The sequence below is a fragment of the Aquimarina sp. I32.4 genome (assembly GCF_002924285.1).
Taxonomy (GTDB): domain Bacteria; phylum Bacteroidota; class Bacteroidia; order Flavobacteriales; family Flavobacteriaceae; genus Aquimarina.
Genome location: NZ_PGUB01000032.1, coordinates 1 through 47,441, shown reverse-complemented (window position 1 = coordinate 47,441; position 47,441 = coordinate 1). Strand labels below are relative to the sequence as shown.

Genomic DNA, 47,441 nt, shown 5'->3' with positions numbered 1-47,441 from the left:
GCTCATTTGGAAAATCTGAACTCTCTTGTCTTTATAGCAGATGGCGCAAGGTGGATTTGGAAATGGATAGAACAACACTATCCTGAAAGTATACAGATTGTAGATTATTATCATTGTAAAGAACATCTATGCGAATTTGCTAAACTTTACTATAAAGATGAAAAACAAAGATATAAGTGGATTGATACATGCTCAGAAATGATGCTCACCAAGGGGATTGACCCCATTATTGTAACACTTGAAAAATTACCAGAACAGCGCAAAACAACTGGAAAAAGAAACACATTGATCAACTATTATCGTAAAAATAAAGACAGAATGCAGTATCATAAATATATTGAAAAAGGGCTGATAATAGGATCGGGAGCCATAGAATCTGCTCACAAAGATGTGCTGCAACAGCGATTGAAGTTATCTGGGCAGCGATGGACTATGGAAGGTTTTCAACAAATGGCGCAACTAAGAGTAGTATATAAAAGCAAACAAGAACACAGGATCAAACAATTATGCCAAAATGCAGCATAATGGGAAATTTGTCGTACACCCCCATCCCTTCTATCTGTTTATTACAATTAACCCCTTCACATTCAGTACATAAATTATTCCTTTCTTCTTCATTCAGTATTTTTTTAATTTTCCCAAATAACTTATTTCCATTTTTATATATTTCTACAATAAACCTTGTTTCTTCTGTAGTATCATCAATTGTCTTCCACATCCCTACAATTTGTTTCTGTGCCGTTATTGTTCCAGAAATAAAAAAATAGAAACAAAAATTACTTTACAAAAATTCATAGTTTTATTATAATTTATTATTCTTCACCCAATATAAAACAAAAAACGACCTATTTATAAACAGGTCGTTTTTTGTTATTACTGTGACAATAGCTTTACTGTATTCCTAACATTCCTTTTTTTATACCTTCGCTTGCGGGTTTATCTCCTAACCAAATTTTAAATAATGCATATTTAAAATCACGACCTTCAATCACCCCTAATTCTTTTCCGTTTTTGAAAGCGATTACTCCTTTGTCTTTTACATAAACTATATCAAAAATGTCATTTTTAACAATTGGCTCTGAAAAAAACTTAATAAACTTTGTTATTCTTTCGTCTAACGCATCGGTATTACCATAAGTAGATTTAGTAAAACCGTCTTTTACAGCTTTTATCATTTTCTTTTGTGTAACAAAACCAGAAACAATATTTAATTTAATTGCCATAGTTTCGTCTACTTCAAGAATTTCCTTTGGATCTTTTCTTCTTTTTGACATGTAAAGCCCTCCAGCATACATATCAATCCAAAGCACTTGTCTCATTCCTGCACCGTTGAGTTTTAATTCTGTTCCTCCAAAATTTTCTTCATAAGGAAGAATAGCATTCCCCACTCTAATTTGCGCTGTAAGCGAGGACAATGAAATTAGTGCTATTACTATTAAAATATTATTTCTCATTATATAATAAATATGTTTTAGGGTAATTAATTTATAATCTCCAAAAAATTTAAAAAGTGCATCCATTTAAACAGGGGATATATGCACAACATATTGAGAACGTGTTTACTTATTCTTTTGACAAAAGTATAAATTATTAATTACCTAGCATTTCTTTTTTCAAACCTTTATCTGCTGGTTTACTTCCTATCCAAATATTAAAAAGAGCTTCTTTAAAGTCTAATCCAGTTACATATCCTTTTTCTACTCCATCCTTATAGATTATACTTCCTTTTCCTTTTTCATATACTATATCATAAATTTGGTCAACCTCGATTTCATTATTAATGAATCCAATAAATTTTTCTATTCTTTTATTATAAGGTTTTAGATTTCCATTTGTAGATTTTTTAAACCCTTCTCTCAATGCTGAAGCCATCTTATCTCTAGACATCATTCCTGATAAGATATGTAACTTGATAGCCATTGTTTCATCTGCCTTTGCTATTGTACTTGCACTGGTGTTCTTTTTCTTTAGATATAATGCTCCAGCATAAATATCAAAAAAGAATTTTTCTCTAATTCCTGCTCCATTAATTATTAATTTTTCTTCATTAAACTTTACGGTATTCGGCAATGTAGCATCTCCTACCTTTGTCTGAGAATTAACAGAAATAAAAGTTACAAAAACAATAAATAAAATACTTAATTTTTTCATTTTATACAATTTGGATATTAAGTTAATAAAAATTTTTTCTAAGCTGGTTTAATGAGGCGTTTAATTCAAAACCTAATAATACCAAATTTGCATTAAGCCATATATACAGCATTAGAATCAACATGGCTCCTATAGACCCATATAATTTGTTATAATTTGAGAAGTTATCTATATAAACCCCAAATAAATAAGTAGTTACAATAATCAAAAGAGTTGTCATAAATGCTCCTGGAGAAAAGAATTTATTTTGCCTTCCTTCTGAGGTACCAAAATAAAATAATGTTGCGATAGTTACAAAAATCATAAAAACGAATAGTGCATATTTCCCTATAGTAAGCCAAAAAACGGTATCATCTACGACTCCCATTCTATTTAAATTATCTACTAGATAAGAAAAATACAGTGTTCCTATAACTGTAATTAACAATAACGATGCCACAATAATAGACACCCCTAATGCTACAAGATACTGTCTAACAAAATTTCTATTAAGTGTTACATGATAAGAATATTCAAAACCAGAAAAAACAGCATTGACCCCATTAGTCATAAAAAGTATTGACAATACAAATACTGTAGATAATAGTCCTCCTCTAGGGTTTGATGCTATATCCTTAAATATTTCAGAAAAAAATTCAGAAGATTGCTTAGGTAACGCTCCATTAACAAATTCAAAAAAATTCTCTTCAAATTGATCTATTGGTACATATGGTATCAAATTCAAAAGAAATAATAAAAAAGGAAATAGAGACAAAAAGAAACTCCAAGATATTGCACTTGCTCTTGCTGAAAAAGTACCTTTAACAATCCCTATAGCATAAATTTCTATCAAATCATATATTGACAACCCTACAAAACCAGGAAGAATAATTTTCTTCCCTACTTTGACCAAAACATTGATCACAGGAATTTTATTAAGTTTATCTTCTATAGGTTTTGACATATATTACACCGCTTTCAAGCTCAAATCAAGATTATACACAGAGTGAGTAAGTGCACCACTACTTATAAAATCTACTCCACATTCTGCATATTTACGAACGGTTTTCTCATTAATCCCTCCACTAGATTCTGTAAGGCAAGTATCTCCTATCATCTTTACTGCTTTTTGAGTATCCTCATAATCAAAATTATCTATCAATATCCTGTATACTCCCGATGTCTGTAAAATTTCTTTAATCTCATCGAGGTTACGAGCTTCTACGATAATCTTAAGATCTAAATTATTATCAATAAGATATTGTTTTGTTTTTTCTATTGCTTTGGTAATACCTCCTGCAAAGTCTATATGATTATCCTTAAGCATAATCATATCATATAGTGCAAATCTATGGTTTTCTCCTCCTCCTATTTTTACTGCCCATTTTTCTAATGCTCGTATACCTGGGGTAGTTTTACGAGTATCAAGAATTTTGGTTTCTGTACCTTCTAATAGTTTTACAAATTGATGTGTCTTGGTAGCTATTGCACTCATTCGTTGCATTGCATTAAGCACTAGCCGTTCTGCTTTGAGAATCGACTGTGAACTTCCAGAAACATAAAATGCTATATCACCATATTTAACAAGTGTACCATCTTTTATTTTTACTTCTACAGTAATAGCGGGATCAACATACTCAAATACCTTGATCGCAAAATCTACTCCTGCAAGAATACCTTCATCTTTAACCAATAGTTTTGCTTTTCCTGTTTCTGTTTCTGGAATACAGGCTAATGAACTATGATCTCCATCTCCTACATCTTCTCGTATTGCATTACTTATTATTAAATCAATTTCTTTATTGAATTGGATTTCACTAATCATATTGAATGGTTATTTTTGCTAATGTAAAAAAAGAAGTCGGAAGTACGAAGTAAGAAATACAACGTATTTCTATTAGTTTTCAAAAAAAACTATAAATTCTCTTTCTTTTTTGAGCAAAAACATATCAATACTTTATATCAATGAATATTAAATTACTTGCTATAGGCAAAACAGACAACCAAGAATTGAAAGATCTTATAAACAGCTATATCAAGAGATTACAATTCTACATTAAATTTAGTTTTGAAATAATTCCTGATATTAAGAACTCTAAAAATCTCAGTGAATCACAACAGAAAGAAAAAGAGGGTAAACTAATTCTTAATTATGTTGAAAATTCTGATGTATTAATCCTTTTGGATGAAAATGGAAAGCAATACGACTCTATAGCATTTTCTCAAGTATTACAAAAACATATGAATAGCGGAATCAAACAGCTTATTTTTGTTATAGGAGGCCCATATGGTTTTAGTCCTGAGGTATACAATAGAGCAAATGGTAAATTATCTTTGTCTAAGATGACTTTTTCTCATCAAATGATCCGCTTATTTTTTATAGAACAATTATATCGTGGGTTTACCATTTTAAAAAATGAACCTTATCATCATCGATAAGATTCATTTTTATTTAATTTTTATTTAATTTTTGCTTGATTTTGATGTTATTAATTTCAGTTCATCCCTTATTACTTTAAACTTTTTAATAATTTTATCTGATGCTAATTCTTTATCTATATTAATTCTTAATCGATTTCCTTTGAGTTGTACTGTATATAACTCTTCTCCATCTATTCCTTTTTCCCAAGAATATTCATCTGCATCGGTATTCATATTTTCTTCTCCTAATTGATCTATTAAATAGGTCTTTACATTGCTTATCTTCTCTTTTACAAATTTTATTTTGATTTTAAGATTTTTGTCTGTGTCAATAACTGCAAAAGACCTGTAGTAGTTGTCTTCTTCTACGACCACTTTAGTGGATTCTTCTGTTGAAGTTATTGTATTTGTTTGTGCGCTTGCGGTAAGAGTTCCTATAAGAAAGCTTACCAAAATAATAATTAATGTCTTCATCTGTTTATTTTTGATTGATATTGATGTTATTGTTCTACTCTAAATGTTAACCCTACCCCTCTTACACTTTCTATTGTAATATTATTATCTTGTTTAAAATATTTGCGTAATCGACTTATAAACACATCCATGCTTCTACCTGAAAAAAAGTCATCATTACCCCAAACATCTTTAAGTAATTTTTCTCTTTTAATCATTACATTCTTATTGACCCATAAATAATGTATCAAAATAGTTTCTTTTTTTGTCAATCGTTGTGATTCATTATTTAGTTTTAATTGATGATTATTAATAATAAATTCATAATTTCCTATTGATATACTCTCTTCTTTAGGCAGTGTTGTTTTCTTTGATCTTTTTAGAATATTTTGGAGCTTCAGCACTAATATATCTGCTTCAAAAGGTTTTACTATATAATCATCTGCTCCCAACTTAAGTCCCCTTATTTTATCATCTTTCATTTTCTTGGCAGTAAGAAATATAAATGGAATTTCAGGATCAATATCTACTACTTTCTCGGCTAATACAAAACCATCCATTTTAGGCATCATTACATCAAATACACAGATGTCAATTTTCTTTTTGGAAAATTCTTGCAAAGCTTCTACACCATCCTTTGCCCAAGTAACTGTATAGCCATGTAGTTCTAAATATTGTTTTAAAATACTTCCAAAATCAAAATCATCTTCTGCTAGTAATATGTGCTTCATTTGTTTTTATAATCTTTTTTCTAAAGGTTAATTGTATTTACCAGTCATTCCTTAATTAATCGGTATAGTAATACTGAATGACACTCCTTTATCAGAATTATTCTTTATTTCAATTCTCCCTGAATGTGCTTTGATAATTTGATTTGTATAAAATAACCCTAGCCCTAATCCTTTTACATCATGAACGTTGCCTGTAGTTACTCTATAAAATTTCTCAAAAACTTTAAAATGCTCTTTTTCAGAAATCCCTATACCATTATCCTTTATCGTAACTATATAGTTATTATTTTTAAACTCTGTTTGAATACTAATCTTCACTTTTTCTTTACCATATTTTACTGCATTCTCCATTACATTAAACAAAGCTGTAGTAAATAAAAATTTATCAATATTTATATATACGGGGTTATATTCTATTTTTTCATATACTTCTACATCTTTATGTTTTACAGATAATTTAAAGTCTTCTACCGCTTCTTTAAAATATTCTGTATCCAAAACTCTTTCTTTATGCAGTTCTATGTCTTTTGATCCTAAGGTATTATTCATTACCTGATCTATTAATTTTTGCAACCTATTATTTTGTCTATCTAATATATCTAATGCGTTAGAAAATATGTTGGGTGAGTTTTGAATTTCTTTATTTCTTAAACTCTTTGAGGCAATACTTAAGGTGGCTAATGGCGTTTTTAATTCATGAGTGATATTATTGATAAAATCATTTCGCACATCTGCCATTTTCTTTTGTTGAATAGCTGTTTTTATTGAATAAAAAAGCAACGCTACTACAAACAATAATAATACAACAGAAAACAAAAATAAACTCGCCATTTGCCCAAAAACAAATCTCTTCCATTTCACAATACTGATTACATCTTCTGTTTTAATTTCAACATTAAGCGCTGTTTTGAAAATTTCACCTTGATTATCGTCTTCAAAATCATGCTCTGTAAGCCATCTTGCTTTGCTTATAACATTCCCTTCATCATCAGGAAAATCTTCTCCAAATAAAAAATAGGCATCACCAGTCTCAGTAAAAAAAACGGTATCTAATTTGTCTTTATCATTTATAATAATACTTTTTATTATTTTTTTATACTTTAATTCATACCCCAAATTAGCTTTCTCTATTTCTTTGGCATAATACTCCTTAAAGGCAGTATTCAGAGAATCTGTAAAAGGTTTAAAGCCTACAAACATTTCTGTTTTAAGAAGCTTCTGTTTTCTATATTCAGATAAATTTTTTGTTAACTCACTATACCATAATTCTGCAAGGGAATCCATTTCTTTTATATTATCTAACTCTGAAATTGATTTCTTTGTTTCTTTTAAAAAGACATCTTTTTTAAGTTGGTAAGTATTATAAATCAAATATCCTTGAATACCCGTTAGTGCCAATAATGTTAAGATAGATGTTATGATTAATATTCTAATTTTTGGTTTCATCATTGAGAGTTACATAAATTACATTCTCCTCCTTTATTACTATTCACTTATTTGATTGTTACTATATCAAAAGTAAGACAAACATAATTTGCCTTTACATAATTAAAAGCCATTAACCCTCTATTAACGTTAACAAATCTAATTATGCCCAAAAAATAAGAGACGGAAGTATCAATGTTAATAGATTAAAAATTGGGATTAATTATTACATTTACGAGCTAATTAATAGATCATTTCTATGCTACCCTATTTGAAACTAATAAAAATCAACAATCTACTTATCATCGTTCTTGCTCAATTATGTATTAAGTATGGACTTTTTGAACCATTTAATATTGCTATTACTTTAAATGGCTTTGGCATTTCATTATTATTAATCGCCACAGCCTCTATAGGAGCGGCTGGTAATATTATTATAGAAATCTATGATCAAGAAAATTCTGGACCCAAGAACTTATTATACGGGGCTATCTCAGAAAAATCAGCTAACAGATTATTTATCATTTTCAATGTTATAGGTGTTCTTATTGGATTCTATTTAGCAAACCTTATACAGAGACCCGGTTTTGCGGCTTTGTTTATTTTAATCTCAGGAGTTTTCTATATCTATGCATCCTACCTCAAAGAACTTATTGTTATTAAAAATATTATTCCAGCATTACTCATTGCTTTAAGCTTGATTGTTGTTGGAATTTTTGACCTTCTTCCTGCAATTACAGAAAAAAATAAAGAATCTCAATCTGTTATTTTTGCTATTATTATGGATTATTCAATTTTTGCATTCATGATAGTAGTACTTAGAGAAATCCTCAAAGATTGCATAAATATAGATCGAGATCACAATATTGGTATTAGAACCATTCCTATCATTTTAGGCAAAAACAGGGCTACCAAAATAATTGGGTTGTTAACTCTACTACCGATTATTTCTGTGGTTTATTATATTTACACCTATCTTTTTTCAAACAGTAAAGCTGTTTTATTTGTCTTGTTTTTTATTATAGCTCCATTATTATATTTTATGATCAGCAGCTTTAGTACAAGTACAACTAAACATCTTATTAGATTACGTTTAGTTTCTAAACTAATCCTAATAATAGCATCATTTTCTTTATTTCTTTATCAATTCGTTTTAATCTAAAAAAACTATGTTAAAAGACCTATTAAAAGAAAAAAACATAATTCTTGCCTCTGGATCACCAAGAAGACAACAGTTTTTTAAAGATCTCGGTTTAGATTTCATTATTCAACCTAAAGAGGTTGAAGAAATTTACCCTGATCATCTCAAAGCAGAAGAAATTTCGGATTATCTAGCGGTATTAAAAGTAGATGCCTTTACAGAGATAAAACATAACGATATTTTGATTACCAGTGATACAATCGTATGGCATAATGGGAAAGCACTAGGAAAACCAAAAAACTTGGAAGAAGCATCAAAAATGATTCATTCATTATCTGCAGATACTCATGAGGTGATTACCTCTGTATGTTTCAAAACATCTAAACAAGTTATTGTAGTACATCACACTACAAAAGTTGAATTCAAACAACTTTCTGAAGAAGAAGTAGAGTACTATGTAAATACTTACAAGCCTCTAGACAAAGCTGGTGCTTATGGAATACAAGAATGGATCGGTCATATTGCAATAACCTCTATAGAAGGAAGCTATTTTAATGTAATGGGACTCCCTACCCATCTTGTTTACAAAACGTTAATAGAACTTGCTAAAATGTAGCTTTATTGTACTTTGTAATGCAAAAATACATTATGAAAAAATCAATCCTTCTATTTATTATATTGGGTATACTAGTCTTTATTGCTTGCAGTAACAGCACAACAAATAAATCAAAAATCACTGATAATCAACCAATTAATGACACTAGAAAACCAAAAAAAACTCCTTCTGAAAATTTTAAAAAATATTGGTATGCTGGTGAAGCAGAAATAACATCATACGAATTAGAACAAGCAAGATATGGTGAAATAAGAAAAGGAACTTCTGTATTAATCTATGTTACTGAAGATTTTTTACCAAAAGAACAAGTAAAGGCTGATGATCAATATTCTAAAAATATACCTGTATTAAAGCTGAATGCTACCAAAAAATTTAATACAGGAATTTATCCGTATTCAATCATGCAAAGTACTTTTTATCCTGTTGCAGATAATCGACATGCCATCAAAGTGTCTAGTTCTATGCAAGAATGGTGTGGACATGTTTATGCACAACTGAACAACAGAAAAGAATTTGAAGTTTTATCGCATTCTTACTTTGAAAATGAAGCAGATCAACAATTCAAATTAGAGAAAACTACTCTGGAAAATGAAATTTGGACAAAAATAAGAATCAACCCTAAAGGTCTACCACAAGGAGAAATTCAAGTCATCCCATCTTTTGAGTTTTGTAGATTGAAACATAAAGAAATTAAGGCATACAAGGCTAGAGCTTCTCTCCAAAAAGGAGACACTACCAATATATATACTCTAGAATACTCCGAATTAGAAAGAAGTATTAGTATTACTTTTACTAATACTTTCCCTTATGAGATACAAGGTTGGTCAGAAACTTTTATTAGTGGTTTTGGAGTGAATGCGAAACAGCTTACTACAAAAGCAACTAAAATTAGCAAAATTAAATCTGCTTATTGGGGGAAAAACAGCAATAATGATGAAGTTTTACGTACTAAATTAAAACTTAAATAATAATAAATTTACATAAATAAAAAATGACAAAATTATCAGAATCCGAAATAAAAAAAAAACTAAATGATGTTGATGGTTGGGAATATCGTGACAATGCGATCCATACTACTTTTGAGTTTAATGATTTTAAAGATGCTTTTTCTGTAATGACTAGGATTGCTTTTGAAGCAGAAGTATTACAACATCACCCTGATTGGACAAACGTATATAGTAAATTACATATCAGTCTTTCTACTCACGATGCCAACGGAATCACAGAAAAGGATTTTATACTAGCCAAGACCATTGATACAATTATTGAGGGTGAATAGGTAATTATTTCTAAAAAAAATAAATATATCCTTTCTTTAAATAAATTATATTAAACTGACAAGCAATAAACATTTGTCAAAAACTTGGTTTCTACTTATGTTTGTATTCAGATTTTTAAAATTAGCATAATGGGAAGAGCTTTTGAATTCAGAAAAGCACGTAAAATGAAACGCTGGTCAGCAATGGCAAAGGCGTTTACTCGTATTGGTAAAGATATTGTAATGGCTGTGAAAGAAGGTGGACCTGATCCCGATTCTAATTCTCGCCTAAGGGCTGTTATTCAGAATGCAAAATCTGTAAACATGCCAAAAGACAATATAGAAAGGGCTATCAAAAGAGCCTCTGATAAAAATCAAGGCGATTACAAAGAAGTTCTCTTTGAAGGGTATGCTCCCCATGGTATTGCTATTTTGGTTGAAACAGCAACAGATAATAATAATAGAACTGTAGCCAATATCAGATCGTATTTCAACAAATGTGATGGCAACTTGGGTACATCGGGATCTGTAGAATTTATGTTTGACCATACATGTAACTTTAGAATAAACGGAGAAGGGTTAGATCCTGAAGAACTAGAATTTGAATTTATAGATTTTGGCGCAGAAGAAGTGTTTCAGGATGATGATGGAATATTAATTTATGCTCCTTTTGGAAGTTTTGGAACTATTCAAAAAGAATTAGAAAACCGTGAAATCGAAATTCTATCCTCTGGATTTGAACGAATCCCACAGGTTACTAAAAAATTGACTTCTGAGCAAGTCGCTGATGTAGAAAAGTTACTTGAAAAAATAGAAGAGGATGATGATGTCCAAAACGTATATCATACCATGGAAGAATCATCTTCTGAAGGGTAACAACATAGCCCCTTTACAGTATACTATTAAAGAGTTTAGCATCTGCTAAACTCTTTTTTTTTATAGATAAACTTCACTTATCTCTTATACCTATTTAAACAGATCTAAGACACTATTTACTATAAACATGTTATTAAAATCACAAGACTTAGACTAAGCTAATATATATTAACAGAAGTAAGTCTCTTCAATAATAAAACAATCTATGCTTAATTGTAGAAAAACATTTAAAATTTAGATTGTTAAATAATATTTAATAAGAAAAACTAAACACATAAATCAATAGGCTTATGAAGCATTTTTCTCATCTCATTATAGGAACAGGTCAAGCTACAGGAACTTTATTAGGTAAATTAATCCCAAAAAATGAAACAATCGGAGTGATTGAAGCCGATAAAGTTGGTGGTAGTTGCGTTAACTATGGCTGTACTCCTACCAAAACCCTAGTAGCCTCTGCAAAAGCTTTTTACCAAGCAAAAAGGGGTGATTTCTTCGGCTTTCACTCAGAAAACTTAACTCTTGATTATAGCAAGGTAAGAGATCGTATGGACAACATAAGAAATGGTAGTAGCAATGGATTAACATCTTGGATGAATAACACCCAAAATGTAGAACTCATTATGGGCAAAGCAAGGTTTACAGAATCTAAAAAAATTGAAGTAAATGGTTTGATTTATACAGCTGATAATATATACATTAATGTAGGAACCAGACCTTCTGCTCCACCAATTCCAGATTTAGACACTATAAACTGGCTTGATAGTGCAAGACTACTAGATCTAAAAAATATCCCAGAACATTTAATAGTTATTGGAGGAGGGTATATAGGTGTTGAGTTTGCTCAAGTGTTTAGGAGATTTGGTTCTCAAGTAAGCATTATACAAAGAAATAGCCAATTAATGCCAAGAGAAGATCAAGACGTTGCAGATACAATAAAAGAATTTATAGAAAGTGAAGGAATTAATGTCTATTGCAGTGCTAATACAATAAATATTACACAAAAACCCAGCCACAAAGAAGTTAACATTGAAATAAATGGAGAATCTAAAATTTTATCTGGAGATCAGGTTCTGGTTGCTACAGGAAGAACCCCAAACAGTGACACACTTGATCTAGATAATACTGGAATAAAAACTAATAATCGTGGATTTATTGAGATAGATAAATATTGTGAAACTACGGTCGAAGGCGTATTTGCTGTAGGAGATGTAAATGGTCATGGTGGATTTACCCATACTGCAGTAAACGATGCCGAAATTGTTTTAGATAAGCTTTTTGGAGGGGATCGTACATTGTATGACAGAAACATGATTTATGGATTGTTTACCGATCCTCCTCTTGGTAGAGTAGGTATGACAGAAAAAGAAGCTATCAAAAGCGGAAAAACCGTGCTAAAAGCGATTAAACCGATGAATAAAATAAGTAGAGCCAAAGAAATGGGAGAAACTAACGGATTTGTTAAAATATTAGTAGATGCAGAAACCGATCTGATTTTGGGGGCTTCTATCTTGGGAGTTGGTGGTGATGAAATCATTAATATGTTTGCTACTATTATGCATTCAAAAATTACCTATAAAGAATATCGTAAAATAGTATTAGTTCACCCTACTGTTTCTGATTTAATGCCTTGGACCTTGGATGGACTGCAAGGAATCAAATAAACTTAAAGACATAGATAGTTAGTTAACAATATGTTGTGCTAGATAGATAGTAAAAAAGCTTAGCTTATAGTTAAGCTTTTTTGTTATGTTTTTCTCAAAAACCAACTATAATTCAAATACAAAGCTATGATAAGAATAATTTTTCTCCTTTTGTTTTCATTTTCGGGAGCCATATATGCTCAAAACATGGATAATAATAAATTACAGGAAATTATTAATCAAAATGCCGATACTATAAGCGGAGTTACTGGCTACTGGAAATTTATCTATCAAAAAACACCTATGATATGTATTACAGACACAACCAATAATAGAATGAGAATCATTGCCCCCATAACTTCATCAGATACTCTCGACAAAGAACTCTTATTGGATACTATGACAGCTAATTTTCATTCAGCTTTGGATGTAAAGTATGCTATATCAAATGAAATCTTATGGTCTGTATATATACACCCACTAAAAGAACTCACAAGTGAACAGGTTATAAGTGCATTATCTCAATTATATTATGCAACAAAAAATTTTGGAACTACTTTTTCTAGTACTGAGTTTATTTTTGGTGGAAAAAATACCCGAAAAAAATCTATAGAAAAAAAACAAAAAGAAAAAATACTTAAGTTTTAATCAGACATCAAAACTATACTTAGGAACTTTCCCTTTAACTCCTTTAAAAAAACTATACATATACTTAAAATCCTTTTCTATGTCTTGAGTTGGGTAAAAAGGTTTAGAAATCAAATTTTGCTTTTTTCCAAAATCAAAAGTTACCATAATTATAGGAACTTGGGCTGCTTTTGCTATATGATAAAAACCTGTTTTCCATTCTGTTACTTTTTTTCTCGTACCTTCTGGAGCAATAGTCAAGCGCAATTCTTCTTTTTTTAGAAAAAGACCAGCAATAGCTTCTACTTTATTTTGTCCAGGAGTTCTATCTAAAGAAATACCTCCTACCTTTCTAAGGTACCATCCCAAAGGCCATTTAAAAAGTTCTTTTTTGCCTAGAAAACTTATTTTTACTCCAGCTAATTGCCTTATCAATAAACCTATATAAAAATCATGCCAGCTTGTATGTGGCACTGCTATGACCACACATTTCTTTACCGTTTCTGCGCTGAAATCTCCTATAATATTCCATCTCAAAATTTTGTGATATATAAAGGATGAGAACTGTTTCATTTTTTTATTTTGTATACTAGTATCCCTATATATGTTTTAACATATATAGGGATACTAGTTTATTTATAAAGATACTGGAAATTAATTATAAAGAACGATAAATTTCTTTAAGCTTATTGGCGTCTATTTTTGACTTCCAATCATTACCTAAAGCATTTTCCCATAAAGGTTCCAAACTTAGAGCTACTCTTGTCATAACATCTAATTGCTCTTCTGTAACATCAGCACATATACCTTCTGGAATAGTAATACCATGGTATTCTTTCATTTCATTAAACAAAGCAACACCTTCTGGGTAATATTCTTCTAATTTATCAAAAACGATACAGTTACCAATTCCATGTTTAGTTCCTAACACATATGCTAGTCCATAACTCATTGCATGAGCGACCCCAACTTGAGAATAAGCAATACTCATCCCTCCATGCCATGAAGCCATCATTAGTTTAGCATCAGCTTCTTCTCTGCTTAAATTATTTTTAAGAAAAATTTCTTTACATAAATCAAAAGCCTTCTCTCCATAACTTTGGCTAAATGCATTTAAATAAGTACCGTTTAGTGATTCAACACAATGAATATAACAATCCATACCAGTGTAAAACCATTGATCTTTTGGAACATCTTTTAGCAGTTCAGGGTCTAATATAACCTGATCAAAAGGAGTAAAATCAGAGTTAATCCCTAGTTTACGCTCTGGACCAGTAAGAACTGTTGTACGAGAAACTTCTGCTCCTGTACCAGAAATAGTAGGGATACCTACATGATAAACTGCTTTATTCTTAACCAAATCCCAACCTTGGTAGTCTGAAGCACTACCTGCATTTGTTAGTAAGATTGATACTGCCTTAGATAAATCCAAAATAGATCCTCCACCAATTCCTATAATTCCACTTGGTGTGTATTGATTATCTTCTCTAATTTTAGAAACAATGGCATCTACCTGACTTGTTTTAGGTTCTTCTTTTGTAGATATATAGATAATCTCATCAGTATAGGCCAATGGTATTCTGTCTTCTATAAAAGATTTATTATTCTCAAAAACATCATCAATCAAATAAATAAACGGCGCTATTCCATTTCGTTCTTGTGATATAATCTCACTAGTTTGACTAAAAGCCCCTTCCCCATATACCACTTTTGGTACCATCGGAAAATTTTTATGCGTGGTAACAGGCATATCAGAAATAATTGTAGATTCTGAGTTCAATAGATTTTTTTTATTAATTATTTTTTTTGCTCTTTCTAAATCTTCTGGGGTGTCTATTTCTACACCTTCATGGTGTGTTTCAACCATTTTAATATTCTTACCGTATTCTAAATATCTAATACATTCTATTTTTTCTGATGCTTCTAAAGAACGCATTGGTAATCGGTAAAAATCTAAAATAGCTTGTTTTCTAAATGCATAAACTCCTTTATGCTTATAATAAATGTGATTTATTTCTTTATCTCTAGGGAAAGGAATCGGAGCTCTAGAGTAATATAATGCATAGTCATTTTCATCAACAATAACCTTTACACTATTAGGGTTCATTATATCATCCCAATCGTTCATTGGCGTCATAAGGCTAGCTAAGTCTATACGTTGAGAATCTTTTTCATAAAAGACATTGAGTACTTTCTCTAAACTCTCTTTATCTGTAAAAGGTTCATCGCCTTGAACATTGACAACAATATCAACATCCATATCTGCTACCGCTTCTGCTATACGATCACTACCACAACTATGCTCTTTTTTACTCATTATGGCTACACCACCATAGGAAGTGATTTCTTTATAAATAATATCACTATCTGTAACTACATAAACTGAATCAAAAAGCCCTGAATCAAGAGTAGCTTCATATGTTCTTCTTATGACAGTTTTTCCTCCAAGATCCTGCATTAATTTTCCTGGAAATCGAGTTGCGGCATACCTAGCAGGTATCATTGCGATAGTTTTTAAAGTAGTTTTGTTCAAAATTTTGTTGCTTTTCTAGACATGCAAAAATAACTTTTTTTAATTAATTCCTAGATCAGATTACTTATTTAGTTTCATTATAATTTCTTAAAAAAAGAATAAAATTCAATATTTACATTTTTACATGCATTAATTTTCTTCAAAAAAATCATCTTTAAACCCTATTAAGTATAATTCTTTTCTTGCTCGAGTAACGGCTGTATATAACCACCTCAAATAATCTTTATTAATTCCATCAGGAAGATAAGGTTGTTCTATAAAAACCTTATCCCACTGCCCTCCTTGAGATTTATGACAAGTGATAGCATAAGAAAACTTAACTTGTAAACTATTAAAGAATTTATTCTTTTTCACTCCCAAAAACCGTTTATATTTTGAATTTTCGTTTTCAAAATCTTTTAATACTTCTTGATATAATTTATTAGACTCTTCATAGGATAAAGATGGTGTTTCAGATGTTAATGTATCAAGTAGTAAAACTGTTTCAAAAGGTTTTTGATTTGGATAATCGACCATATTCACATTCACTACAGCAAATCGAAATCCATATAATTCTTTTATTGAGAAAATTTCTAATACTTTAATTATATCTCCATTAGCTATAAAACCAGCTTCACTTTTAGTATCTAGCCAAAAATAATTATTCTTTACAACCATTAAATAATCACCAGGAGAAAGTTCTTCTTCTTGAAAGAGTATTCTCGAACGAATTTGTTGATTATATATATTTGCTCTTTTATTAGACCTAAGTATGATTACGGATTCCTCATGCCCTGAGCTAGAATAAGCATCATTTAGCGCCTCCATGATCTCATGACCATCAAAAAATCGTATTACATCTGGGTATCCAGCAATTTTAAACTGAAAAGAACCATAAAACCCTTCTGCTATAATCTCTCGTAATCGTGTAGCATTCATCAAAATACCACTCCCCTCTGCTTGTCTTACAACTTCATCAAGTTCTATCTGAGTAACTTCTTTATTAAATCCCATAGATAAATTATCCATATCTAATGCAGGGCTCACTTCTAATCTAACTGGAGGTAATTGTGCTGTATCACCAATAAAAAGAATTTTACAATTATGGCCAGAATATACATACATCATCAAATCATCAAGTAGTGATCCGTTTTCAAAAAGCTTACTATCACTGGGCGTATCAGGTATCATAGAAGCTTCATCAACTACAAAAATAGTATTGCGACTCTTATTTTGTTTCAGCTGAAAAGCCATTCCACCACTTTTATCTTTTTTCGGGTAATAAATATTTCGATGAATGGTTTGAGCTTGTCTTCCTGAGTAATTACTAATCACCTTAGCTGCACGTCCTGTTGGAGCTAAAAGAACTACATTTACCTTTATTTTCCATAGATTTTTAACCAAAGAACCAATTAATGTAGTTTTTCCTGTACCAGCATACCCTTTTAATAAAAAAAGTATATCCTTTGATTCTGATAACACAAAATCTGATAGTTTTTGTAAAACAATATCTTGTTTTAAAGTAGGTTCAAAAGGGAAATCTTCTTTTAATAACCTATAAAATTCTTTTTCCCTCATTAAATTTTTTATCTATATAATTCATTATATTCATTAATAAATCAAAGATAAGGATGATTTTTTGGCAATAAACTTTTACGATTAAAAAAAAATTGTAGATTTGCGTATACACTAATGTTTAAAGCTAAATTATAAAATGAAAATTGTAATTCAATTAGTTCTTTGGGTAATTATAGGGTTTTTGGGATACTTAGTATACAATTCTATTAACGGTCCTGTCGAATTCAATAAAATTAAGCAAGCCAGATATGCAAAAGCCGTTGAAAATTTAAGAGATATTCGTACAGCTCAAATAGCGCATAGAACTGTAACTGGAAAATTTGAAGAAGATCCAGTTAAGTTAGTTGCATTTATAGATACCGCTAAATTCACTTTGACTCAAAGAAGGGATTCCAGTTTTATCAGATTTAATAAAGTATTAAAAATTGACGAGCCAAGAGATACTGTAATTGTAGATACCCTTGGTCATGCATCTGTTAAAGATTCATTATTCAAAAAAGGGAATCATAAAAATATGATTAAAATACCTATTGAAGGAATCGATGCCAATTTTGAGCTAAAAGCTGGCTACATCAACAAAAACGATCTTAGAGTTGCTGTTTTTGAAGCTAAAGTAGCTAAAGATGTACTACTACATGATCTAGATAAAGATTTATTAGCTCAAGAAAAAGAAGTACAATCAGTAGATGGAGTTAACGGACCATACCTATCTGTAGGATCAATGACAGAAGTAATGACATCTGGTAACTGGCCAAGAACTTATGGTACAAACGATCAATAATACTATTGATAATACATCAAAAATATTGTCCATTCAAGTAAGCTTGAATGGACTTTCTTTTTGCATAGTAGACGCCAATAAAAAAATAATAGCTTTAGAAAGCGAAAATTTTGGCATACAAATCACACCCAATCAATTACTAGATAAGATCAAACATATATTTGATCACAACCAAAATGTAAAAGAATCATTTAGTACTATTGAAATAATTTATCAAAATGACTTATACACTATAGTTCCTAAACCATTATTCAATAAAGAATTACTAAATGATTATTTAAAATTTAACACAAAAGTTCTAGAGCATGATTTTATAGCTTATGATGAACTAGATCCTCATAATATTGTTACTGTATATATACCATATACAAATATTAATAATTTCTTTTTTGAAAATTTTGGATCATTTACCTATAAACATTCTAGCACTATATTAATTAACTCGCTACTTACACAAGAAAAAAATAGTGGAGAAATTAGTGTTTTTGCTAATATGAGTACTGCTTCTTTTGATATCATTGTTATTAATAAAGGAAATTTAATTTTAAGTAACACTTTTAGACATCAAACTAAAGAGGATTTCTTATATTATTTAATGTATACTGCTGAACAATTACAGTTAAACCCAGAAGAGTTCAGGTTAGTTTTTCTTGGTAATATCACAAAAAATAATGAATACTACAACATCGCATACACCTATATCCGTAATGTGAGTTTTGGTAACCATCAAATAACACCACATTTTTCATCCCATATACCTCCTCTTGAGGCTCATCAACATTTTGTTTTACTTAGTCATTTTTAATTTATGCGTATTATTTCAGGAAAACACAAAGGAAAAAGACTTACGGCACCAAAGAAATTACCTGTTCGCCCTACTACAGATATGGCCAAAGAAGGGTTATTTAATATTCTGGGGAATTATTATAACTTCTCTACTATTTCAGTAGTAGATCTTTTTGCTGGTACTGGAAACATAAGCTATGAATTTCTATCAAGAGGTACCGAAAACATAACAGCTGTAGATTCACATTATGCATGTGTAGGGTATATAAAAAGTACTACAAAAGAACTAGGCTCTCCTATAGAAACAATAAAAAGTGATGTATATAACTACCTTGAAAAGGTAAAACATAAAGCTGATATCATATTTGCTGACCCTCCTTATGATTTTACCATTGAACAATTTACAAAAATAGCCACTCTAGTATTTGAGAATGAATTGCTTAATGATGATGGTATGTTAATCATAGAACATTCTAAATACACCTCTCTTGAAGAAGCACCTTATTTTGATAATTCTAGAAAATACGGAGGATCTGTGTTTAGTTTTTTTAAAAAATAAGTCTTTTAAATCAAGAAGCTTTCATCACAGAAGTTCGAATAGAAAACTCATCAATAGTAGACAGGTTACTCAAAGAATTAATCTGATGTGATGCATTACTAATAATTTCTTCATAATAAGCTAATACATGTATATCAAACCCAGGCGTGTCTTCTGCTGTCATCTTAAAAATATCCATCTGATATATAAAGTTATTTAGGATATGATGACTAGAAGATAACATCGCCTTGTATATGTCTTTTTTTACATTCTCCATCTGTGTTTTTTTAAGATGCTGTCTAACATCTCCAAGAATAAATATAAAAAATATTATAAGAGGAATTATCATCTCATCAAACTGAAATTTATCTAGACTTTTTAATACAATAATAAAATTTTCGAATAGCTCTAATTCTAAAACAATAGACACTACATATACCAAGAGAGATATCATCAATCCAATATATGTTAACTTGTAATTATTCATTGGTCTTAAGTGATGTGGGGTTAGAATAAATATGATTTACGAAATATTAATTTTTGATAGTATACCAAAAATTATGAAACCGCAAATACATCATTAATTACTATTTTTAAATATATGGAAAAAAAGTAAAAAAATGTAATTTACTAGTATTTTATAACAAACATATAACTATCGATTTAACAATCATTTAGAATTATTCATTACAAATACTTACCACAAACAGTTAATTAAGGTACAGGTTTTCCTTCTGAGGCTTCCCAAATCATAAACCACTCTTCATCTGTAATAGTAATTTTCAAAGCATCTACAGCCAACCGTATGCGGTCAATTTTTGTAGAACCAACTATAGGAATGATACCTGATGGATGTTTTATTATCCAAGAGATCAATATTTGATCTGGTCTTGCTTTATATTTTTCACTTAAACCTGTCAACACTTTTTTTACTCTAACCTCTCTGTCATCTAGATCATTAGAAAACAACTTCCCTCCTGCCATGACAGAGTACGCCATTGGCTTAATCTTTTTAAGTATACATTGACCCAAAACCCCGTCAACAAAAGGATTTAAACACAATGGAGACACCTCTACCTGATTAGTTATCAAATCTATAAAAGAATTCAATACTTCAAATTGAGTTATGGTAAAGTTAGAAACACCAAAAGACAAAACTTTACCACTGTCCTTAAGTTCAGTAAAAGCTTCTGCAATTTCTTGCGGATTCATCAATGGACTTGGCCTATGAATCAAAAGTAAATCTATATACTCTGTTTTTAAGTTTTGTAATGATTTCTCTACAGAAGATATTATATATTCTTTACTTGTATCATACGATATAATTTTATTACTAGGCCTGTTTGGAGTTACTAATTTAATCCCGCATTTGGTAATAAGCTTCATTTTACCTCTAAGAGATGTTTTTTTTTGAATAGCATTACCAAATAATGATTCTGTAGTATAGTGTCCATAAATATCTGCATGATCAAATGTTGACACACCTATATCAAGACAATCCTCAATCAATCTACAAACTTGATCTACAGATAAATCAACACCCCATTCTCCCCAATTCATACACCCTGCAATTATTGGAGAAAATATTGAACCTTGAGCTTTCATTTTTCTTTTTTTTTGAAAGTTAAAACAGAGAATCAACAAGGAGATGTTCTAAAAAATTAATCCTCTATTGATTCATAAATTATCTTTTGTATTTCTGAACGAACATTATTTGATATAAGTTTTCTATTTGCAGCATTCGGATATGTTCGATTACTCAAAAATACATAAATCACTTCCTGTTCAGGATCAGCCCAAGTAAATGTCCCTGTAAAACCACTATGCCCAAAACTAGCCATTGATATACATCCACATGTTGGCCCTAAGTCTCCTAGTTGTGGTTTATCAAATCCAATTCCACGTCGTACTCTTCTATGACAATAATGACAAGTATTAAATTCATCTAATGTTTCTTGACCGAAATATTGCTTACCTCCATAATACCCACCATTAAGGTACATTTGCATTATTTTGGCAACATCATTGGCGTTTGAGAACAACCCTGCATGACCTGCAACACCACCAAGCATTGCGGCTCCTTGATCATGAACATAACCATGAATAACTTCTCCTCTAAAAATCTTATCGTACTCTGTTGGTATTATTCTTCGTTTCTTAAACTTTTTCAGAGGTAAAAATGTAGCATGATTTGCACCTAACGGCTTATAAAAATGTTGTTGTGTAAGTTTATGTAATGAGTTATCGTAATGATCTTCTATATATCTTTTTAAAAGGTAATATGGCAAATCACTATATTTATAACTTAACCTATCTCTTAATTCACTATCTCTAATTTGCAATAACAAAGAATCTTTCATATCACTACGGAAATAAAGATTGTTGGTCACTTCTATATTAAACTCTTTAGAACGGCTAGTTCTATAATATTTCTTATCTGGTTTTCTAGTTACAGAATCCATTGTTTGCAAGTAAAACGGAATCCATGCTTTAAATTTCGCATAATGTGATAACATGGATCTTATAGTAATATGCTCCTTATTAGACTCTTTAAAAGATGGTAACATTTTACCTACTTTGGTATTCAAAGAAATAACCCCTTTATCTTTCAATTCGATAGCTAGAGGTAATGTTGCTAATATTTTTGTAAGTGATGCTAGATCATATACATCAGAACTTTTTACTTTTCGTTGTTTATTATAAGTATGATATCCATAATTTTTGTTGAATATCACTTTTCCTTTTCTAGCAACAATAAGCTGTAATCCAGGTGCCATTTTTTCTTGTATCGTAAAATCAACTATAGAATCGATTTTCTCAAGCTTATAAGAATTCATCCCTACACTTTCTGGCAACCCATACGATAACCGATTTAAAGACCTTGTTTCTAGACCAGTACCTACAGGAAATTCCTCACTAATACTGACTGGAAGCTTTCCTTTGGCTTCTAATGCTCCAAAAAGTAATTGTGCTGCTTTTTCTTGAGCTACTTTACTATTTTGATATGCCATTAAAATTGATTCTAGATTTGTAGTAGTTTGCATATCCAACATAGCATATGGTTTAGCAAACACATTGAGAACTGTAGTATTTAATCTTGCAATCTCATACAGCCAAACCAATTCTTTATCTTTAAATTTATATGAACTCCAAGGTGATTTATTAGATTTATGAAAACCTACAATAACATAATTATACTTTTTTAATTTATCAATCATCTCACCCAATTGACCTGCTTTTATCCAATCTACTTGAGTATACTTATTCAACTCTTCATAAAATTCCTCGCCTGAATCATCTCCAAAAGAAACGTATGCAATTTTTTTAAGATCAAGATTTTTTATTGGCAATGAAGCTTTATCATTTTTTACTACTGTCAACGAATTTTCTATCAAACGGTGAAAAAGCACTTTGTTTTCCAAACTATTTAATTCTTCATCAAGAAACTCTGCCTTAATAGAGTGATAGTTATTAAGCCCTGCTTTATATTTTGCATATAGAATTTTTCTAACAGAATGAGATAAACGTTCTTCTGTGATAGCACCAGAATAATACGCTGATACAATTTTTTGTGATGCCAAAGGCACATCTTCTGACATTAAAAGGACATCATTTCCTGCTAAAAAGGCTGCTAAATCAATATCACCAGGTGCTTTAAAATCTGACACACCTTTCATATTAAGTGCATCGGTAAAAATCAGGCCTTTAAATTGAAGACTATCTTTAAGTAAATTTGATACTACTTTTTTGGAAACCGAAGATGGGTATCCTTGTCTATATTCTAAGCTAGGCACATTAAGATGTGCAACCATAATACTAGAAAGCTTTTCTTTGATTAGTTTTTTATATGGATATAGCTCTACATTATTTATTCTATTACTATCAAAATTAATAGTTGGTAATATCTTATGAGAATCACTTTGAGTATCACCATGTCCAGGGAAATGCTTGGCGCTTGCCAAAATTCCTTCACTCTGCATCCCTTTCATAAATGCCAAAGCTTTTTGAGCTACTAAGTCTTTATCTTCTCCAAAAGATCGATTTCCTATTATAGGGTTCTCAGGATTGGTATTTATATCAACTACAGGCGCAAAATTAACATGTACTCCTATTCGTTTACAATGTTTCGCTATCTGCTTTCCTGTTTTTTCTATTAAATCATTATCTTGAATTGCTCCAAGAGTCATATTCCACGGAAAAGCTTGAGTAGAATCTAAGCGCATTGCCAACCCCCACTCTGCATCCATACCAACTAATAGTGGTATTTTTGACAACTCCTGAAGTTCGTTATTCAATTTTATTTGTTGATTTGGTCCTCCTTTAGAAAAAACAACACCTCCTATCTCAAATTCTTTAATAAGTCTTTTTATCTCTTCTTTCTCCTTTTGTGAAGCAGAAGATGCTATACTTACCATAAATAACTGACCAACCTTTTGTTTAAGGGTCATCCTATTATAAACATTATCTACCCATCTCTTTTGATCTTCAATATCATTTACCAACAAAGGATCATCTAACTGAGCATTAGCACCAAAAGTTATAAAAAAAATTAGGAAAGAAATATACTTTACAATTATATGCCGCACGAAAAATTTAATTTAAAAAACGGTTATGCCAACTATCTTTTGCTGGGACTTCCCAATTAGTGCGATATTCAGCAATATTAGTAACCAGGTTATTAAAAACGATAGTATTTGGGGATACAGATCTATTTTTTGCCATTTTTTTAAAATCAACAAGGGTTTTGTAGGCCACAAATTCTCCTTGCTTAAAAGAAACATTCATTTTATCCATTAGATCTACGTTATACGCTTTTTCTAATTCTAGGATAAAACGAACAGAAGCATCAATAGAACATCCTGTAGCAGCGTTCATTCCTTGATCCAAGCCTATAGTTATAAAGCGCTTATACTTAATTTCATAACCTGCTTTAAGATCAGCTCCATGAGCTGTCCATTCTGCTATAAATTCCTTTATTTTATTTTCTATTTCTTCCTGTTCCTCTAAAGTGAATGATCTATTGGCTTGATAAATCCACACTCTAGATGTCTCTGGAAGATCATTAAAATCTACTAACATGAGCTATTTTTTACTAAAATAATAAAAACTATTTCTATTTACGACCATAAAAAAGAGTTAATATGAAAAAACATATTAACTCTGGATAAAATTATATATAACTAAGAAAAAACCTACAGATCTTGAGCATTTGCAATAAGCTCTGCCACATCTAAAACCTGCACTTCTTCTTCTTTTTCTTTACTCTTTACACCATCAGTCATCATTGTATTACAAAATGGACATCCTGCAGCAATAATATCAGGCTTAATTTTTAATGCATCTTCTGTTCTTTCTACATTTACATCTTTATTACCTGGCTCAGGTTCCTTAAACATTTGAGCTCCTCCTGCTCCACAACATAATCCATTTCGCTTACAACGTTTCATCTCTACCAGCTCTACTTCTAATTTTCTAAGTAAATCTCTTGGAGCTTCATATACATTATTTGCTCTTCCCAAATAACATGGATCATGAAAAGTAATTCTTTTTCCTTTAAACTTTCCTCCTTCAACCTTTAGTCTACCTTCATCTAAAAGTGATTTTAGAAATTGAGTATGATGCATAACATCATAATCTCCTCCTAATACAGGGTATTCATTTTTTAATGTATTAAAACAATGAGGACATGCTGTAACCACTTTCTTAATTTCATATGCATTAAGAACCTCTATATTTGTAACGGCTTGCATCTGAAATAAAAACTCATTCCCTGCTCTTTTTGCAGGATCTCCCGTACAACTTTCTTCGGTACCTAATACTGCAAAATCTACTTCTGCATTATGAAGTAGCTTTACAAAGGCTTTTGTAATTTTCTTTGCTCTATCATCAAAACTACCAGCACAACCAACCCAAAACAAAACTTCTGGCCTTTTTCCTTCTGCCATATATTCTGCCATCGTTGGCACCTTTATTGTTTCACTCATATTATAATGTTTAAAGCTTGTAGATCCCTACTTTTTGTAATAATCTATGCTTATATTTTAATCATGTTTTCCATCATCAAAAACCTCGATAGCAACAACTCTTTCTACCAATTCAGTAAATTTACCAGTATATCGAGTAGCTTTTACCAAGTGATTATCGATCCAGTGATAATTTCCACCTCTTGGTTTTCCCATCAAAAGGCTATGATATTTAAAACCATGTGTTTTTAACCATATTTCTGTTACCCCTCTATGTTCTTCTGTTCTAGAGGTAAAGAAGCAAATTATATGTCCTTCATCATACCATTTATTTAATGTAACCAATGCATCAGGAAAAGGCTCACAAGTAGCCATTCTTTCTGGCTCTTCATTTGGCACATCTTCTGTAATAGTTCCATCGATATCTATAAGGTAGTTTTTAATACCCTCAGGAAGCACAGGGCTTATATGCTCTCCTTCTTCTATCTTATCATGTAACAATTTTTCTACTTCTTCCTTTTTCATAATTTTTATTCGTTTTCGGTTAATTGGTTAAAAAAAATACTATAAAAATTGGTTATTGGTTTTTATAATAACTATTCGTCCTTCCAGTTTAATCGATCCATTTGGTTAAATGGCCATGGAGCTCCGTTATTTTCTATATTAGACATCATATTATTCAAATCTGTTGGTGCAGAACTTTGTTCCATTACTAAATAACGTCTCATATCAATAATAATTGATAATGGACTAATACTTATAGGACATGCTTCTACACAGGCATTACAACTTGTACATGCCCATAATTCTTCTTGAGTTATATAATCATTTAACAATTGCTTGCCATCATCCACAAAACTACCATTCTTATCAATATTATCTCCTACTTCCTTTAGACGGTCTCTTGTATCCATCATTATTTTTCGTGGAGACAACTTCTTACCTGTTTGATTTGCTGGACATTCACTAGTACAACGACCACATTCTGTACATGTATATGCGTTTAACAGCTGTGCCCAATTTAAATCGGTTACATCAGATGCTCCAAACTTCTCTGGTTCTCCTTCTTCCTGCCCCTCATCTGCTGGAGCTGCAAAAGGGTCTGCATTAGGATCCATCATTAACATTACCTCATTGGTAACAGCCTCAAGATTATTTAACTCACCTTTGGGCTTTAAGTCTCCATAATACGTATTCGGAAATGCCAATAGAATATGCAAATGTTTTGAAAAGTATAAGTAATTTAAAAACACTAATATTCCTATAATATGTAACCACCAAGCTGATCGCTCTAATACAATCAATGAAGTCTCTGACATAGAGCTAAACAAAGGTGCTATAAACTGGCTTATTGGATAAGACCCTGCTTTGATATAATGATTAGCTCCTAGTTCCTGTAACTGAATATCAGTTGCATTCATTACTAAAAACAATGTCATAAGTACCATTTCAAAATAAAGGATCAAATTTCCATCATTTTTTGCCCATCCTTTCATTTCAGGGTTCCAGAAACGTTTTATTCGTATTACATTACGACGAATCCAAAATAGAATCACACCGACAAGAACTAAAAACGCTAAAATTTCGAATGACCCGATAAGAAAATCATATACTCCCCCTAAAAAGGAGAAAATTCTGTGAGTCCCAAATATACCGTCTATTATAATCTCTAATACTTCTATATTAATGATGATAAATCCTAGATATACCACTATATGAAGTATTCCTGCTACTGGTCGTCTTACCATTTTAGACTGTCCCAATGCTATCATAGCCATATTCTTAAATCGTTCTTTTTTGTTATCAGAACGATCTACCTCTTTACCTAGACGAATATTACGAATGATTTTACGTACATTATTTGCAAAATATCCGATACCCGCTAATAAGATAAGTACAAAAAGTATATTAGGTATATATTTTATCATCTTTTATTGTGTTGAGTCTTTTGGTTTCTCGTAAGGAGTATTTTTCTTTCCAAAAACTGAAATATGTACATATCTTTTTGGATGTAATCTTAAATCTTTTAGTAATAATTCTAACTGTTTACTTGTTTGTTCAAGATTACTATATAACTTATCATCCTTTAACAGTTTCCCTGCCGTTCCTCTCCCTGAATTTAGGTCTCTTGAGATTTTTTCAAAATTAGTCAATGTTGTTTCTAGATGCCTTCCTAATTTAGCTACATTTACTTGAGCCAAAGAATCAGAAACCTTATTCAAATTAGTTGACATCTCATCTAGGTTAGAAAACACTTTATTGAGTTTTCCTTCATTACCAGACAGAATATTATTTAATGATGTTGAAGCACCTTTAAAATTACTAACTGTTATACTCAAATCTTTAAATATAGAATTTAAGTTATTTTTATTATCTACATTAAGAACACCATTCACAGAATTCAATAAAGTATCGGCATCAGTTATTACTGCTTCTAGTTTTTCCTGCAAAGGTGTAAGCCTATCATTTACTAGTTCTAACAACCCTGCTTCTATCTTACTTGGTAGTGTGTCTCTATCTTTTGCTTCCAGACCTTGTTCGTAAATTGGTACTATTGCCAAAGATTTCCCTCCTATTAATCCACCGCCATATACTTTAGCTTGACTATTTTTTGAAAAGGAAAAATCACTATTCACATTAAATTCTACAACTAGATTACCTTTGGTATCTGCAAAATCGATAGAAACTACCTGTCCTACTGTCATTCCATTTATAGTGACAGGTGATGAAGGTATTAACCCTTCTACATTGGTGTATATAGCGTAAAAGGTTCTATTATTTTCTAAAAGATTTTTCCCTTTCAGGAAACTATAACCAAAAATTAAAAGTGCTATTGCACAGATGGCTAATATTCCTGTTTTGACTTCTCGAGTAAATTTCAAAATAGATTATATTTTAGGACAAATTTAGAATAAAAAATACATATCTACTGATAATTCATTAATGAATTGTCAGTATTTATTTAGATTAATTTGAAGATGTGTCTACTTTTAAGGCATCTGTTAACGGAATTGATTCACTATTGCGAAAAGCTACAATAAAGCAAGAATCAAATCCTTTTCCTTTAGCTACATCTCTTAATTCTTGTGCCAAAGTATAGTTAGATGTGTTTCCATAATAGTATTTATACAACTCTCCTGCTTTATTTTTTGACAATTGATCTAATCCACTAAAATTAAAAGGTTGTAGTTCTATATCACTTGATCCTGCAGCAATTTGCACTTTAAACGTTATATCACCATAACTTTTATCTTCTTCTACCTCTGTAGTAACTTTGGTTATTTCAATCGTTTTTGGCTGAGAAACTTTATAGATAGCATCTAAACTTTCTTTATAATCAATAATAGAAGTTGTGATTGATTTTGCCATATCATCTTGTCCTTTTTTAGAATTAAGATATTTTCCTTCTTTATTATTGGTAAGAAAACCTAATTCAATAAGAACACTAGGCATGTATGTCTGATGCAAGACCACAAAACCAGCTTGTTTTACTCCTCTACTTTTTCTTTCTAGTATTTTTTTAAATCGATTTTGAACAAAACTTGCCAAAGTAAGACTCTGATCTAAGTATTCTTCTTGCATCAAAGTTAACCCTATTATAGATTCTGGTGAATTAGGATCAAAACCATCATAGTTTGCTTTATAATTATCCTCTAGCAAAATAACTGAGTTTTCATTCTTGGCAACATTAAAGTTTTCATTATTTGCATGTAATCCTAACACAAAAGTTTCTGTACCCGAAGCTTGAGAACGATGGGAGTTACAATGAATTGACACAAATAAATCTGCTCCTGCTTTATTTGCAATACTTCCTCTCTCATGAAGCTCTATAAACTTATCTGTTTTACGAGTATAAACCACTTTATATCTATCATCTTTTTCTAAAGTAGCACCTACAGCAAGTACTACATTCAATGCTATTTCTTTTTCTTTATACCCATTCCCTCTGTTACCTGGGTCATGGCCACCGTGCCCAGCATCTAGAACAACTACAAATTTACCTTTTTCCTGAGAGGATACAGTGAAATTGAAAGCAGGTATAAGAAAAATAAAAACCGCTAGAAAAACACTACACTTTACATTTTGTTTCATCAATTAAAAATAATTTTACTACTAATTTTGAAACATTCCCTTGATGTTTCAGTTTTTAATATAACACATTAAAAAATTAAAGATTGTGATTTATATAACAAACCTTTATCTTCTATGTTTACAAAGCTTAGAGAGTATGTTATTGACATAATTTTTTATTTTTTTATGAATTACAATCTAAGCATAAAAAATATATGTAATTTTGGCACTTCAAAAACTAAGCCATAGTTATACAAAAATAGGATTTAAACCATTGCAAACAAAGGTACGCCACATACTTTATTCACTAAGTTTTTCACTGCTTTGCATTACTCAAGTAACTGCACAAGAAACCAATAAGTCTATAGAGGTTCTCAATCCTGCAGAACATGACACTGTAAAAAGTGTTCAAATCAATCCAGAAGAACTACTTAATGAAAAAGAACAGGATACTGTCAAACAGGATTCTGTTACTCCAGAACCGCAACTATTAACAGATAAAGTAGCTTATAAAGCTACAGATTACATGCGACTGAGTAGAAAGGAAAATAAAATGTATTTATACAATAATGCAGAAATCCTATATGGAGAGATGCAAATCAATGCTGGACTTATTGTTGTAGATAACTCAAAAAATGAAGTATATGCGTATGGAATTAAAGATTCTTTAGGTGAATATACACAGACTCCTGTTTTTAAACAGTCCCAAAATGTAGTTGAACCAGATTCTATACGTTTTAATTTTGATACAGAAAAAGCTCTTATTTATAATTCCAGAACAGAACAAAATGGATTTAGAATTAAGAATGAAATCTCTAAACGAGAGAATGATTCTGTTATTTATATGAAAAATGTAAAATTTACTACTTCTGAAAACATAGAGAATCCAGAGTACTATTTTTATGCACGTAGAATCAAATTTGTTCCTAAGAAAAAAATTGTAACGGGTCTGGTAAATATGTTTATTGCAGATGTTCCTACTCCTTTAGGTTTACCTTTTGGGTATTTCCCTATGACAGAAGATAGGACATCTGGTTTTATAATTCCTAGTCCAGGAGAAGAAAATAATCGTGGATACTTCCTTCAGAACGGGGGATATTATTTTGCTATTAGTGATTATATGGATTTGACTCTTATGGGTGATTATTATACGAATGGTAGTTATACATTTGCAGTAGAGTCTGCTTATGCTTTACGCTATAAATTTAGAGGTAATCTTAGGTTTAGATATGAAAACAACCTTCAAAGCGAAAGAGGTTTTCCTGATTTTTCACAAAGAACAACCTATAATATACAATGGTCGCATAGTCAAGATGCTAAAGCAAATCCAAATTCTCGATTTTCGGCTTCTGTGAATTTTGGTAGTACTGATTATTTTCAGCAATCTACAAACCAACTCAATACTGGTAATTTCTTGAACAACCAGTTGAGTTCTAACATATCGTATGCAAAAACATTTCAAGGAGAACCGCAGGTTAATGTAAATATTGCTGCTACTCATAACTCTAATGTTAATTCTGGAGCAGTAAATCTATCTTTGCCTAATGCAACAATTAGCATGTCTAGAATATTTCCTTTTGCTCCAAAAGTTGGGGTAAAAAAAGGAATTATACAGAACATTAATACTCAATACAATTTTAGGGGAGAAAATAAAATACTAACCACAGATGATGATTTATTTTCTTCTGAGATGTTCAAAGGAGCTCGAATGGGAATGCAGCACTCTATCCCATTGAGTACAAATTTTAAGATTTTTAAATATTTAAGTGCTACAGCAGGAACAAATTTTCAAGAAAATTGGGTTTTTGAAACAATAAAACAAAGGTATGATGCTGATGCTAAAGATGGTGCTGGAGAAGTAGTACGAGATACAATCAAAGGTTTTGATGCTTTTCGTACATATGATTTTGCTACAAGTTTAGGAACTACTATATATGGTACTTTTAAATTCAAAAAAGGTAAGAAAATAGAGGCTATACGTCACACTATGAGGCCTTCTGTAAGTTTTAATATAAAGCCCGCTTTTAGTGAGTTTTTTGACACATATACAGTTACAGACAATCCAAATACGCCCAATATTAATGAAACCGAAATTGTAGAGTATTCAAGGTTTGAAGGAGGTCTTTATGGAGCTCCAAGTAATACTTTTTCTAGTAGTATAGGGTTTTCTTTGAGCAATAACATTGAAATGAAGGTAAAGAGTAAAGACAGTACTGCTACAGAGGCTAAAAAGATTACCATTTTAAACAACCTTAACCTAAGCACTTCCTATAATGTTGCAGGGGATTCTCTAAAGTTAAGCCCTTTGGCTATTTCTGGTAACATTCCAATTGTTCAAAATAAATTAGACATTAATTTTAACGCTACATTAAATCCGTATGCCTTAGACAATAATAATCGTGTAATTGATGTTTGGAATATTGATAATGGAGGTAGTCTTTTTCGTTTAACCAGAGCTAGTGCTAATTTTGGGTATTCTTTTTCTAGTAAAGACTTTGAGAAGGGGGAAATAAACGAGGACCCTCTAGAGAATCAGAATTTCAGGAATGAAGGTAGACCTGACAATCTGTTTGGAGGAGTTACTGATTTTGGAGAAAGTAGATCCTTTGATAAAGATAAAAGTAAAAAAACAGATAAAGATGTAACCGATTATAGTTATAAAATACCATGGTCTTTACGTCTATCATATAATGTGAATTATAGTAATAATGCAAGGCAGAATGAAATATCATCGCACTCTATTATGTTTTCGGGAGATGTAGAACTAGCTCCACGATGGTCTGTTGGTGTATCTTCTGGGTATGATCTTAAAAACCCTGGATTCACTTTTACTAATTTAAGGTTTCAAAGAGATTTAGAGAGTTGGATTATGAATTTTAATTGGATTCCCTTTAGTGAGAGAACGTCATGGAACTTCTTTATTGGTATCAAATCATCAATGTTAAGTGATATTAAATGGGATAAGAGACGAGAACCAGATAGACAGCTATAATATCTCATACCGTTTTTGATTTTAAATAAACTACCTCGGAGTAAGCTCACGAAGTATTCGTTTGAAACAAACCTTTAATTTCGAAGCAAGCTTCGGAATACTAAAACCTCACTTAGTGAGTAAAAATCATAACTTAAAACTATATTTCACATGAAAAAAATCATAACTACTACCAAGGCTCCTGCTCCTATCGGCCCTTATAATCAGGCTATATTAAACGGAAACACTTTATATACATCCGGACAAATTGCAATTAATCCTAAAACTGGAGAATTAATCCTTGATAACATAAAGACAGAAACTGAGCAAGTTATGCAAAACCTCAAAGCTGTATTAGATGAAGTAGGCATGACTTTTGAAAATGTAATAAAAACTACCATTTTCTTAAGCGACATGAATAATTTTGCACAAGTAAACGAAGTATATGGTAATTATTTTAATGAGGATACTGCTCCTGCAAGAGAAACTGTAGCTGTAGCTGCATTACCAAAATTTGTTAATGTGGAGATTTCTGTAATTGCAGTAAAATAAAATATTACTACTTTATCATTTAATTTTATTACAATAGCATTGATAAATAAATTGATTTTTTCTAAAGAAATATATTAGTGTATTTTTCTAGAAAAAATCAAGCAATCTCCTTTTCACCAATCTCCTACAAACTACGGTTATTACGCAAAATACCTACGTTCAGGTAATTAATTCATTAATATCTAAGTTATTTTAGTTAATTTTATTAAGAATTGCTTTACACAAATCAATTCTTATGAAGAGGATGACACCAATTGCTACACCCATAAATGAAAATTTCAGGCTAAAGGCTTTGAAATCATTAGAGATACTTGATACTCAATCACAAAAAGAGTTTGATGAGATTACTGCATTAGCTGCTTATATCTGTGATACTGATATTGCTTTAATATCATTGGTAGATAATGACCGACAATGGTTTAAGTCTAAACAAGGGCTTACTATTTGTGAGACTGCTCGCAAAAACTCATTATGCTCTTATGTTGTTCTACATCCTGAAAGACCATTAATAATTACAGATATAAGAAAGGATGAACGTTTTAATTCTAGTCCTAGTTTTCTAGAAGGTAGACCTATAATTTTTTATGCTGGATTTGCTCTAGTAAATAAAGATGGTTTTGCTCTTGGTTCTTTATGCATAATGGATAGCACTCCAAAAAAGCTTTCTCAGCAACAAATGGAATCACTCAATGCATTGGCCAAACAAGTTATTATCCTTTTTGAGCTTAATAAAAAAAATAAAGATTTACAGGCAATTCAAAATAAATTAAAAGAGCATAACGAATCCTTAAGAGAATTTGCAAGGGTTATTTCTCATGATCTCAAAATGCCACTTGCTAACATTATTACATCAACAGATTTATTAAAATTGAAACTTGATGATAAACTTGATAAGGAAAGCGTAGAATATTTTAACTACATAAAAACATCTTCCTTCTCTATGAGTAATTATATCAATGATGTGCTTGACCATTATGAAAGTGAAAGTCTTGTGCAAAACAAACCCGAAGAATTTTACCTCAATCATTTATTAAATAAAATTGTTGACGTATTAAGTGTAAAACCTGATTTTACCATTTATTTTCCAGAAGAAGATCCTATTGTTGAATGCAACAAACTTGCTCTAAAACAAATATTTTTTAATTTGATAGGAAATAGTATTAAATACAATGATAAAGATCAAATAATTATATCTATAGAAACAAGTGAGGATGATAATTTTTATTATTTCAGAGTAATAGATAATGGTATGGGAATTCCTAGTGATAAACTAAACTCTATTTTTGATCTTTTTACTATTGCTAATACTACAGATAGAAATGGTAATAAAGGTAATGGCATTGGCCTTTCAACTGTTAAAAAATTAGTAAATAATCTTGGAGGATATATTAATGTATCTTCTCAAGAAAAAATTCATACTACTTTTGATTTTTCTATCAGAAAACACCATTCTTCTACTAACTAATATAGTTTAGTTAGTAGAAGAATGCATAAGTCTCCCCTTATTATAATTGTTGTAAGAGGATTTCTCTATTTACAAGTAATACAGGTTTTATTTAATACTTTGAATACAAGCTTCTGCACACTTTTCACCATCAATTGCGGCAGATATAATACCTCCTGCATACCCTGCACCTTCTCCACAAGGGTATAATCCTTTAATTTGCACATGTTCTAGTGTTTTCCAATCTCTAGGAATACGTACTGGTGATGATGTTCTTGATTCTGGTGCATGCACTACAGCCTCATTGGTAAGATATCCTCTCATACTTTTATCAAACGCTTTAAACCCTTGTTGTAACGTATTATGAATAAATTGAGGAAATACCGATTTCATATCAGCTGCCGTTAATCCTGGTTTATAGGAAGTAGCAGGAAGGTCATTTGACATTTTTCCATTCACCATATCTATTAATCTTTGAGCTGGCACTTTTTGAGTTCCCCCCCCTACTCGCCATGCTTGTTGCTCAATACTTTTTTGAAAATATACTCCTGATAATGGCCCGTATTTTTCAAAAGGTTTAAAATCTTCTGGTTTCAATTCTACTACAATACCACTATTGGCAGTTGGTTGATCTCTTTTTGAAGGAGACCATCCATTAGTTACGACTTCTCCTGGACTTGTTGCACACGGGGCAATAACACCTCCTGGACACATACAAAAAGAGTACATCCCTCTTCCTTCTACTTGTTTTACTATACTATAAGGTGATGGAGGTAAATAAGGGTCTCTAACCTCACAACTATACTGGATCTTATCGATAAGTAATTGAGGATGCTCTACTCGCACCCCTAATGCAAAGGGCTTTGCCTCTATTTCTATTTTTTTACGATATAATAACTCAAATATATCCCTTGCAGAATGACCTGTTGCAAGAATCACCTTATTGGTATCAATTGTATCTCCATTAAGAAGAGTTATTCCATTAATTTGTGAATTTTTAATTTTAAAATCAGTAACGCGAGTATCAAAATATACCTCTCCTCCTCTTTCTATTATTTTTTGCCGTATGGCAGCTATAATATTAGGTAATTTATTGGTTCCAATATGAGGATGCGCTTCTACGAGAATTTGATCTGTTGCCCCAAATCCAACTAGCAATTCCAAAATACGGTTTACATCACCTCTCTTTTTGGATCGTGTATATAACTTACCATCACTATATGTTCCTGCTCCTCCTTCTCCAAAACAATAATTAGAATCTGGATTAACTATATGATCTCGATTAATTGCTTTGAGATCTCTACGACGAGCCTGTACATCTTTTCCTCGTTCTAAAACAATAGGTTTATATCCCAACTCTATACAACGTAATGCTGCAAACAAACCCGCTGGCCCTGCTCCTATTATTATTACTTGAGAACTACTAAAAACTTCAGGATATTCAGGCAAATTAAGTGGTTTGTCAATAAAATCTTCTTTTACAAAGACTTTAATTTTTAAATTTATTTTTACAGTACGCTGGCGTGCATCTATCGATCGTTTTAGTACTTGTATATGCCTAATTTCTTCGAGAGGAATTCTGTTTTTGTGTGCTATTTCTTTTTTTAAAAGATCAGAATTCTCTGCGATCTCAGGTAAAACTTGTATGGTAAATTCGTATTGCAATCTTAAGTTAGATTTTGATTTTAGGGCGAAGATACAACATTCTTTATTTCAATATAATCAACAGCTATCACCCTGAATCTTTTTTATTTTAATATTTTATTAAGGGAATTGTTCCTATATTTGAATATAAAACAAACCTTAAATTTACAATTATGAAAAAGCTTTTTTTATTAGCAATTGCGATAATCGGTTTTTCAGTTTCTTCAAACGCACAAGACATCAAATTCGGTTTTAAAGGTGGGCTTAATTTTGCCACACTTAATGGGGATAACCTCCAAGGTAATCCAGACGGAAGAACTGGATATCATATTGGGGCTGTTGCTCAAATAGGTTTAGCAGAAAAATTTGCGCTTCAACCAGAATTATTATACTCTGCGCAAGGAGTAAAAGATGGTGATATAGATTATATCAATGTACCAGTATTATTAAAATACAAATTTGCTAAAATTTTTAGTGTAGAAGCAGGACCACAATTTGGTTTTGTAGTAAATGACAACCTAGATAAGGCTTTTGGTACTACTATAGTCGATATAAAAGCTAAGAATTTTGATCTTAGTGGTGCAGTTGGAGCTGGAGTAGAATTTGGTCCTTTCTTTGGTCAATTACGTTACAACTTTGGTGTAACAAATGTTTTTGATGTAGACAACTTTGATTCTAAGAATTCTAACTTCCAAGTATCTGTAGGGTATTACATTTTCTAATAAGAAAAAAAATGTATCTCAAATAATAAGAAAAGCGGAAAGTTACACTTCCGCTTTTACTTTATAATAAATTTTAACTCATATTTTTTTGATTTAAAAATTCTGATTTGATAATTTTGATATTCGTAATTCTCAAATCTTATAGTATATTTGATAAACCTTACTAAGGAATGCAATTTAAACATCCAGAATTTCTCTACACACTTTTTGCTCTTATCATTCCTGTTATAGTTCATTTATTCCAGTTAAGGCGTTTTCAAAAAGTAAATTTCTCTAATGTTCAGTTTCTTAAAGCTGTTACCATACAGACCCGAAAAAGCTCTCAGATCAAAAAGTGGCTTACATTATTGTCTCGATTATTAGCAATGGCTGCAATTATTATCGGTTTTGCACAACCATTTTTAGCTTTAGATAAGATTGTAGGAAAAAAAAGTAAAACAGTCATTTATCTCGACAACTCTTTTAGTATGCAAGCCAAAGGAGCAAAAGGACCTTTATTAAAACGTGCTATTCAAGAAATATTAAGCGATTTACCTGAAGAAGAAACTATTTCTCTTTTTACAAATACTGAAACTTTTATTGATGTTTCTAAAAAAAACATACAGAACGACTTATTACAAATAGCATATTCTTCTAATCAACTTTCTTATAGTGCTGCGTATCTTAAAGCTAAACAACTAGCAGGCTCTTCTACAGAAACGATAAAACGTATTATAATGGTTTCTGATTTTCAGCAGAAAGAAGATCAATTCACATTGCCTAAAAACTCTGAAATAAAAACACATTTGGTACAACTGCAACCAGTTACCAAACAAAACCTTGCTATAGATAGTCTTTTTCTGGAACGTAACATAAATAACAACCTAATTCTTAATGTACTGGCCAGTAATATAGATACCAATCCTGAAAACACGTCTATTGCACTGTACAATGATGATAAACTAATTGCTAAAACTGCTATTTTGATTCCTGAAAACGGAACAGCAAAAGCAGAATTCCAATTAGATGAGAGTATAAAAATAAATGGACGGGTAACACTAGAAGATCATCTCATAACTTTTGATAATTCTAGGTTTTTTACAATAAATACACCTGAAAAAATTAAAGTTGTTGCGATCAACGAAGCTAATGATAATTTTATCAAAAACATATATACTTCTGATGAGTTTGTATTAATCAGTTGCTCTATAGAGCAACTTAATTATAATGATATTAGTACTGCCAATCTAGTTATTGTCAATGAAGTAAAACAAATTCCTATTTCTCTTACAAACACATTAAAACCTTTTACAGAACGAGGAGGTACTATTTGTTTTATTCCAGCAGTAAAAGGAGATGTATCATCATATCAGCAATTTATTAATAAATTTTCTGCTCAGGGAATATCATCAGAAAAAGTACAAGAAAAAAAGATTACTTCAATTCATTTTTCTCACCCTCTATATCGTGGAGTTTTTAATAAAAAAGTTACTAATTTTCAATATCCAAAAGTTAATAGTTACTATCATGCTAATGCTTCTAATACCGTACTGTCATTTGAAGACAATAGCCCTTTTTTATACAAAACAAATAACCTTTATATATTTACTGCGGCGATAAACAAAGAGAACTCAAATTTTAAAAACTCTCCACTGATTGTTCCTACTCTTTATAACATAGGAAAACAAAGCTTACAACTAGCCGATATATCTTATACCATTGGTCAAACTAATTCGTATGATATTCCTATCTCTTTGGGACAAGATGGAGTATTATCTCTTATTTCTAATGAAGAAAGTATTATCCCAATGCAACAAAGTTTTTCTACAAAAGTAAGAATCACTACAGATGAAGTTCCTACAAAAGCTGGTATTTATAGCTTACAGGATAATACAAAAAAAACAATACAACATATAAGTTATAATTATAATAGTGCAGAAAGCCAATTACAATATTATAACTTAAATACTACACAAAACTATCAGGTAAGCGAATCAATAACCGAGCTTTTTGATCAAATAAAAGAAGAGACGAGCGTGCATGAACTTTGGAAATGGTTTGTTATTTTTGCACTGATATTCTTATTAATTGAAATCCTACTATTAAAATACCTAAAATGAACCTCTTATTAAAGGCTGCTACCGTAATTGATCCTGAATCACCTTTTCATAATAAAACTGTTGATATCCTGATCAAAGATGGGGTTATATCAAATATAGATACATCAATCCAGAGCGCTGCCGATCAAAAAGAAATACTACTAAATAATTTACATGTTTCTCAAGGATGGTTTGATAGTAGTGTAAGCTTTGGTGAACCTGGTTATGAAGAGCGAGAAACTATTATTCATGGTTTACAAGTAGCTGCAAAAAGTGGATTTACTGCAATTGCAGTACAACCAAATACATTACCAATAGTAGATACAAGCACTTCTATTGCATTTTTAAAAGGAAAATCTCTTGATAATGCGGTATCATTACATCCTATAGGATCATTAACTATTCAATCCAAAGGAGTTGATATGGCTGAGCTGTTTGATATGAAACAGGCTGGGGCTATTGCTTTTGGAGATTATAAAAAAGCTATTAAAAATCCTAACTTACTAAAAATTGCATTACTCTATGCACAAAATTTTGATGGCTTGGTTATTTCCTTCCCTCAAGAAAATGAAATTGCAGGAAAAGGAATTGTCAATGAAGAAGAGCAAAGTACTCTATTAGGGCTAAAAGGAATCCCTGCTTTGGCAGAAGAACTGCAAATTGCTAGAGATTTATTTCTATTAGAGTATACCAAAGGAAAATTACATATACCTACTATAACTACAGAAAAATCAGTTGATTTAATTCGTAAAGCAAAAGAGAAAGGATTACAGGTAAGTTGTAGTACTACAGCTCATCACCTAACTCTTACAGATAAAGAACTTATCACATTTGATACTAATTACAAGGTATTGCCTCCTCTACGAACTCAGAAAGATATAAATGCATTATTAGAAGGTATTGCCGACGGTACAATTGATATGGTTACTGCTGATCATCAACCTATAGATGTAGAACATAAAAAAGTAGAATTTGACAATGCTTCTTATGGTACAATAGGACTAGAAAGTGCATTTGGCGTTCTTAACAATACAATAGGTTTAGAAAAAACAATAGATGTCCTTACTAAAGGGAAATCAGTTTTTGGAATTGAAAACAAAAGTATAACTGTTGGTACTACAGCAGATATTACATTGTTTACTCCTAAGGGTAATGCAACTTTTGAAAAAGAACATATCCTTTCTACATCAAAAAATAGTGCATTTGTGGGTAAAACAATATTAGGAAATACCTATGGTATTATTTCTAATGGTAAAATAGTGTTGAAATAGTCTTTTAAAATAAATTAAAACCAACATTTATTTATTTTTAACTCATTATAGAGAATACAACCTCTGCAAATCATAATACTACTTAAAATGGAATCTAACTACGAAAAACAAGGGAAAACTGCAGCTATAGTTGCTTACCTTACAATCATTGGTACAATCATTGCTTTTTTCATGAATCAAGAGCAAAAGAACAAGTTTACCAATTTTCATATCAGACAAGCACTAGGCATCAATATTAGTTTTTATCTTATAGGTGCATTGGTAAGTATTTTTGATTCTTGGGCTGTTTCTTCTGCTTTTTATGTGTTTATTTTTGTGTTATGGATATTTGGTTTGATAACAGCAATGAAAGAAGAGCAAAAAGTCGTTCCTCTTCTAGGTCCTTTCTTTCAAAAATGGTTTAGCTTTATCAAATAGTTTAATTGCATTACAAAAACCTTATTATCTGAAATTTATGCCTATTAAACTAATAAAGTTATTTCTAAAAATCTTTATTTTTTGTTTATTAACTATAGTAACTCAGATTGGTGGTATTATCTATATTTTGGTTGAGATAAGTATCAAAAAAAAACAATCAAAATATAGATTAAAAAGATTAGGGATTTTTATTATAGCATATCTTATTGCTACATTTTTAATAGTCCCCAACATTGCTCCAATATTTGGTAGAGAGAAAATAAAAGATAGTTCAGAGTTAAAAGCTCATAATTTTCTCACGAAACTTATGAATAGAGATTATGTAAAGCCACAACTGATTACCACTCTAAAAGATATTGCAAATTCTATCCAAAAATCTAACCCAGGTATAGCAGTAGTATATCTTGATGCTAATTTTCCTTTTATTGATGGATTTCCATTAATACCTCATCACAGTCATAATGATGGTAAAAAGATTGATATTTCTTTCATTTACAAAGATCAAAATCATAAGATTACCAATAAAAAACCCACAATTAGTGGATATGGGGTATTTGAGAATCCTCTAAAAACTGAATATCATCAAACAAAAAAATGCAAGCAAGTAGGATATTGGCAATATGATATTACAAAATATGTAACTTTTGGAACTATAAACAATGATCTTAAATTTTCTAGAAAAGCTACTAGAGATTTACTTTTATCAATTGTAAGTCATAAACAAATTAGGAAAATTTTTATAGAACCTCATCTCAAGAGTAGATTAAAAATACAGAGCAATAAAATTAGATTTCATGGGTGTCGTGCTGTTAGACATGATGATCATATTCACATACAACTATAAAATCGTTTTTCTTGTTATAAAATAAGAGACAATTAAATAGTTTAAAAAATAAATTAATAATTAAAAACATAAAAATGAAAGATTTATCATTATATCATATCATCAAAGAACCTACTGTACAAAAAGAAAAAAAAGCAGCATTATTTATGTTTCATGGATATGGTAGTGATGAGAATGATCTTTTTTCTTTTGCTACAGAATTACCTGATGAATTATTCATTATTTCTGTGAGAGCTCCTTACCCTATGCAACCATCTGGCAATGCCTGGTATGCCATTTATATGGATCCTACAAAAGGAAAATTTAGCGATGATAAACAAGCAATAGAATCAAGAGATAAAATTGCTAATTTTATTGACGAAGCAATAGAAGCGTATAACCTTGATGCAGATAATATTTCATTATTAGGGTTTAGTCAAGGTACAATTCTCAGCTATGCTGTAGCACTTTCTTATCCACAAAAAGTTAAAAATGTAATTGCATTAAGTGGATATCTCAATGAAGAGATTTTAGCCGACTCTTATGCCTCTAATGATTTCTCTAAACTGGATATTTACTGCTCTCATGGTACGGTAGACCAAGTAATCCCAATAGATTGGGCAAGAAAAGCTCCTGTCCTATTTACAAAGCTTGGAATAGAAACTTCGTTGAATGAATTTCCTGTTGGACACGGGGTTGCTCCTCAAAATTTTTATCAGTTTAAAGAATGGTTAAGTTCTAGAATTTAAACACATACGTTACATTTTTTCCCCTGATTAACCTAATTAGGGGAATTATCAAGTGGTATTGTAGCAAAATTCTATTTACTAATAACAATTACAGAATATTACTGGTATCCTCTTCTTCTCTTTTCGTTCTATGTTTAAATTAGTTAAAAAAAATTAACTAAAATCATATAGGAGACCTTTTTTATAGCTAAATTTTAACACAAAATCTTAGTCTTTCTTTTTTATTTGTTTTTCGAAAAAATATTTTCAAAAATGATTTTTGTACTATTATAGTTTTATTATTTTTGTTTAGACTAAATAAAAATAATGATTTAAAATTATATAAATCCTAAAAAAAACATTGTGAATTTATCTTTTATATAAAGTGTTCTATACTTTTTTTGATTCTAACCAAGAGAGCATTTTTATAGTAAATTGAAAAAGTAGTACATCAATTCAATGAATAAAGTCACAAATAACAGTACTCATTACTCTTATTAAACCTTTCATACCTTGGGCTCACATAACCAAGTCTGGGGTATGTATTTCTTTTTCTCTTATTTATTATCAAAAACGCTTTACCTTTCAAAATAGCTACCTATACTTATCATTGAGACCAATTCCTTCAATAATCATTGGCTTTACCTTTTCTAATCTTGATAAACGCGTCGTTTCTCTTTTTGCATCGGTAATATAAGCTGTATATTCTTTTTGTTTAAATAAAGTTAATCTTTCAAAAGCTTTTTTAAAGTTCTCGTTATTATTTAAAACATTCAATAATTCTGAAGGTATTTTTATTTCAGTTGATTTTTCTTTCTTAATCTCCTTACCCGCTTTTTGATTACTTATAGCCTCTTTTACATAACTCAACACTAAACCCTTATCTATATCATTAATACCAGTAAACCTCCATTGCCGTAAACCTTTGGTTTTTCCCTCTTGAGCATTAATCAATTTCTTTTTTTTATCCTCTAAAAATACCCCTTGATAAAACCAAATCCCAACATAAGATTTAAAAGCACCAAGTCCCATTACATTCTTATCATTTATCGTATAAACTGGAGTCCCCCACTTTATAGATTCTTCTACCTCTGTAGCAAGCATAATACTTCTTAATAACTTTAATTCTTCTTGCCACTGCAAGTTCTTTGCGATGAACTCTTCTACAGGTTTGTTTTTTTTCATGATTGTATATTCTTTTACCAAGAAAATTCTCTTACTTCCTCCTTAGTGTTGAGAAGGCTAAAACGTCTTTATCACTATAAATATAATAACTAAAACTAATATGCTTTTCGTCGACTTTAGTAAGAATTACAGTTCCTTTTTCTATACAATCATTTTTATCATTCTCAGTAATTAATTCATTAAAAATTGCCCGATCACTTGAATAATCAATCAACTCCCAATTTCCAGCACATCCCAAACTAGGATATTCTATATCAAACAATTGTTTATCTATATCAATTTCTAGATTAATAAACCAAGTATCATTATCTTCCATATCCAACTGGCACCCTACTCCTTCCCATTCTCCATTAAGCCATTTAATACTGTAGTCACATCCCGTAAATAGAAAGACTACAAACATCAATGCTATCAAATTAAACCGCATTCTCCACCTTTTAGTAAACATCATAATAAAACAATTAAAAGTCTTAATATACTAAAGAAATAATAATTTTTTAACACAATCAATAATATAAATTAATTATATTATACTTTTACATACATACACTTAATCATAAAGGCATTTATTTATAGTTTCCTATAGCGATATCTCTATGGTTTTATTAATAGAGCTTTCTACGATAAATTGAATTTTTACTGTTTGCTGTTGTAAACTCCATTCAAAAGGTAATAAAGAATCTCCTATACGTATAGATTCTGGTTTAGTATCTAGATTATGAACTATCAAAGTAATATTCCTTTCAATTGAAGTGTAATTACTTCCTTTTTCTGTAGTTAATCTAATTGAAATACTCTGTGTAGTTGTTGTATTTTTAAATTGTAGGATCTCATATTTTCCTTTTTCGAAAGCTCTGGGCGTCTTGCCATCATCATCGTATAGTATATCTGAACTATTCTTAACTTCGTCATCATAATAAAAGTGAACAATCAATTCTTTGGTAGAATATTCATCTGTAGTTTGAATTGGTTTAATCATTGGAATAAAAGCTCCTCCTTTTACGAATACAGGAATATAATCCTCTTCTAAGTTTACTGTTTTTTGTATTCCTCCTTTAAATTTATCACCAGTAAAAAAATCATACCAATTATTTCCTCCTGGAAAAGGAATATCCATTGATGTTATTCCTTTTTTTACTACTGGAGCAACTAGTAAATTATCCCCCCACATATAAGCACTGCTTACATCATACAGGTTTTTATTATCTGCATTATCAAAAAACAAAGGCCGCATTAGGGGGATACCTTTCTGATTATTCTGAAAAGCAGTTGTATAATTATAAGGAATCATGCTATATCTAAGCTCTATATTTTTTTTGGCTAAGCTTTTTGTTTTTGTATCATGAAAAACAGGTTCGGGTGCAATATGTTCTTGTGCATGAGGTCTGAATATTGGCTGAAACACTCCATATTGTAACCAACGGGTATACAGTTCAGCATCAAAGATTTCTCCTCCTGCAAATCCGCCTAAATCAGAATGCATATACCCCAATCCTTGCATTCCCATTTGCAATGCAATTTCTGTTTGTGGCTGTAACCCTCCCCAACTTCTATTTACATCACCCGACCACGGGATCATACCAAATCGTTGAGAACCCGAATATCCTGATCGCATTAATATAAAAGGGCGTTGATCAGGAAAATCTCTCTTATATCCTTCTTCAATAAGTCTAGCCCAATCATGTCCATAAATATTATGCACCTCATCTGCACTTCTTGTTGCATGTTGTAATCCCGATGGATGTACCTCTGGCTCTCCTAAATCACCCCACCATCCAGCAATACCATAATCCTTGGTATAAGATGCATATATATTCCAAAACCAATCTTTTCCCTTAGGGTCGTAAATATCAATTATTCCTGTATCTCCAAAATAAAAGTTATATTCAAATGGATTACCAAGTGTATCTTTTCCTAAAATCTGTTCGGCTACCGCTTCATCCCATTTTTTTGACGTTTTGAGAATAAAAGGCTCTGTAATCAATATTGTTTTTATTCCTTGATCTTTAAAATCATTGATCATCTGCTTAGGTGTTGGAAATGAATCTTTCAAAAACTCTAGATTTCCCATATGCCCTTTTATATTCTTACCAAACCAATAAATATCAAGGATCACTGCATCCAATGGAATGCTATCTTTTTTAAACCTAGCTATTGTTTCTTTGGTTTCTTTTTCTGAATGATATCCAAAACGACTAGCAAAATTTCCAAATGCCCAACGAGGAGGAAGTGGTTGTTTGCCTGTAAGATTAGTATATTGATCCATTAGATCTCTCCAGTTTTCTCCTGCTATCACTTGATAGGTTTTTCTTCCACTTATTGTTTCATACTGCAATGAGTTATTCTTTTTACTATCAATATCCAAAAATCCAATAGGGGCATTGTCAAAATGAACTGCATAGGTTTTGGAAGAAAGTACCAAGGGCATTGTAAAATTCATTAATTCTGAATAAGTCTCATACCCATAATGAGCTTTATTATAGAGTTGAAGTCTTTTCCCTCTTCTATTCATACCTACCACCCTTGCTCCTGCTCCATAAATAACTTCTTCTTTGTCTAAACTAAAATCTAATACTTCTGTAGAATCTGTTTTTATATATCCTTTTCTTTCAGAAATTAGCTTTTTATCATTAAACCAATAAGATATATTAAATGGTTCTTTGGTTATATGCACATCAATACCATCAGTATCAATAATTAATAAACTATCATTCTCTTCTACCTTTAGCTTTTTAACTATAGGTTCTAATACTACTGCATGAGATATTGTATCAAAAATTTCTCCCTTAGGAATAAATGAAGTTTCAATAATTTTATCTGAATAAGGAGTTATGATATAAGCTCCATCATCCTTAAAGACTTCGATATAAGTATTTTTGTTTTTAAATCCTTGATATGGGCCATCTAATTTTTTCCTGCAAGAAAAATTCAATCCCACACTCAATAAAAGTAATAAAAGAAAAAAACGTTTTATATAAGTAATTCTAGGCATAGTAGTGTTTGATTAAAAGCTGAAAATATATCAAATATAATAGAATGCCACTGAAACTTCATCCATACAAAAGTCTAGGAATCAGAATTATTAAATCAGTATCAAAACTCTTATAATACTATCAGAATCTCAAAAAATCACTACAACGTTTTCGTATTACAATATACGTTGCTAGTACAAAACAATAAAGTACATAACAGTATCCTAATCATTTGTTTACCATCCCCGAACAATCTGGTAATATAAGGTCTGTAGTTTTGAAAAGTAGTAACCAAGTTAACTTAAAAAAACGTATTGCACATTATGAACTATCATTATAAAATCATCAAAAAAATAACTAGTTATATTCTATTTGGTATATTCTGTACTAATACATATACGCTCAATGCGCAATCAGTACCTAATCAAACAGGAAATAAACTTAACTTTAATTATACTTCTTTCTTCTTTCTTCTTTCGGGTGTACGACAAATTTCCCATTATGCTGCATTTTGGCATAATTGTTTGATCCTGTGTTCTTGTTTGCTTTTATATACTACTCTTAGTTGCGCCATTTGTTGAAAACCTTCCATAGTCCATCGCTGCCCAGATAACTTCAATCGCTGTTGCAGCACATCTTTGTGAGCAGATTCTATGGCTCCCGATCCTATTATCAGCCCTTTTTCAATATATTTATGATACTGCATTCTGTCTTTATTTTTACGATAATAGTTGATCAATGTGTTTCTTTTTCCAGTTGTTTTGCGCTGTTCTGGTAATTTTTCAAGTGTTACAATAATGGGGTCAATCCCCTTGGTGAGCATCATTTCTGAGCATGTATCAATCCACTTATATCTTTGTTTTTCATCTTTATAGTAAAGTTTAGCAAATTCGCATAGATGTTCTTTACAATGATAATAATCTACAATCTGTATACTTTCAGGATAGTGTTGTTCTATCCATTTCCAAATCCACCTTGCGCCATCTGCTATAAAGACAAGAGAGTTCAGGTTTTCCAAATGATAATCCATCTTTGTAATGAATTCCTTATAATCCCCTAGATGGGTAACATAGGTAGAGGCTGTCAA

General features: G+C 30.8%; 46 protein-coding genes. 21 read left to right on the top strand and 25 right to left on the bottom strand.

Going from position 1 to position 47,441, the window contains the following annotated elements:
- A partial coding sequence (locus CVD18_RS09300) for a UPF0236 family transposase-like protein (RefSeq protein ID WP_199185064.1) occupies positions 1-525 on the top strand: 525 nt, incomplete at its 5' end.
- Here the strand turns inward: CVD18_RS09300 and CVD18_RS09295 are convergent.
- The 5 genes from CVD18_RS09295 to nadC form a co-directional block, all read right to left on the bottom strand.
- Positions 497-718, bottom strand: coding sequence for a DUF2147 domain-containing protein (locus CVD18_RS09295; protein ID WP_103865165.1), 222 nt, complete (start codon positions 716-718; stop codon positions 497-499). The two genes, CVD18_RS09300 and CVD18_RS09295, sit on opposite strands and share 29 nt — an antisense overlap.
- Before the next feature lie 172 nt (positions 719-890).
- A complete protein-coding gene (locus tag CVD18_RS09290) occupies positions 891-1,454 on the bottom strand; it encodes a chalcone isomerase family protein (RefSeq protein ID WP_103865170.1) in 564 nt (187 codons plus the stop codon).
- A gap of 136 nt (positions 1,455-1,590) precedes the next feature.
- Complete coding sequence (locus CVD18_RS09285) at positions 1,591-2,151, bottom strand: chalcone isomerase family protein (RefSeq protein ID WP_103865164.1); 561 nt, start codon at positions 2,149-2,151, stop codon at positions 1,591-1,593.
- A 22-nt stretch (positions 2,152-2,173) separates the two neighbouring features.
- Positions 2,174-3,094 (bottom strand): YihY/virulence factor BrkB family protein, encoded by a 921-nt coding sequence (locus CVD18_RS09280; protein WP_103865163.1) that lies wholly within the window; start codon positions 3,092-3,094, stop codon positions 2,174-2,176.
- Positions 3,095-3,097: 3 nt separating this feature from the next.
- Complete coding sequence (gene nadC / locus CVD18_RS09275) at positions 3,098-3,955, bottom strand: carboxylating nicotinate-nucleotide diphosphorylase (RefSeq protein ID WP_103865162.1); 858 nt, start codon at positions 3,953-3,955, stop codon at positions 3,098-3,100.
- Between the two features lie 140 nt (positions 3,956-4,095).
- On the opposite strand from nadC, the gene rlmH reads away from it, so the two are divergent.
- Positions 4,096-4,569 carry a 23S rRNA (pseudouridine(1915)-N(3))-methyltransferase RlmH gene (gene rlmH / locus CVD18_RS09270; protein WP_103865161.1) on the top strand — a complete coding sequence of 158 codons (474 nt, stop codon included), beginning with the start codon at positions 4,096-4,098 and terminating at the stop codon, positions 4,567-4,569.
- A gap of 24 nt (positions 4,570-4,593) precedes the next feature.
- Here rlmH and CVD18_RS09265 read toward each other — a convergent pair whose 3' ends face one another.
- The 3 genes from CVD18_RS09265 to CVD18_RS09255 are packed head-to-tail and all read right to left on the bottom strand — an operon-like array spanning position 4,594 to position 7,184.
- Entirely contained in the window at positions 4,594-5,025 is a 432-nt protein-coding gene (locus CVD18_RS09265; protein ID WP_103865160.1) for a hypothetical protein, read from the bottom strand.
- Between the two features lie 26 nt (positions 5,026-5,051).
- The gene (locus CVD18_RS09260) at positions 5,052-5,735 is read right to left on the bottom strand and encodes a response regulator transcription factor (protein ID WP_103865159.1); all 684 of its coding nucleotides are present in this window, start codon (positions 5,733-5,735) and stop codon (positions 5,052-5,054) included.
- A gap of 51 nt (positions 5,736-5,786) precedes the next feature.
- Positions 5,787-7,184: a sensor histidine kinase KdpD gene (locus tag CVD18_RS09255; protein WP_233194514.1), complete on the bottom strand. Its 1,398-nt coding sequence runs from the start codon at positions 7,182-7,184 to the stop codon at positions 5,787-5,789.
- Between the two features lie 235 nt (positions 7,185-7,419).
- On the opposite strand from CVD18_RS09255, the gene CVD18_RS09250 reads away from it, so the two are divergent.
- The 7 genes from CVD18_RS09250 (at position 7,420) to CVD18_RS09220 (ending at position 13,339) form a co-directional block, all read left to right on the top strand.
- Entirely contained in the window at positions 7,420-8,322 is a 903-nt protein-coding gene (locus tag CVD18_RS09250; protein ID WP_103865157.1) for a geranylgeranylglycerol-phosphate geranylgeranyltransferase, read from the top strand.
- Between the two features lie 7 nt (positions 8,323-8,329).
- The gene (locus CVD18_RS09245; RefSeq protein ID WP_103865156.1) at positions 8,330-8,917 is read left to right on the top strand and encodes a Maf-like protein; all 588 of its coding nucleotides are present in this window, start codon (positions 8,330-8,332) and stop codon (positions 8,915-8,917) included.
- Positions 8,918-8,949: 32 nt separating this feature from the next.
- Positions 8,950-9,885: a septum formation inhibitor Maf gene (locus CVD18_RS09240; protein WP_103865155.1), complete on the top strand. Its 936-nt coding sequence runs from the start codon at positions 8,950-8,952 to the stop codon at positions 9,883-9,885.
- Positions 9,886-9,908: 23 nt separating this feature from the next.
- The gene (locus CVD18_RS09235; protein WP_103865154.1) at positions 9,909-10,196 is read left to right on the top strand and encodes a 4a-hydroxytetrahydrobiopterin dehydratase; all 288 of its coding nucleotides are present in this window, start codon (positions 9,909-9,911) and stop codon (positions 10,194-10,196) included.
- Positions 10,197-10,325: 129 nt separating this feature from the next.
- Positions 10,326-11,051, top strand: coding sequence for a YebC/PmpR family DNA-binding transcriptional regulator (locus CVD18_RS09230; RefSeq protein WP_103865153.1), 726 nt, complete (start codon positions 10,326-10,328; stop codon positions 11,049-11,051).
- A gap of 290 nt (positions 11,052-11,341) precedes the next feature.
- Entirely contained in the window at positions 11,342-12,712 is a 1,371-nt protein-coding gene (locus CVD18_RS09225; RefSeq protein WP_103865152.1) for a mercuric reductase, read from the top strand.
- A gap of 126 nt (positions 12,713-12,838) precedes the next feature.
- Positions 12,839-13,339: a hypothetical protein gene (locus tag CVD18_RS09220; protein ID WP_233194513.1), complete on the top strand. Its 501-nt coding sequence runs from the start codon at positions 12,839-12,841 to the stop codon at positions 13,337-13,339.
- On the opposite strand, the gene CVD18_RS09215 is transcribed toward CVD18_RS09220, so the two are convergent.
- From CVD18_RS09215 to CVD18_RS09205, 3 genes are all read right to left on the bottom strand, one after another.
- Positions 13,340-13,891, bottom strand: a complete 552-nt coding sequence (locus tag CVD18_RS09215) for a 1-acyl-sn-glycerol-3-phosphate acyltransferase (RefSeq protein ID WP_103865150.1) — start codon at positions 13,889-13,891, stop codon at positions 13,340-13,342.
- 85 nt (positions 13,892-13,976) lie between these two features.
- The gene (gene kdsB, locus CVD18_RS23345) at positions 13,977-15,821 is read right to left on the bottom strand and encodes a 3-deoxy-manno-octulosonate cytidylyltransferase (protein ID WP_103865169.1); all 1,845 of its coding nucleotides are present in this window, start codon (positions 15,819-15,821) and stop codon (positions 13,977-13,979) included.
- A gap of 159 nt (positions 15,822-15,980) precedes the next feature.
- Positions 15,981-17,408, bottom strand: coding sequence for an ATP-dependent RecD-like DNA helicase (locus CVD18_RS09205; protein WP_103865149.1), 1,428 nt, complete (start codon positions 17,406-17,408; stop codon positions 15,981-15,983).
- A 136-nt stretch (positions 17,409-17,544) separates the two neighbouring features.
- On the opposite strand from CVD18_RS09205, the gene CVD18_RS09200 reads away from it, so the two are divergent.
- From CVD18_RS09200 to CVD18_RS09190, 3 genes are read left to right on the top strand one after another with little or no spacing between them, the layout of a single operon-like run.
- The gene (locus CVD18_RS09200) at positions 17,545-18,189 is read left to right on the top strand and encodes a hypothetical protein (RefSeq protein WP_103865148.1); all 645 of its coding nucleotides are present in this window, start codon (positions 17,545-17,547) and stop codon (positions 18,187-18,189) included.
- Positions 18,170-18,994 (top strand): DUF3822 family protein, encoded by an 825-nt coding sequence (locus CVD18_RS09195; RefSeq protein WP_103865147.1) that lies wholly within the window; start codon positions 18,170-18,172, stop codon positions 18,992-18,994. The genes CVD18_RS09200 and CVD18_RS09195 overlap by 20 nt, the downstream gene beginning before the upstream one ends.
- A gap of 3 nt (positions 18,995-18,997) precedes the next feature.
- Positions 18,998-19,534, top strand: a complete 537-nt coding sequence (locus CVD18_RS09190; RefSeq protein WP_199185063.1) for an RsmD family RNA methyltransferase — start codon at positions 18,998-19,000, stop codon at positions 19,532-19,534.
- A gap of 10 nt (positions 19,535-19,544) precedes the next feature.
- Here CVD18_RS09190 and CVD18_RS09185 read toward each other — a convergent pair whose 3' ends face one another.
- The 9 genes from CVD18_RS09185 to CVD18_RS09145 all read right to left on the bottom strand — a co-directional run bounded on the left by CVD18_RS09185 (position 19,545) and on the right by CVD18_RS09145 (position 29,568).
- On the bottom strand, positions 19,545-20,000 hold the full coding sequence (locus tag CVD18_RS09185) for a hypothetical protein (RefSeq protein WP_103865146.1): 456 nt from the start codon (positions 19,998-20,000) through the stop codon (positions 19,545-19,547).
- Between the two features lie 227 nt (positions 20,001-20,227).
- The gene (locus CVD18_RS09180; RefSeq protein WP_103865145.1) at positions 20,228-21,118 is read right to left on the bottom strand and encodes an aldo/keto reductase family oxidoreductase; all 891 of its coding nucleotides are present in this window, start codon (positions 21,116-21,118) and stop codon (positions 20,228-20,230) included.
- Positions 21,119-21,174: 56 nt separating this feature from the next.
- Positions 21,175-24,099, bottom strand: a complete 2,925-nt coding sequence (locus CVD18_RS09175) for a glycoside hydrolase family 3 N-terminal domain-containing protein (RefSeq protein WP_369858592.1) — start codon at positions 24,097-24,099, stop codon at positions 21,175-21,177.
- 7 nt (positions 24,100-24,106) lie between these two features.
- Entirely contained in the window at positions 24,107-24,592 is a 486-nt protein-coding gene (locus CVD18_RS09170) for an ABC transporter ATPase (protein ID WP_103865144.1), read from the bottom strand.
- Between the two features lie 113 nt (positions 24,593-24,705).
- The gene (locus tag CVD18_RS09165) at positions 24,706-25,497 is read right to left on the bottom strand and encodes a (Fe-S)-binding protein (protein ID WP_103865143.1); all 792 of its coding nucleotides are present in this window, start codon (positions 25,495-25,497) and stop codon (positions 24,706-24,708) included.
- Between the two features lie 57 nt (positions 25,498-25,554).
- A complete protein-coding gene (locus CVD18_RS09160) occupies positions 25,555-26,001 on the bottom strand; it encodes a phosphoheptose isomerase (protein WP_103865142.1) in 447 nt (148 codons plus the stop codon).
- A 71-nt stretch (positions 26,002-26,072) separates the two neighbouring features.
- Complete coding sequence (locus tag CVD18_RS09155) at positions 26,073-27,401, bottom strand: (Fe-S)-binding protein (protein WP_103865167.1); 1,329 nt, start codon at positions 27,399-27,401, stop codon at positions 26,073-26,075.
- Between the two features lie 6 nt (positions 27,402-27,407).
- On the bottom strand, positions 27,408-28,358 hold the full coding sequence (locus CVD18_RS09150) for an MlaD family protein (RefSeq protein ID WP_103865141.1): 951 nt from the start codon (positions 28,356-28,358) through the stop codon (positions 27,408-27,410).
- A gap of 85 nt (positions 28,359-28,443) precedes the next feature.
- Positions 28,444-29,568: an N-acetylmuramoyl-L-alanine amidase gene (locus tag CVD18_RS09145; RefSeq protein WP_103865140.1), complete on the bottom strand. Its 1,125-nt coding sequence runs from the start codon at positions 29,566-29,568 to the stop codon at positions 28,444-28,446.
- 202 nt (positions 29,569-29,770) lie between these two features.
- On the opposite strand from CVD18_RS09145, the gene CVD18_RS09140 reads away from it, so the two are divergent.
- The 3 genes from CVD18_RS09140 (at position 29,771) to CVD18_RS09130 (ending at position 34,535) form a co-directional block, all read left to right on the top strand.
- Positions 29,771-32,539, top strand: coding sequence for a putative LPS assembly protein LptD (locus CVD18_RS09140; protein ID WP_103865139.1), 2,769 nt, complete (start codon positions 29,771-29,773; stop codon positions 32,537-32,539).
- A 150-nt stretch (positions 32,540-32,689) separates the two neighbouring features.
- Complete coding sequence (locus CVD18_RS09135; RefSeq protein ID WP_103865138.1) at positions 32,690-33,070, top strand: RidA family protein; 381 nt, start codon at positions 32,690-32,692, stop codon at positions 33,068-33,070.
- Between the two features lie 235 nt (positions 33,071-33,305).
- On the top strand, positions 33,306-34,535 hold the full coding sequence (locus CVD18_RS09130; RefSeq protein WP_233194512.1) for an ATP-binding protein: 1,230 nt from the start codon (positions 33,306-33,308) through the stop codon (positions 34,533-34,535).
- A gap of 87 nt (positions 34,536-34,622) precedes the next feature.
- Here CVD18_RS09130 and CVD18_RS09125 read toward each other — a convergent pair whose 3' ends face one another.
- Complete coding sequence (locus CVD18_RS09125; RefSeq protein ID WP_103865136.1) at positions 34,623-36,179, bottom strand: NAD(P)/FAD-dependent oxidoreductase; 1,557 nt, start codon at positions 36,177-36,179, stop codon at positions 34,623-34,625.
- Positions 36,180-36,331: 152 nt separating this feature from the next.
- Here CVD18_RS09125 and CVD18_RS09120 point away from each other — a divergent pair, with 152 nt between their 5' ends.
- From CVD18_RS09120 to CVD18_RS09095, 6 genes are all read left to right on the top strand, one after another.
- Positions 36,332-36,880 carry a porin family protein gene (locus CVD18_RS09120; RefSeq protein ID WP_103865135.1) on the top strand — a complete coding sequence of 183 codons (549 nt, stop codon included), beginning with the start codon at positions 36,332-36,334 and terminating at the stop codon, positions 36,878-36,880.
- 170 nt (positions 36,881-37,050) lie between these two features.
- Positions 37,051-38,979, top strand: a complete 1,929-nt coding sequence (locus tag CVD18_RS09115; RefSeq protein ID WP_103865134.1) for a BatA and WFA domain-containing protein — start codon at positions 37,051-37,053, stop codon at positions 38,977-38,979.
- Complete coding sequence (locus tag CVD18_RS09110) at positions 38,976-40,229, top strand: dihydroorotase family protein (RefSeq protein ID WP_103865133.1); 1,254 nt, start codon at positions 38,976-38,978, stop codon at positions 40,227-40,229. Before CVD18_RS09115 ends, CVD18_RS09110 begins: the two co-directional genes overlap by 4 nt.
- A gap of 87 nt (positions 40,230-40,316) precedes the next feature.
- Positions 40,317-40,646 carry a DUF4870 domain-containing protein gene (locus CVD18_RS09105; RefSeq protein WP_103865132.1) on the top strand — a complete coding sequence of 110 codons (330 nt, stop codon included), beginning with the start codon at positions 40,317-40,319 and terminating at the stop codon, positions 40,644-40,646.
- 37 nt (positions 40,647-40,683) lie between these two features.
- On the top strand, positions 40,684-41,490 hold the full coding sequence (locus CVD18_RS09100) for a hypothetical protein (RefSeq protein WP_103865131.1): 807 nt from the start codon (positions 40,684-40,686) through the stop codon (positions 41,488-41,490).
- Positions 41,491-41,564: 74 nt separating this feature from the next.
- Positions 41,565-42,218, top strand: coding sequence for an alpha/beta hydrolase (locus CVD18_RS09095; protein ID WP_103865130.1), 654 nt, complete (start codon positions 41,565-41,567; stop codon positions 42,216-42,218).
- A gap of 573 nt (positions 42,219-42,791) precedes the next feature.
- Here CVD18_RS09095 and CVD18_RS09090 read toward each other — a convergent pair.
- From CVD18_RS09090 to CVD18_RS09075, 4 genes are all read right to left on the bottom strand, one after another.
- A complete protein-coding gene (locus CVD18_RS09090; protein ID WP_103865129.1) occupies positions 42,792-43,382 on the bottom strand; it encodes a YdeI family protein in 591 nt (196 codons plus the stop codon).
- Positions 43,383-43,413: 31 nt separating this feature from the next.
- Entirely contained in the window at positions 43,414-43,809 is a 396-nt protein-coding gene (locus tag CVD18_RS09085) for a hypothetical protein (protein ID WP_158250420.1), read from the bottom strand.
- 153 nt (positions 43,810-43,962) lie between these two features.
- Positions 43,963-46,374, bottom strand: coding sequence for a TIM-barrel domain-containing protein (locus tag CVD18_RS09080; protein ID WP_103865127.1), 2,412 nt, complete (start codon positions 46,372-46,374; stop codon positions 43,963-43,965).
- Positions 46,375-46,853: 479 nt separating this feature from the next.
- Positions 46,854-47,441 (bottom strand): UPF0236 family transposase-like protein (locus tag CVD18_RS09075; protein ID WP_199185062.1); only part of this gene is annotated, 588 nt, incomplete at its 5' end.

Bases quoted from the DNA above. Each gene is read 5' to 3' on its own strand.
- CVD18_RS09240 (WP_103865155.1), top strand. From the start codon at position 8,950: ATGAAAAAATCAATCCTTCTATTTATTATATTGGGTATACTAGTCTTT.
- CVD18_RS09285 (WP_103865164.1), bottom strand. From the start codon at position 2,151: ATGAAAAAATTAAGTATTTTATTTATTGTTTTTGTAACTTTTATTTCT.
- CVD18_RS09165 (WP_103865143.1), bottom strand. From the start codon at position 25,497: ATGAGTGAAACAATAAAGGTGCCAACGATGGCAGAATATATGGCAGAA.
- CVD18_RS09235 (WP_103865154.1), top strand. From the start codon at position 9,909: ATGACAAAATTATCAGAATCCGAAATAAAAAAAAAACTAAATGATGTT.
- CVD18_RS09220 (WP_233194513.1), top strand. From the start codon at position 12,839: ATGATAAGAATAATTTTTCTCCTTTTGTTTTCATTTTCGGGAGCCATA.
- CVD18_RS09295 (WP_103865165.1), bottom strand. From the start codon at position 718: ATGTGGAAGACAATTGATGATACTACAGAAGAAACAAGGTTTATTGTA.
- CVD18_RS09120 (WP_103865135.1), top strand. From the start codon at position 36,332: ATGAAAAAGCTTTTTTTATTAGCAATTGCGATAATCGGTTTTTCAGTT.
- CVD18_RS09230 (WP_103865153.1), top strand. From the start codon at position 10,326: ATGGGAAGAGCTTTTGAATTCAGAAAAGCACGTAAAATGAAACGCTGG.
- CVD18_RS09265 (WP_103865160.1), bottom strand. From the start codon at position 5,025: ATGAAGACATTAATTATTATTTTGGTAAGCTTTCTTATAGGAACTCTT.
- CVD18_RS09200 (WP_103865148.1), top strand. From the start codon at position 17,545: ATGAAAATTGTAATTCAATTAGTTCTTTGGGTAATTATAGGGTTTTTG.
- CVD18_RS09115 (WP_103865134.1), top strand. From the start codon at position 37,051: ATGCAATTTAAACATCCAGAATTTCTCTACACACTTTTTGCTCTTATC.
- CVD18_RS09090 (WP_103865129.1), bottom strand. From the start codon at position 43,382: ATGAAAAAAAACAAACCTGTAGAAGAGTTCATCGCAAAGAACTTGCAG.
- CVD18_RS09215 (WP_103865150.1), bottom strand. From the start codon at position 13,891: ATGAAACAGTTCTCATCCTTTATATATCACAAAATTTTGAGATGGAAT.
- nadC (WP_103865162.1), bottom strand. From the start codon at position 3,955: ATGATTAGTGAAATCCAATTCAATAAAGAAATTGATTTAATAATAAGT.
- CVD18_RS09110 (WP_103865133.1), top strand. From the start codon at position 38,976: ATGAACCTCTTATTAAAGGCTGCTACCGTAATTGATCCTGAATCACCT.
- CVD18_RS09290 (WP_103865170.1), bottom strand. From the start codon at position 1,454: ATGAGAAATAATATTTTAATAGTAATAGCACTAATTTCATTGTCCTCG.
- CVD18_RS09250 (WP_103865157.1), top strand. From the start codon at position 7,420: ATGCTACCCTATTTGAAACTAATAAAAATCAACAATCTACTTATCATC.
- CVD18_RS09185 (WP_103865146.1), bottom strand. From the start codon at position 20,000: ATGAATAATTACAAGTTAACATATATTGGATTGATGATATCTCTCTTG.
- CVD18_RS09190 (WP_199185063.1), top strand. From the start codon at position 18,998: ATGCGTATTATTTCAGGAAAACACAAAGGAAAAAGACTTACGGCACCA.
- CVD18_RS09225 (WP_103865152.1), top strand. From the start codon at position 11,342: ATGAAGCATTTTTCTCATCTCATTATAGGAACAGGTCAAGCTACAGGA.
- CVD18_RS09135 (WP_103865138.1), top strand. From the start codon at position 32,690: ATGAAAAAAATCATAACTACTACCAAGGCTCCTGCTCCTATCGGCCCT.
- CVD18_RS09195 (WP_103865147.1), top strand. From the start codon at position 18,170: ATGGTACAAACGATCAATAATACTATTGATAATACATCAAAAATATTG.
- CVD18_RS09145 (WP_103865140.1), bottom strand. From the start codon at position 29,568: ATGAAACAAAATGTAAAGTGTAGTGTTTTTCTAGCGGTTTTTATTTTT.
- CVD18_RS09255 (WP_233194514.1), bottom strand. From the start codon at position 7,184: ATGATGAAACCAAAAATTAGAATATTAATCATAACATCTATCTTAACA.
- CVD18_RS09180 (WP_103865145.1), bottom strand. From the start codon at position 21,118: ATGAAAGCTCAAGGTTCAATATTTTCTCCAATAATTGCAGGGTGTATG.
- rlmH (WP_103865161.1), top strand. From the start codon at position 4,096: ATGAATATTAAATTACTTGCTATAGGCAAAACAGACAACCAAGAATTG.
- kdsB (WP_103865169.1), bottom strand. From the start codon at position 15,821: ATGATACCTGCTAGGTATGCCGCAACTCGATTTCCAGGAAAATTAATG.
- CVD18_RS09205 (WP_103865149.1), bottom strand. From the start codon at position 17,408: ATGAGGGAAAAAGAATTTTATAGGTTATTAAAAGAAGATTTCCCTTTT.
- CVD18_RS09095 (WP_103865130.1), top strand. From the start codon at position 41,565: ATGAAAGATTTATCATTATATCATATCATCAAAGAACCTACTGTACAA.
- CVD18_RS09245 (WP_103865156.1), top strand. From the start codon at position 8,330: ATGTTAAAAGACCTATTAAAAGAAAAAAACATAATTCTTGCCTCTGGA.
- CVD18_RS09280 (WP_103865163.1), bottom strand. From the start codon at position 3,094: ATGTCAAAACCTATAGAAGATAAACTTAATAAAATTCCTGTGATCAAT.
- CVD18_RS09100 (WP_103865131.1), top strand. From the start codon at position 40,684: ATGCCTATTAAACTAATAAAGTTATTTCTAAAAATCTTTATTTTTTGT.
- CVD18_RS09160 (WP_103865142.1), bottom strand. From the start codon at position 26,001: ATGAAAAAGGAAGAAGTAGAAAAATTGTTACATGATAAGATAGAAGAA.
- CVD18_RS09085 (WP_158250420.1), bottom strand. From the start codon at position 43,809: ATGCGGTTTAATTTGATAGCATTGATGTTTGTAGTCTTTCTATTTACG.
- CVD18_RS09105 (WP_103865132.1), top strand. From the start codon at position 40,317: ATGGAATCTAACTACGAAAAACAAGGGAAAACTGCAGCTATAGTTGCT.
- CVD18_RS09080 (WP_103865127.1), bottom strand. From the start codon at position 46,374: ATGCCTAGAATTACTTATATAAAACGTTTTTTTCTTTTATTACTTTTA.
- CVD18_RS09130 (WP_233194512.1), top strand. From the start codon at position 33,306: ATGAAGAGGATGACACCAATTGCTACACCCATAAATGAAAATTTCAGG.
- CVD18_RS09260 (WP_103865159.1), bottom strand. From the start codon at position 5,735: ATGAAGCACATATTACTAGCAGAAGATGATTTTGATTTTGGAAGTATT.
- CVD18_RS09170 (WP_103865144.1), bottom strand. From the start codon at position 24,592: ATGTTAGTAGATTTTAATGATCTTCCAGAGACATCTAGAGTGTGGATT.